General features: G+C 72.4%; 55 protein-coding genes and 1 riboswitch (1 of these 56 running past the window's edge). Of the genes, 33 read left to right on the forward strand and 22 right to left on the reverse strand.

Annotated elements, in window-relative coordinates:
* Both OG462_RS33500 and OG462_RS33505 read left to right on the forward strand, forming a co-directional pair.
* Positions 1 to 134, forward strand: the end of a protein-coding gene (locus OG462_RS33500; protein ID WP_406063463.1) for an NCS2 family permease. 1,333 nt of this gene lie to the left of the window's left edge; the window shows 134 of its 1,467 coding nt (coding positions 1,334-1,467); its start codon lies beyond the left edge, outside the window; its stop codon occupies positions 132 to 134.
* 46 nt (positions 135 to 180) lie between these two features.
* A complete protein-coding gene (locus OG462_RS33505; protein WP_406063464.1) occupies positions 181 to 1,317 on the forward strand; it encodes an XdhC family protein in 1,137 nt (378 codons plus the stop codon).
* Positions 1,318 to 1,345: 28 nt separating this feature from the next.
* On the opposite strand, the gene OG462_RS33510 is transcribed toward OG462_RS33505, so the two are convergent.
* Positions 1,346 to 1,993, reverse strand: a complete 648-nt coding sequence (locus OG462_RS33510; RefSeq protein ID WP_406066820.1) for an NADPH-dependent F420 reductase — start codon at positions 1,991 to 1,993, stop codon at positions 1,346 to 1,348.
* 80 nt (positions 1,994 to 2,073) lie between these two features.
* Here OG462_RS33510 and OG462_RS33515 point away from each other — a divergent pair, with 80 nt between their 5' ends.
* Positions 2,074 to 2,445, forward strand: a complete 372-nt coding sequence (locus OG462_RS33515; protein ID WP_406063466.1) for a winged helix-turn-helix transcriptional regulator — start codon at positions 2,074 to 2,076, stop codon at positions 2,443 to 2,445.
* Positions 2,446 to 2,570: 125 nt separating this feature from the next.
* Here OG462_RS33515 and OG462_RS33520 read toward each other — a convergent pair whose 3' ends face one another.
* The 4 genes from OG462_RS33520 to OG462_RS33535 all read right to left on the reverse strand — a co-directional run bounded on the left by OG462_RS33520 (position 2,571) and on the right by OG462_RS33535 (position 5,820).
* Positions 2,571 to 3,881 carry an ROK family protein gene (locus OG462_RS33520; RefSeq protein WP_406063468.1) on the reverse strand — a complete coding sequence of 437 codons (1,311 nt, stop codon included), beginning with the start codon at positions 3,879 to 3,881 and terminating at the stop codon, positions 2,571 to 2,573.
* 211 nt (positions 3,882 to 4,092) lie between these two features.
* Positions 4,093 to 4,362 carry a hypothetical protein gene (locus OG462_RS33525; protein WP_406063470.1) on the reverse strand — a complete coding sequence of 90 codons (270 nt, stop codon included), beginning with the start codon at positions 4,360 to 4,362 and terminating at the stop codon, positions 4,093 to 4,095.
* A complete protein-coding gene (locus OG462_RS33530; protein WP_406066821.1) occupies positions 4,359 to 5,003 on the reverse strand; it encodes a TNT domain-containing protein in 645 nt (214 codons plus the stop codon). Before OG462_RS33530 ends, OG462_RS33525 begins: the two co-directional genes overlap by 4 nt.
* 211 nt (positions 5,004 to 5,214) lie before the next feature.
* Positions 5,215 to 5,820, reverse strand: a complete 606-nt coding sequence (locus OG462_RS33535; RefSeq protein ID WP_189806881.1) for a TetR/AcrR family transcriptional regulator — start codon at positions 5,818 to 5,820, stop codon at positions 5,215 to 5,217.
* Between the two features lie 115 nt (positions 5,821 to 5,935).
* Here OG462_RS33535 and OG462_RS33540 point away from each other — a divergent pair, with 115 nt between their 5' ends.
* The 3 genes from OG462_RS33540 (at position 5,936) to OG462_RS33550 (ending at position 9,060) form a co-directional block, all read left to right on the forward strand.
* Complete coding sequence (locus OG462_RS33540; RefSeq protein WP_406063472.1) at positions 5,936 to 7,081, forward strand: acyl-CoA dehydrogenase family protein; 1,146 nt, start codon at positions 5,936 to 5,938, stop codon at positions 7,079 to 7,081.
* Positions 7,082 to 7,228: 147 nt separating this feature from the next.
* Positions 7,229 to 8,497: a GNAT family N-acetyltransferase gene (locus tag OG462_RS33545; RefSeq protein WP_406063474.1), complete on the forward strand. Its 1,269-nt coding sequence runs from the start codon at positions 7,229 to 7,231 to the stop codon at positions 8,495 to 8,497.
* A 41-nt stretch (positions 8,498 to 8,538) separates the two neighbouring features.
* Positions 8,539 to 9,060, forward strand: coding sequence for an AAA family ATPase (locus OG462_RS33550; RefSeq protein ID WP_406063476.1), 522 nt, complete (start codon positions 8,539 to 8,541; stop codon positions 9,058 to 9,060).
* Positions 9,061 to 9,070: 10 nt separating this feature from the next.
* On the opposite strand, the gene OG462_RS33555 is transcribed toward OG462_RS33550, so the two are convergent.
* From OG462_RS33555 to cynR, 3 genes are all read right to left on the reverse strand, one after another.
* On the reverse strand, positions 9,071 to 9,685 hold the full coding sequence (locus OG462_RS33555; RefSeq protein ID WP_406063478.1) for an ankyrin repeat domain-containing protein: 615 nt from the start codon (positions 9,683 to 9,685) through the stop codon (positions 9,071 to 9,073).
* A 38-nt stretch (positions 9,686 to 9,723) separates the two neighbouring features.
* Positions 9,724 to 10,290, reverse strand: coding sequence for a heme-binding protein (locus OG462_RS33560; RefSeq protein WP_406066822.1), 567 nt, complete (start codon positions 10,288 to 10,290; stop codon positions 9,724 to 9,726).
* A 150-nt stretch (positions 10,291 to 10,440) separates the two neighbouring features.
* Positions 10,441 to 11,346 carry a transcriptional regulator CynR gene (gene cynR / locus OG462_RS33565; RefSeq protein ID WP_406063480.1) on the reverse strand — a complete coding sequence of 302 codons (906 nt, stop codon included), beginning with the start codon at positions 11,344 to 11,346 and terminating at the stop codon, positions 10,441 to 10,443.
* A 95-nt stretch (positions 11,347 to 11,441) separates the two neighbouring features.
* On the opposite strand from cynR, the gene OG462_RS33570 reads away from it, so the two are divergent.
* The 5 genes from OG462_RS33570 to OG462_RS33590 all read left to right on the forward strand — a co-directional run bounded on the left by OG462_RS33570 (position 11,442) and on the right by OG462_RS33590 (position 14,925).
* On the forward strand, positions 11,442 to 12,038 hold the full coding sequence (locus OG462_RS33570) for a carbonic anhydrase (protein WP_406063481.1): 597 nt from the start codon (positions 11,442 to 11,444) through the stop codon (positions 12,036 to 12,038).
* Between the two features lie 109 nt (positions 12,039 to 12,147).
* Positions 12,148 to 12,615 carry a cyanase gene (gene cynS, locus OG462_RS33575; RefSeq protein ID WP_406063483.1) on the forward strand — a complete coding sequence of 156 codons (468 nt, stop codon included), beginning with the start codon at positions 12,148 to 12,150 and terminating at the stop codon, positions 12,613 to 12,615.
* A gap of 185 nt (positions 12,616 to 12,800) precedes the next feature.
* Positions 12,801 to 13,562 (forward strand): SDR family NAD(P)-dependent oxidoreductase, encoded by a 762-nt coding sequence (locus tag OG462_RS33580; protein WP_406063485.1) that lies wholly within the window; start codon positions 12,801 to 12,803, stop codon positions 13,560 to 13,562.
* A gap of 123 nt (positions 13,563 to 13,685) precedes the next feature.
* Positions 13,686 to 14,402 carry a TetR/AcrR family transcriptional regulator gene (locus tag OG462_RS33585; protein WP_406063487.1) on the forward strand — a complete coding sequence of 239 codons (717 nt, stop codon included), beginning with the start codon at positions 13,686 to 13,688 and terminating at the stop codon, positions 14,400 to 14,402.
* A 133-nt stretch (positions 14,403 to 14,535) separates the two neighbouring features.
* Complete coding sequence (locus tag OG462_RS33590) at positions 14,536 to 14,925, forward strand: zinc ribbon domain-containing protein (protein ID WP_406063489.1); 390 nt, start codon at positions 14,536 to 14,538, stop codon at positions 14,923 to 14,925.
* Positions 14,926 to 15,038: 113 nt separating this feature from the next.
* On the opposite strand, the gene OG462_RS33595 is transcribed toward OG462_RS33590, so the two are convergent.
* From OG462_RS33595 to OG462_RS33610, 4 genes are all read right to left on the reverse strand, one after another.
* Positions 15,039 to 15,995 carry an electron transfer flavoprotein subunit alpha/FixB family protein gene (locus OG462_RS33595; RefSeq protein WP_406063491.1) on the reverse strand — a complete coding sequence of 319 codons (957 nt, stop codon included), beginning with the start codon at positions 15,993 to 15,995 and terminating at the stop codon, positions 15,039 to 15,041.
* 38 nt (positions 15,996 to 16,033) lie between these two features.
* Positions 16,034 to 16,819 (reverse strand): electron transfer flavoprotein subunit beta/FixA family protein, encoded by a 786-nt coding sequence (locus OG462_RS33600; RefSeq protein WP_406063493.1) that lies wholly within the window; start codon positions 16,817 to 16,819, stop codon positions 16,034 to 16,036.
* A gap of 44 nt (positions 16,820 to 16,863) precedes the next feature.
* Positions 16,864 to 18,030, reverse strand: a complete 1,167-nt coding sequence (locus OG462_RS33605) for an acyl-CoA dehydrogenase family protein (RefSeq protein WP_406063496.1) — start codon at positions 18,028 to 18,030, stop codon at positions 16,864 to 16,866.
* Between the two features lie 128 nt (positions 18,031 to 18,158).
* Entirely contained in the window at positions 18,159 to 18,839 is a 681-nt protein-coding gene (locus tag OG462_RS33610; RefSeq protein WP_406063498.1) for a ScbR family autoregulator-binding transcription factor, read from the reverse strand.
* A 128-nt stretch (positions 18,840 to 18,967) separates the two neighbouring features.
* Between OG462_RS33610 and OG462_RS33615 the strand changes: the two genes are divergently transcribed.
* From OG462_RS33615 to OG462_RS33625, 3 genes are read left to right on the forward strand one after another with little or no spacing between them, the layout of a single operon-like run.
* The gene (locus tag OG462_RS33615) at positions 18,968 to 19,918 is read left to right on the forward strand and encodes a ScbA/BarX family gamma-butyrolactone biosynthesis protein (protein ID WP_406063500.1); all 951 of its coding nucleotides are present in this window, start codon (positions 18,968 to 18,970) and stop codon (positions 19,916 to 19,918) included.
* 14 nt (positions 19,919 to 19,932) lie between these two features.
* Complete coding sequence (locus OG462_RS33620; RefSeq protein ID WP_406063502.1) at positions 19,933 to 20,883, forward strand: NAD-dependent epimerase/dehydratase family protein; 951 nt, start codon at positions 19,933 to 19,935, stop codon at positions 20,881 to 20,883.
* 22 nt (positions 20,884 to 20,905) lie between these two features.
* Positions 20,906 to 21,670 (forward strand): SDR family oxidoreductase, encoded by a 765-nt coding sequence (locus OG462_RS33625; protein ID WP_406063504.1) that lies wholly within the window; start codon positions 20,906 to 20,908, stop codon positions 21,668 to 21,670.
* A gap of 1 nt (position 21,671) precedes the next feature.
* Here the strand turns inward: OG462_RS33625 and OG462_RS33630 are convergent, their stop codons facing one another.
* Both OG462_RS33630 and OG462_RS33635 read right to left on the reverse strand, forming a co-directional pair.
* Entirely contained in the window at positions 21,672 to 22,322 is a 651-nt protein-coding gene (locus OG462_RS33630; RefSeq protein WP_406063506.1) for a ScbR family autoregulator-binding transcription factor, read from the reverse strand.
* Between the two features lie 263 nt (positions 22,323 to 22,585).
* Positions 22,586 to 23,089: a hypothetical protein gene (locus OG462_RS33635; protein ID WP_406063508.1), complete on the reverse strand. Its 504-nt coding sequence runs from the start codon at positions 23,087 to 23,089 to the stop codon at positions 22,586 to 22,588.
* A 331-nt stretch (positions 23,090 to 23,420) separates the two neighbouring features.
* Between OG462_RS33635 and OG462_RS33640 the strand changes: the two genes are divergently transcribed.
* The 7 genes from OG462_RS33640 (at position 23,421) to OG462_RS33670 (ending at position 32,994) form a co-directional block, all read left to right on the forward strand.
* Entirely contained in the window at positions 23,421 to 24,971 is a 1,551-nt protein-coding gene (locus tag OG462_RS33640; protein ID WP_406063510.1) for a vanadium-dependent haloperoxidase, read from the forward strand.
* Positions 24,972 to 25,152: 181 nt separating this feature from the next.
* The gene (locus OG462_RS33645) at positions 25,153 to 25,692 is read left to right on the forward strand and encodes an HPP family protein (RefSeq protein WP_406063512.1); all 540 of its coding nucleotides are present in this window, start codon (positions 25,153 to 25,155) and stop codon (positions 25,690 to 25,692) included.
* A 93-nt stretch (positions 25,693 to 25,785) separates the two neighbouring features.
* Positions 25,786 to 26,697, forward strand: a complete 912-nt coding sequence (locus OG462_RS33650; RefSeq protein ID WP_406063514.1) for a sulfurtransferase — start codon at positions 25,786 to 25,788, stop codon at positions 26,695 to 26,697.
* Entirely contained in the window at positions 26,690 to 27,115 is a 426-nt protein-coding gene (locus OG462_RS33655; RefSeq protein WP_406063516.1) for a cupin domain-containing protein, read from the forward strand. Before OG462_RS33650 ends, OG462_RS33655 begins: the two co-directional genes overlap by 8 nt.
* 454 nt (positions 27,116 to 27,569) lie before the next feature.
* Complete coding sequence (locus tag OG462_RS33660) at positions 27,570 to 28,046, forward strand: cobalamin B12-binding domain-containing protein (protein WP_406063518.1); 477 nt, start codon at positions 27,570 to 27,572, stop codon at positions 28,044 to 28,046.
* Positions 28,043 to 31,312, forward strand: coding sequence for an FAD/NAD(P)-binding protein (locus tag OG462_RS33665; protein WP_406063520.1), 3,270 nt, complete (start codon positions 28,043 to 28,045; stop codon positions 31,310 to 31,312). Before OG462_RS33660 ends, OG462_RS33665 begins: the two co-directional genes overlap by 4 nt.
* Positions 31,309 to 32,994, forward strand: a complete 1,686-nt coding sequence (locus OG462_RS33670) for an acyl-CoA synthetase (RefSeq protein ID WP_406063522.1) — start codon at positions 31,309 to 31,311, stop codon at positions 32,992 to 32,994. Before OG462_RS33665 ends, OG462_RS33670 begins: the two co-directional genes overlap by 4 nt.
* 49 nt (positions 32,995 to 33,043) lie before the next feature.
* Here OG462_RS33670 and OG462_RS33675 read toward each other — a convergent pair whose 3' ends face one another.
* Positions 33,044 to 33,622, reverse strand: a complete 579-nt coding sequence (locus tag OG462_RS33675) for a TetR/AcrR family transcriptional regulator (protein ID WP_406063524.1) — start codon at positions 33,620 to 33,622, stop codon at positions 33,044 to 33,046.
* Positions 33,623 to 33,766: 144 nt separating this feature from the next.
* On the opposite strand from OG462_RS33675, the gene OG462_RS33680 reads away from it, so the two are divergent.
* Both OG462_RS33680 and OG462_RS33685 read left to right on the forward strand, forming a co-directional pair.
* Complete coding sequence (locus tag OG462_RS33680; protein WP_406063526.1) at positions 33,767 to 34,315, forward strand: carboxymuconolactone decarboxylase family protein; 549 nt, start codon at positions 33,767 to 33,769, stop codon at positions 34,313 to 34,315.
* Between the two features lie 149 nt (positions 34,316 to 34,464).
* Positions 34,465 to 35,478, forward strand: a complete 1,014-nt coding sequence (locus OG462_RS33685) for a LysR family transcriptional regulator (RefSeq protein ID WP_406063528.1) — start codon at positions 34,465 to 34,467, stop codon at positions 35,476 to 35,478.
* A 117-nt stretch (positions 35,479 to 35,595) separates the two neighbouring features.
* Here the strand turns inward: OG462_RS33685 and OG462_RS33690 are convergent, their stop codons facing one another.
* Positions 35,596 to 36,687 carry an Lrp/AsnC family transcriptional regulator gene (locus OG462_RS33690; protein WP_406063529.1) on the reverse strand — a complete coding sequence of 364 codons (1,092 nt, stop codon included), beginning with the start codon at positions 36,685 to 36,687 and terminating at the stop codon, positions 35,596 to 35,598.
* A 63-nt stretch (positions 36,688 to 36,750) separates the two neighbouring features.
* Here OG462_RS33690 and OG462_RS33695 point away from each other — a divergent pair, with 63 nt between their 5' ends.
* Together OG462_RS33695 and OG462_RS33700 are read left to right on the forward strand one after the other, a co-directional pair.
* Complete coding sequence (locus OG462_RS33695) at positions 36,751 to 38,043, forward strand: MFS transporter (protein ID WP_406063531.1); 1,293 nt, start codon at positions 36,751 to 36,753, stop codon at positions 38,041 to 38,043.
* Entirely contained in the window at positions 38,040 to 39,344 is a 1,305-nt protein-coding gene (locus OG462_RS33700; RefSeq protein ID WP_406063533.1) for an amidohydrolase, read from the forward strand. The genes OG462_RS33695 and OG462_RS33700 overlap by 4 nt, the downstream gene beginning before the upstream one ends.
* 28 nt (positions 39,345 to 39,372) lie before the next feature.
* On the opposite strand, the gene OG462_RS33705 is transcribed toward OG462_RS33700, so the two are convergent.
* On the reverse strand, positions 39,373 to 40,881 hold the full coding sequence (locus OG462_RS33705) for a right-handed parallel beta-helix repeat-containing protein (protein ID WP_406063535.1): 1,509 nt from the start codon (positions 40,879 to 40,881) through the stop codon (positions 39,373 to 39,375).
* A 460-nt stretch (positions 40,882 to 41,341) separates the two neighbouring features.
* Between OG462_RS33705 and OG462_RS33710 the strand changes: the two genes are divergently transcribed.
* The 6 genes from OG462_RS33710 (at position 41,342) to OG462_RS33735 (ending at position 46,669) form a co-directional block, all read left to right on the forward strand.
* A complete protein-coding gene (locus OG462_RS33710) occupies positions 41,342 to 41,548 on the forward strand; it encodes a cold-shock protein (protein ID WP_406063537.1) in 207 nt (68 codons plus the stop codon).
* A 118-nt stretch (positions 41,549 to 41,666) separates the two neighbouring features.
* Positions 41,667 to 41,792: riboswitch (cobalamin riboswitch) on the forward strand.
* Positions 41,793 to 41,878: 86 nt separating this feature from the next.
* On the forward strand, positions 41,879 to 42,934 hold the full coding sequence (locus OG462_RS33715) for an ABC transporter substrate-binding protein (RefSeq protein ID WP_406063539.1): 1,056 nt from the start codon (positions 41,879 to 41,881) through the stop codon (positions 42,932 to 42,934).
* A complete protein-coding gene (locus OG462_RS33720) occupies positions 42,931 to 43,986 on the forward strand; it encodes a FecCD family ABC transporter permease (protein WP_406063541.1) in 1,056 nt (351 codons plus the stop codon). Before OG462_RS33715 ends, OG462_RS33720 begins: the two co-directional genes overlap by 4 nt.
* Complete coding sequence (locus OG462_RS33725; RefSeq protein WP_406063543.1) at positions 43,983 to 44,813, forward strand: ABC transporter ATP-binding protein; 831 nt, start codon at positions 43,983 to 43,985, stop codon at positions 44,811 to 44,813. The genes OG462_RS33720 and OG462_RS33725 overlap by 4 nt, the downstream gene beginning before the upstream one ends.
* A 32-nt stretch (positions 44,814 to 44,845) precedes the next feature.
* Positions 44,846 to 45,211, forward strand: coding sequence for an ArsR/SmtB family transcription factor (locus OG462_RS33730; RefSeq protein ID WP_406063545.1), 366 nt, complete (start codon positions 44,846 to 44,848; stop codon positions 45,209 to 45,211).
* Between the two features lie 102 nt (positions 45,212 to 45,313).
* Entirely contained in the window at positions 45,314 to 46,669 is a 1,356-nt protein-coding gene (locus tag OG462_RS33735) for an MFS transporter (RefSeq protein WP_406066823.1), read from the forward strand.
* Here OG462_RS33735 and OG462_RS33740 read toward each other — a convergent pair.
* Entirely contained in the window at positions 46,618 to 47,343 is a 726-nt protein-coding gene (locus OG462_RS33740) for a TetR/AcrR family transcriptional regulator C-terminal domain-containing protein (RefSeq protein ID WP_406063546.1), read from the reverse strand. The two genes, OG462_RS33735 and OG462_RS33740, sit on opposite strands and share 52 nt — an antisense overlap.
* A gap of 165 nt (positions 47,344 to 47,508) precedes the next feature.
* Here OG462_RS33740 and OG462_RS33745 point away from each other — a divergent pair, with 165 nt between their 5' ends.
* Positions 47,509 to 49,014, forward strand: coding sequence for an MFS transporter (locus OG462_RS33745; RefSeq protein WP_406063548.1), 1,506 nt, complete (start codon positions 47,509 to 47,511; stop codon positions 49,012 to 49,014).
* A gap of 116 nt (positions 49,015 to 49,130) precedes the next feature.
* On the opposite strand, the gene OG462_RS33750 is transcribed toward OG462_RS33745, so the two are convergent.
* The 4 genes from OG462_RS33750 to OG462_RS33765 all read right to left on the reverse strand — a co-directional run bounded on the left by OG462_RS33750 (position 49,131) and on the right by OG462_RS33765 (position 53,945).
* A complete protein-coding gene (locus tag OG462_RS33750; protein ID WP_406066824.1) occupies positions 49,131 to 50,411 on the reverse strand; it encodes a radical SAM protein in 1,281 nt (426 codons plus the stop codon).
* 148 nt (positions 50,412 to 50,559) lie between these two features.
* The gene (locus OG462_RS33755) at positions 50,560 to 51,900 is read right to left on the reverse strand and encodes an ABC transporter substrate-binding protein (RefSeq protein ID WP_406063550.1); all 1,341 of its coding nucleotides are present in this window, start codon (positions 51,898 to 51,900) and stop codon (positions 50,560 to 50,562) included.
* A gap of 118 nt (positions 51,901 to 52,018) precedes the next feature.
* A complete protein-coding gene (locus OG462_RS33760; protein WP_406066825.1) occupies positions 52,019 to 52,915 on the reverse strand; it encodes a carbohydrate ABC transporter permease in 897 nt (298 codons plus the stop codon).
* Positions 52,916 to 53,018: 103 nt separating this feature from the next.
* Positions 53,019 to 53,945, reverse strand: coding sequence for a carbohydrate ABC transporter permease (locus OG462_RS33765; protein WP_406063551.1), 927 nt, complete (start codon positions 53,943 to 53,945; stop codon positions 53,019 to 53,021).
* Between the two features lie 318 nt (positions 53,946 to 54,263).
* Between OG462_RS33765 and OG462_RS33770 the strand changes: the two genes are divergently transcribed.
* A complete protein-coding gene (locus OG462_RS33770; protein WP_406066826.1) occupies positions 54,264 to 55,262 on the forward strand; it encodes a LacI family DNA-binding transcriptional regulator in 999 nt (332 codons plus the stop codon).
* Positions 55,263 to 55,477 lie beyond the last annotated feature (215 nt).

A 55,477-nucleotide genomic window follows, 5' to 3' on the forward strand; every position in this document is an offset into this window, starting at 1 on the left:
TCATCTCCTACACCGTCATCAAGACGGCGCAGGGCAAGGCACGCGAAGTGGGCGCCTTCATGTGGGGCCTGACCGCGATCTTCATCGTGTTCTTCGCGATCCATCCGCTCGAGAGCTGGCTGGGCGTCAACTGACGCCCGTACCGTCGCCCTCCACACACACACATCGAGGAGATCCGAGATGCTGGACATCGCCGAAGAGCTGCACCGGTGGGTCGAGCAGGGACGCGAGTTCGCCGTCGCCACGGTCGTGGCGGTCGGCGGGAGCGCGCCCCGGCAGCCGGGCGCCGCGCTCGCCGTCGACAGCGACGGCACGGCGATCGGCTCGGTCTCCGGCGGGTGTGTGGAGGGCGCGGTCTACGACCTCTGTCAGCAGGCCCTCGAAGACGGCAGGACCGTCGTCGAGCGCTTCGGCTACAGCGACGAGGACGCCTTCGCGGTCGGTCTGACCTGCGGCGGCATCATCGACATCCTCGTCACTCCGGTCCGCGGCGGGGTCTTCCCCGCCGCCCTGGCCGCCGCCGTCACGGGGGAGGCGGCGGCCCTGGCCCGGATCGTCTCCGGCCCCGAGGACCTGATGGGCCGGGCCCTCCTGGTCCGCCCCGACGGCTCGTACGAGGGGAAGCTCGGCGGCCACCCGGAGCTGGACCGCACCGCGGCGGCCGAGGCCCGCGCGATGCTCGACGCGGGCCGCACCGGCACGGTGGAGATCGGCGAGGACGGCAGCCGCTGCGGACAGCCGCTGACCCTCCTGGTCGAGTCCTCGGTCCCCGCCCCCCGCATGATCGTCTTCGGCGCCATCGACTTCGCCGCCGCCCTCGTCCGGGTCGGCAAGTTCCTCGGCTACCACGTCACCGTGTGCGACGCGCGGCCCGTCTTCGCGACGCCGGCCCGCTTCCCCGAGGCCGACGAGATCGTCGTCGAATGGCCCCACCGCTACCTGGCGTCCACGGAGGTCGACGGCCGCACGGTGCTCTGCGTCCTGACCCACGACGCCAAGTTCGACGTGCCCCTCCTAGAGTCCGCGCTCAAGCTTCCCGTCGCCTACGTCGGCGCGATGGGCTCCCGCCGCACCCACGAGGACCGCAACAAGCGCCTCCGCGAGGTCGGCGTCACCGAACTCGAACTCGCCCGGCTGCGCTCCCCGATCGGCCTCGACCTCGGCGCCCGTACGCCCGAGGAGACCGCCCTGTCGATCGGCGCCGAGATCGTGGCCAACCGCCGGGGCGGCACCGGCCTCTCCCTCACGGGCGCCCACACCCCGATCCACCACGACGGCCCCCACGAGCCGACGGGGCGCATAGGCTCCGTCGCCTGACGGTCGCTTTCCGGGTGGCGCCGGCGCATCAGGCGAGATCGACCCCCGCGTACGCCAGCGGCGGAGCGATCGCCTGGGCGTCCGCACCCTCGCCCACCCACAGGCCGATCAGGAGGGCCGCCGTCGCCTCAAGGAGACCCGCCCGGTCGAGCCCGCCTCCGTCGAGCGGCACGCAGCCGAGGTCGCGGACGAGGTGTCGTACGGCTTCCAGAGCCGGCGCGTCGTCACCGCAGAGCGGCACCGCGAGGGGGCGTCCGTCGAAGACCGGCGGGGTCCTGGACCACACGCTCTCGTGGCAGAGGTTGAAGGCCTTGACCACGGACGCGCCGGGCGCCGCGGCCGCGATGCGCTCGGCGGCCGAGGGCCCGCCCCGGGTCTCGAGGACGAAGCCCGGCGCCACCGGGTTGGTGCAGTCCACCAGCGTCCTGCCTCGTACGGCGTCGGCGAGGCCGGACGTCACCGCGACCGCCGCGCCGTACGGAACGGCCAACAGCACCGCGTCCCGGCCGTGCTCGGCCGCGTCCCGCGGGGTTCCCGACCGTCCGCCGATCCGTTCGGCGAGGGCGGCGGCGCGGTCCGTGTCCCGCCCGCCCACCAGCACGTCGTGGCCGCCCCGCGCCCACTGCGCACCCAGGACCCGCGCCATGGTTCCCGTACCGACGATCCCGATCCTCATCATGTGTCCAACCTCCTTGTGACGACCCGTCCTTCGGATTCGGGACGACACTAGGAAACCGCTGGGGCACCATCTGGTAAGTGACCAGCGATCACGGCTTCATCGCCGACTGCCAGGCCCGGCTCGCCTTCGACCTGCTCGCCAACACGTGGAACGCCGTCGTGGTGTGGGGGCTGCGCAGGGGCCCCGTGCGCCCCGGTGAACTGCGCGAGCGGATCGGCGGGATCAGCCCCAAGGTGCTCACGGAGACACTGCGCCGACTCCAGTTCAACGGCCTGGTGGAACGCCGCGCGTACCCCGGTTCCCCACCGCGCGTGGAGTACGCCCTCACCGCGCTGGGGCGGACGCTGCTGGAGCCGATCGAGGCCTTCGGCGCATGGGCGTTCGCGCACGGCGAGGACGTGATGGCGGCCCGGGAACAGGCGGAGGAAGCCGAGTCCGGGCCCGGTTGAGGCGGCTGGGACCCACCGGGCGCCACGGCGCCGGTCGCGGCGTGGATGCCGAGCGCGGCGGCGTATCCGCCCCCGTGAGTGAGGACGGCGAGCGCGTCACCGAAGGCGAAGGGCCCGGCGCAGGTTCAGTGCGCCGCCCTTTCCCGTACGGTCGACGCCCAGGCGGGCTGTTCCTCGGCGGTCTCCGCCTCGGCCCGCCGCCCGCCCCGGCCGAAGAAGTCCGCGAGCGGCAGGATCGCCGCGCCGACCGTGACCGCGTCGGGGCCGAGCGTGCCCATGCCGATGTCGACCCGGGCTGCCGGGTACGTGAGGGCGTACTCGCTCGCGTACCCCTTGACCGTCTCCAGGAAGCGGGCGCCGAGCTGGAGACCGGCCCAGCCGCCGACGAGGATCCGCTCGGGCTGGAAGAGGTTGATCAGGTCGGCGAATCCGGCGCCCAGGTACTCGGCGGTCTCCTCCAGGACGGCGAGCGCGGTCGCGTCGGGATCCGCCGTCGCCTCCGCCGGATACGCCGCCGCCAGCATCGCCGTCAGGGCGGTTTCCTCGTCCGTGTCGGCCGGGGGCTGCCCGCCGGCCTCGCGCCACCGTTCCAGGAGGGCTTCGGCGCCCGCGTACGCCTCCAGACAGCCCTGGGCTCCGCAGCGGCAGCGCCGACCCCGGACCCGTACCGTCAGATGACCCCACTCGATCGCCCGTCCCGGCCCCATCGGGTCCGTCAGCACGCAGGCGCCGACGCCCGAGCCGAAGAGGACGACCACGGCGCTGCGCGCGCCCCGCCCGGCGCCGAACCACATCTCGGCCTGGCCCAGCGTCTTGGCGCCGTTGTCGATCCAGTACGGCACGGTGGCCGGCAGGTCCACGCTCTCGCGAAGGAGCCGCTCCAGGGGGACCGCGTCCCAGCCGATGGTCTGGCCGTGCACGACCGCCCCGTCCTCGGCTGTGCGGGCCACGATGCCGGGCACGCCGACGCCGACCCCGAGGAGTCGCTCCGCGGGCACGTCCGCGGTCCGCAGCACCTCCGCGATGCCTTCCCGGACGTGCCCGACGACGACCCCGACCTCGTACCGTTCATGGGGGTTCGGGCTGTCGACCGCCAACGGGCGTTCGGTGCGGGCGAGTTCGGTGAGGGTGAGGTCGAACAGCTCGATCCTGACCCGGGTCTCGCCCACGTCGACGCCGATCATGCAGCCGCTGCCGGGGGAGACGCGGAGCAGGGTACGGGGGCGTCCGCCGGCCGAGTCGACGCTGCCCGCCTCCTCGACCAGGCCCTCCGCGACGAGCTCCGCGACCACGTTGCTGATGGAGCCGGAGCTGAGACCCGTCGCGGGGCCGAGCGAGAAGCGGCTCATCGGCCCGTCGAAGTAGAGGCGTTGAAGGACGGCGGTGCGGTTCTCGCGTCGCAGGTCACGCACGGTGCGGCCGTTCCGCATGGTCACTTGGCCCCCAGGTGAAGTAGTCCTCAGCGCAACATACCGCTGCCAGGACCCTCGCGCGACCTTCTCTTGAGGTTTAACTCACATCCTGAATTAAGCCTCCGAGGGCTTCAGGACCTGAACGCGGGCGCTTCGTCGACGACGCGGTCCACGACCGGAGCGCATCCGCTACCGGGAGCAGCACCTCGCGGCCTGCACCCGCGCCCACCGTGCGCTACACGCCCAGGAGCGTCCGGAGGTGGGCGCAGGCGTCCGCCTCGGTGTCGTGCGCGGCGACCGGCTCGTACGCGCCCCGCTCGTACACCCCGGTCTCCCAGCCGACCCCGCCCGGCCTCGCTCGCAGATAGGCGAAGTCGGGCGGGGTGGGCGCCGGTTCGTGGACGCCCTCGATCCAGTAGTACCCCTCGGGCACTCCGGCCTCCCGGAGTGCCCGGTCCAGCGCGTGGCGGCCGGTGCCGGCGGCGCCGTCGGTACGGTCGGTCACGCGGGGACGCGTACCAGATAGCCGTTGTCGAGCAGCCACTTGACGTTGAGGCGCTGCCCCTCGCCCGGGTTCAGGAACGCCGCGTCCAGCTTGATCTGGCGGCCGCCGCCCGGCTGCTCGAACCAGGGCGCGATGGAGCCCTCCCAGACCACGAACTCCCGCGTCACCTCGTACAGGTGGTAGTCGCAGGGGAAGGCCGCGTCCCGCGTGTTGAGGTTCTGCGGGGGCAGCGCGCGCTTGGCGTAGGCGTCACCCGCAGGGGCCAGATAGCCGCCGAACTCCGAACCGAAGCGGTCCAGGCGCTCGCCCTCCTCAAGCAGCTCCGGCGCCTTGTCGACGGTGCCGTTGACCTCGCCGAAGCCGTCGTTCGGCGGGTACTTCCAGCTGCCCGTGTCGGCCGGACCCTCCCAGTACTTCTTGAGGAAGTCGGCGGGGGAGAGCTTCCCGGTCCGGTGGTAGCGGTTGAGCAGCGGGCCCACCGGCTCCTGCCACTTCTTCGGCAGGAACTTCGGGCCGAGGCGCTTGTCGCCCTGAAACTCCCCGGTGCACTGTGCCGGGGGAGCGGCGACGGGCTTCGCGTGCTGCCCGTCGGGGGTGGCCTGCGCCGCCGGGGCCACGGTGAGGGCGGCGGTGACGCCCATGGTGGCGAGGACGGCACGGATCCTGAAGGCGGTACGGCTGCGCTCCACGCGGAGGTCTCCCTGGGTGGGTGGTCAGTGGAGCGGCACACGGTAGTGGATCACCTGCGCAGAGTGACCGAACGGGGGCGGGAACCAGCCATGCGCGCCCCGCCGGGCCCGGGGCGTGTCGTGCCGATCAGGCCGGGCTCGCGGCGTGATCGACAAGGCGCTCCTAGGCCCTGCGGAGGCCGCTGAGGAGCAGTTCGGCCAGCTGTTCGTACGCCTCGGCGTCGGCGAGGCCGGTCGCCGCGGCCACCTGGCGGCGCTGGATGCGGACCATCACCGAGGAGATGACGTCGGCAGCGAAGGTCACGTGCACCTCACGGAAGACGCCCGCCCGGACGCCCTCCTCGATGAGCTGCTGGACCCGGCCGGCCGCCGCGCGTGTGTTGCGCTCGTACACCTCCGCCGCCGGTTCGAACGCCGCCACGTCGTCGAAGAACTGCGGCGAGACCGGCGCCAGCTCGGCCGAAACCGCCCGCAGATAGGCGGCGAGCCGCTCGGCGGGATCGGTCGCAGCGGCCAGGACCGCCTCGACCCGGGCCGTGGCGCGTCGGAAGAAGTGCACGACCGCCGCACGGACCAGCTGCTCCTTGCTGCCGGCCAGGCCGTACAGGGTCCGCTTCGAGCAGCGGAGGCGCGCGGCGAGGTCGTCGAGCGTCAGCCGGGCGAAACCCTCGCCGACGAGGAGGGCGACGAGCTCCTCGAAGAGGGCGGAGCGGCGCGCCGCGCCGCGGCCCGTCAGCTTCGGGGCATCGGCGGCAGAGGTCTCGATCACCCGGTCAGTATTCCAGGCCGGCGTTCTCGGGGGTTACGGCAGCACCCTTCTGCGCTACTCTAAGCGGTACTGCAGTACCTTCCCCAGTACCACTTTGCGCGCCGCTGGAGTCGCCATGGATGTCGACCGCCTGCTTCCCACCCCCGAGGCAGCGGACCTCATCGCCCTCACCCGGGAGATCGCCGACAAGGAGCTCTCTCCCAAGGTGGACGAGCACGAGGCCGCCGAGACCTATCCCGAGGGACTCTTCGCGACCCTCGGCGAGGCCGGACTCCTCGGCCTGCCGTACCCGGAGGAGTACGGCGGCGGAGGCCAGCCGTACGAGGTCTACCTGCAGGTTCTCGAAGAGCTCGCCGCGCGCTGGGCGGCCGTCGCCGTCGCCACCAGCGTCCACACCCTCGCCTGCCACCCGCTCCACACCTTCGGCACCACCGAGCAGAAGGAGCGCTGGCTGCCGGAGATGCTGGAGGGCCGCACCATCGGCGGCTACAGCCTCTCCGAGCCGCAGGCCGGCTCCGACGCGGCCGCCCTCGCCTGCAAGGCCGAGCGACAGGACGACGGCAGCGGGTACCGGATCACCGGCACCAAGGCATGGATCACCCACGGCGGCAGGGCCGACTTCTACGCGCTCTTCGCCCGTACCGCGCCCGGCAGCCACGGCATCTCCTGCTTCCTCGCCCCCGGCGCCACCGAGGGCCTCAGCTTCGGTGTCCCCGAGCGCAAGATGGGCCTCCAGGCGGTCCCCACCACCTCCGCCTACTGGGACGGCGCGCTCCTCGACGCCGACCGGCTCGTCGGGGACGAGGGTCAGGGCCTCCAGATCGCCTTCAGCGCGCTCGACAGCGGCCGCCTCGGCATCGCCGCCTGCGCCACGGGCCTCGCCCAGGCCGCCCTCGACGCCGCCGTCGCGTACGCGAACGAGCGGACCACCTTCGGCCGCCGGATCATCGACCACCAGGGACTCGGATTCCTCCTCGCCGACATGGCCGCCGCCGTCGACGCGGCCCGCGCCACCTACCTGGACGCGGCCCGCCGCCGCGACCTCGGCCGCCCCTTCAGCCGCCAGGCCAGCGCGGCCAAGCTCATCGCCACCGACACGGCCATGAAGGTCACGACGGACGCCGTCCAGGTCCTCGGCGGCTACGGCTACACCCGCGACTTCCCGGTCGAGCGGTACATGCGCGAAGCCAAGATCACCCAGATCTTCGAGGGCACCAACCAGATCCAGCGCCTGGTCATCAGCCGGGGGCTCGTCACGTAGGTACGCGCGGCCTCCTCGCGGCCCGCGTCACGCGGCACCACCCCGACCGTCGGCAGTAATTCGCTTGCCCCGGGCACGGGAGCACGCTGCACTGTGGCCGGGCACCACGCGTCGTGGTGCCGGTGCACCGAGGAGGCAGCGGCAGCGATGGAGATCCGTTCCACGACCGACGAGGACCTCGACGTCTTCGTCGACACCGTCCACGCCGCGTTCGGGCGCTTCCCGGAAACCCCGACCGACGGCGGCGGGCTCTGGTGGTCGGCGCTCGAAACGGACCGCTGCCTGCTCGCCGTGACGGCCGACGGGCGGCCCGTCGGCACCGCCGGCGCGCACTCCTTCGAGCTCACCCTGCCCGGTGAGAGCCTCGTCCCGGCCGCCGGGGTGACCGCCGTCGGAGTCCTGCCCTCGCACCGGCGCCAGGGCGTGCTCAGCGCGATGATGCGGCATCAGCTCGCGGCACTGCGGACCCGCGGGGAGTTCCTCTCCGTGCTGCTGGCCTCGGAGGCACCGATCTACGGCAGGTTCGGTTACGGACCGGCGACCTACACCCGGCGGGTGACGGTGCAGCGCGACCGGGCCGCCCTCGCCGCTCCACGGGCGCGCGGAACGGCCGACGCACCGGCGACCGGCTCGGCAACCCGCTCGGACACGGCATCGGGTACCGGCCCGGGCATCGGATCGGTCGAGGTGCTGCGTCGCGCCGAGTGCGGCGAGATCCTGGAAGAGGTCTACGACCGGTACCGGCGCGCCCAGCCCGGCGCGCTGTCCCGGCCGCGGCGATGGTGGGCCCTGCGCGCGGGGCAGCCCCCGATCTCGCCGGCGCCCCGCTACGTCGCCGTCCACCGGGACGCCGACGGCGTCCCGGACGGGTACGCCAGCTACTCGCTCGGCGAGTCCGAGACCCTGACGGTCGACGAGACCATCGCCACCGACGACGCCGTCTTCACCGCCCTGGCCCGGTTCGTGCTCGGGCACGACCTGGTCTCCCGGGTCGTGTTCAAGCACCTCCCGCCCGAGCACCCGCTGCGCTGGCAGTTCGCGGACTTCCGCGTCGGCGAGGTGAGCGGCGACACCGACTGGCTGTGGGTGCGTCTCCTCGACGTCCCCCGTGCGCTGACCGCGCGCGGCTGGTTCACCGACGGCGAGCTCGTCCTCGACGTCGACGACCCGTTCCTCGGCGAGCACGGCCGCTACCTGCTGACCGTCCGGGACGGCAAGGCCGACTGCGTCCCGACGGACCGGGAGCCCGACCTGTCCCTGGACGTGAGGGACCTGGGCTCGGTCTACCTCGGCGGCACCGCCCCGAGCACCCTCGTGCGTGCCGGACACATCCGGGCCCACCGCCCGGACGCGGCCACCCGCGCCGACGCCCTCTTCCGCGCCGAACGCCCTCCGCACTGCCTGCACTGGTTCTGAATTTCCCGTGCTGCGGCCTGTGCACCGCTAGCCTCGGCCCCATGATCGTATGGCTCAACGGAACCCACGGTGCAGGCAAGACGACGACCAGTGCGCTCGTGCAGCAACTGATCCCGGATTCACGTGTGTTCGACGCCGAGAAGGTCGGCGAGACGCTCATGGACATCACGCCGCGGCTGCCCGCGACGGACAACTTCCAGCACTGGCCGCCGTGGCGGCCGCTCGTCGTCGAGACCGCCCGCCGCGTACTCGACTACACCGGCGGCACTCTGGTGATGCCCATGACCGTCCTGGTCGAGCAGTACTGGCGCGAGATCAGTGCGGGCCTCGCCCACCATGCGATTCCGGTACGGCACTTCGTCCTCCATGCCGACCAGGACACCCTCCGCGCGCGCATCGAGAGGGACGCGGTGATGGGCCCCTCCTCGTTCCGGCTCGACCACCTTGAGCCCTACGCCGAGGCGGCCCGCACGTGGCTGCACGGTGAGGCCGAGGTCATCGACACCACACACCTGACACCCGCCGAGACCGCCCTGAAGGTCGTGGAAGCCGTCAAAGGGTGAGGCTTGACCCCTACTGCCCCGTACGGCACAGGTGTTGGTGTCTCAGGAGGGCCGCGATCTCCGTCAGGCCGTGGCGGACCGCGTGGTCCAGGGCCGTGTCGCCGTGGGGGTCCGGGAGTTCGGGATCCGCGCCCGCCGCGAGGAGGAGGGCGACGACGTCCTGGTGGGCGCGGCCGCCCGTCCCGAGGATCACGGCCTCCAGGAGCGCCGTCCAGCCCAGCCGGTTGACGTGGTCGACGTCGATGGCCGTCTCGTGGAGGACGGCGCGGACGTAGGCCACGTGGCCCCGTTCCGCCGCCGGGATCAGGGCCGTACCGCCGTGGCGGTCGGTGAGCGTGAGGTCCGGGCCCGCGGGGAGGAGGGTCCGCATCATCGCGACGCCGCCCGTGACGCCGGTGACGAGCCAGGGGCTGTCGCACCGGTCGTCCTGGGCGTTCGGGTCCGCGCCCGCGTCGAGGAGGACCCGAGCGGCGGCGACGTGGTCGCGCCGGGCGGCGTGCATCAGCGGGGTGCGGCGGCGCCCGTCGCGGACGTCGACCCGGGCGCCCGCGGCGAGGGCCGCGCGGACGGCGACGGTGTCACCGTGCACGGCGGCCGCCAGGAGGGTGTCGTCGAGCGCGTTCATGGCGGTGTTCCTCGTACGGGCGGGGCGGGGGCGTGGGACTACTTGCCGAGGGCGGCGACGCCGGCCTGGGCGAACTTCTCGTCGAGGTCGCCCGAGGGCGCGCCGGCGACACCGATGCCCGCGATGGGCGCGCCCTTGGCGGTCACCGGGGCACCACCGGCGAGGAACAGAGTGCCGGGGATGTCCTTGAGAGTCGGGGCGTTGGTGAGGCGCTTGGCCAGCTCCGAGGTCGGGGCGTTCCAGGAGACGGCGGTGTACGCCTTCCTCACGGCCGACTCGTAGGACTGCGGGCCGGCGCCGTCGCCGCGCAGGGTGACGATGGTGTTGCCGTTGCGGTCGACGACGGCGACGGAGACGCGCTGGTTCTCCTTCTCGGCGGCGTCGAGGGTCGCCTGGGCGGCCTTCGTGGCGGCCTCGATCGTCAGGTGCGTGGACCGCGTGGTGTTCTTGTTCTTGGCGTCCGCCTTGGCGACCGCGGCGGCGGGGGCGGCCGCCGTGTTCTCGTCGGTCGCGCTGGCCGAGTAGGCACCGAAGCCACCGAGGGCGAGCGCGGCGACGATCGCACCACCGGTCACGACACGGGTGCGCGAGGTGGCCTTCTTCACGTGCTTCATGGGTCTGCTCCAGTGAACTCGGTGGACTGCGGGGGCCGTCGGTGCTCCGTGGCCCGCTTCCCTTCCATCCTGGGGTCGTCCCCCTACGCCGTCGGTCGTCGTCCCGGCTGCCTCCGGCGCCCGCAACGGTGGACCCCGGGGTCATCCGATCGGTTGACCCCGGTCCTCCTCGTGCCACTCTGCTGCCAGCTCGGTGAACGCGCGCGTGGCCGCGCTTCGGTAGCCGGCCGCCCGCCGGAGCAGGGTGACACCGCGGGTCGGCAGGGCGGGGGAGAGCGGGACGGGGCTGAGGTGCGGATGGTCCCGGGTGACGGCGTCGGGCAGGACGGTGGCCAGGGCGGTGCGCCGGACGATCTCGGTGAGCGCGCTGACGGCGTTTGCCTCCACCGCGATCCGTGGCCGGAGGCCGTGCGCGGAGACATACGCGTCGATGTGCCGACGGGTGGCGAAGTCCTGGCTCAGCAGGGCGAGGTGATGGTGGTTCAGTTCCTCCGCAGGTACGGGCGCGGTCCGGCCGGCGAAGGGGTGGCCGGGTCCGACGACGAGGCCGAGGGTCTCGGTGAACAGCGCGGTGGACTCGATCCCCGGCAGATGGTCGCCCCGGAAGGCGATGCCGAGATCGAGCCGGTCGGCGAGGAGCTCGGCCTCGATGCGGTCCTGGGGCGACTCCCGTACCTCCACGGCGATCCCCGGGTGCCGCGTGTGGAAGGCGGCGACCAGAGGGCCGGTGAGGTACGTGAAGGTGGGGGTCGCCGCGAGCCGGAGCCGGCCACGGGAGAGGTCGCGCACGTCGAGGACCGCCCGTTCGCCCGCCGCCAGGTCCTGGAGCGCGCGCCGGGCGTAGCCCGCGTAGGCCTCCCCGGCGTCCGTGAGGCGCACCGTGCGGCCGGTGCGGTCCAGGAGCAGTACCCCGAGGGCCTTCTCCAGCTGCTTGATCTGCTGGGAGAGCGTGGGCTGGGCGATCCGGAGCTCTTCGGCGGCCCGGGTGAAGTTGGCATGCTCGGCGACGGCGAGGAGATAGCGGAGGTGACGGAGTTCCGGCTGCATGCGATCAAGTGTAGGACCGGATATAGATGACATCTATGGCAGGGATCGATATTGGGTCTTGGACGCTATAGGTGCTGGTCGTGCAAGGTGAAGGCATGCCTCATCTCGCCGAGGGAATCGCCCGCTTCCAGCGGGAGGTCTTCCCCGCCAAGGCCGGGCTCTTCGCCCGCCTGGCCACCGTCCACCGCCCCGGCACGCTGTTCATCGGCTGCTCGGACGCCCGCGTCGTACCCGAACTCATCACCCAGACCGACCCCGGTGAACTCTTCGTCATCCGCACCGCCGGAAACCTCGTCCCCGCCCACACCCCGGGCACCGACGGCGTCGCCGCCGGTGTCGAGTACGCCGTCACCGTCCTCGGCGTGCGGGACGTCATCGTCTGCGGGCACTCCGCCTGCGGCGCCATGACCGCGCTCGCCGAGGGCCGCGACCTGAGCGGCGCGCCCGCCGTCGCCGCCTGGCTGCGGCACGCCGACGCCTCCCTGGCCCGTACCGCCGCCGCCGGCCGGGCGGGGGACGTGGCCGCCCTCGTACGGGAGAACGTCGCCGCGCAGCTGGCGAACCTCGCCACCCACCCCTCGGTGGCCCGCGCCCTCGCCGAGGGAGACGTACGGCTGCACGGCTGGGTCTTCGACATCGCCGACGGCACGGTCGATGAGCTGTCCGCCACCGGCGCCCGCGCCGCCGCCTGAATCACACCCGACCCACCCGCCTGAATCACACCTGACCTACCCCCCCCCTGAATCACACCTGACCCCCCCCGCAAAGAACCTCCCCCCGTAAGGAAAGGACGTACCTCTCATGGTGCACGCCCAGTTCGACCCCACCGCCCGCCACGAGCTCGCCATCGCCGCCGTCGAGGCCAAGACCGTCAAGGACCTCAGCTGGCAGCGGATCGCCGACGCCGCCGGCCTCTCCGTCGCCTTCACCACCGCCGCAGTCCTCGGCCAGCACGCCCTGCCCGAGGCCTCCGCGCGGGCCGTCGCCGAGCTCCTCGGCCTGGACGAGGACGCGGTGCGCCTGCTGCGCACGATCCCCACCCGGGGTTCCCTCGACGGAATCCCGACCGACCCGACCATCTACCGCTTCTACGAGATGCTCCAGGTGTACGGGACCACGCTGAAGGCCCTCGTCCACGAGGAGTTCGGCGACGGCATCATCTCCGCGATCAACTTCAGGCTGGACGTGAAGAAGGTCGCCGACCCCGAGGGCGGGGAGCGCGCGGTCATCACGCTCGACGGCAAGTACCTGCCGACCAAGCCGTTCTGACCCTTCGAGGCGCGCGGGTCCGACCCTTCCGGCCGGACCCGGTTCCGCTTTCGGCGGCGCGGTCTGCGGTTCTATGGTGGGCGGCGCAGATCGCGCGGACCGCGCGGTCCTCCGCGGGCACGCGCCCGATCCGGCGGCCAACCCGGCGGCAGGGTCGCACCCGCACGACACGAACGAGGAGTTCCATGGACATCGCCGGCTCCGCCGCTCTCGTCACCGGTGCCGCTTCCGGTCTCGGCGCCGCCACCGCCGCGGCGCTCGCCGCCCGGGGCGCCACCGTCTACGGACTCGACCTGGACAAGGCCGTGGCCGCCGCAGGGCCGCTGCCCGAGGGCGTCCGGCTGCTCGCCGCCGACGTCACCGACGAGGAGCAGGTCCGCGAGGCCCTCGCCGCGATCGACGCCGACGGCGCCGAGCTGCGGCTCGCCGTGAACTGCGCCGGCATCGCCCCATCGGCCCGCATCCTGGGCCGCAAGGGACCGCACGACCTCGACCTGTTCCGGGCCGTGGTCAACGTCAACCTGATCGGTACGTTCAACGTGATGCGGCTCGCCGCCGAGGCCATCGCCCGGCACGAGCCCGACGAGCACGGGCAGCGCGGTCTCGTCGTCAACACCGCCTCGATCGCCGCCTTCGAGGGCCAGGTCGGCCAGATCGCCTACGCCGCCTCCAAGGCGGGCGTCGCCGGCATGACGGTCACCGCCGCCCGCGACCTGGCGCAGTTCGGCATCCGGGTCGTCACCGTCGCCCCCGGCATCGTCGACACCCCGATGATGGCCGGGTTCGGGGAGGACGTCAGGGCCGGTCTCGCCGCGAGCGTCACCTTCCCGCAGCGCCTCGCCCGTCCGGAGGAGTACGCCCGCCTGGTGACGATGATCGCCGAGCACGACTACCTCAACGGCGAGACCATCCGGATGGACGGCGCGCTCCGGATGACCGCCCGCTGAGGTCCGGCCGGGCCTGGACCGCAGGGCCGGGCTGAGCCTCCGTACCCTCCCTACAGCACTGGGTGCCGGATTCGTCCGGCACCTAGTGCCGCGTCGAGGCCGTCCGGGTGTTAGGTTCGGGCCATGGGAACTGCCGGATCAGCGTCGACGAACTCCACGAAGCCCGCGATGCGGGACTCCCTCATCGCCGCGGCCTTCCAGCTCTTTCTCGAGCGGGGCTACGAGCAGACCACGATCGACGACATCGTCACCCTCGCGGGCGTCGGCCGCCGGTCCTTCTTCCGGTACTTCCCGTCGAAGGAGGACGTGGTCTTTCCCGACCACGAGCAGTGCCTCGCCGACATGACCCGCTTCCTCGCGGCGAGCGCCGACTCCGACGACCCGATGGTCCGGGTCTGCGGCGCCGCCCGGCTCGTCATGCGGATGTACGCCGAGAACCCGACCTTCTCCGTGCAGCGCTACCGGCTCACCCGCGAGGTGACCGGACTGCGCACGTACGAACTGTCGGTCGTCTGGCGGTACGAGAAGACCCTCGGCGACTATCTGCGCACCCGCTGGGCCGACCGCAGGGACGGCACCCTGCGCGCCAACGTGGCCGCGGCGGCCGTGGTCGCCGCCCACAACCACGCCCTGCGGCACTGGCTGCGCTCGGGCGGGGAGGGCGACCCGCTGGCGGAGGTGGACAGCGCCCTGGAGTTCGTCCGCGCCACCTGGAGCCCGGACGCGGTCGTGGACGCGCCGGCCGAGGAGTCCGAGGACGTCGTCGTGGTGATCACCAAGCGGTCCACCCCCATGTGGCGCGTGGTGCGCGAGGTGGAATCGAGCCTCGGCGACAGCTGAGGACGAACCAGCGGTGGACGCCGGGGTTCTCGGTATCTCTAATTGAGGGAACTCAGGTCTTTATTTGATGGCACTCAGTGCCATATCTTTGCTCCATGCACGGTCGAGCCGCCGAGTGCAAGGAGAAGGCATCGTGTTCCACACGGGACTGAGGAGCGGGACCGCCGTCCAGGCCGCCGAGGAGGCGGGCCCCGACGCCGAGCTCTACTTCCAGCGCTGCCGCTGGTGCCACACCACGACGTTCCAGCGACTGCTCTGTCCGACCTGCGGGTCGACCGATCTCAACCCCGAACTCAGCGAGGGCGAGGGCGTGATCTCCGTACGACGCGGGGTCGCCGCGGCCGACGCCGATCTCTGGCCGGTGTACATGACGGAGGGCTTCGTCGTCCGCTGCCGCGTCGACGGGCCGCTGCACGCGGTGCGTCCCGGCGTCCGGGTCAAGGTCTCCTCGGGAGTCGGTGTGACCGGCCGCAGGCCGGTCGTCCGGCTGTGCGAGGAGGTCCCGCTCGACGGCTGGTTCTGACTCCGGCGACGGCTGGTTCTGACTCCGGCCCATGGAATCCGGGCCATGCGAAAGGGGCGGGTGGTGGCACAGAGTGCCACCACCCGCCCCTTTGCGTCATCCGACGCGGACGGTCAGCGGGTGCCGATCTCGTCCGTCAGCTGCGGCAGCACCTCGAAGAGGTCGCCGACCACGCCGTAGTCCACCAGGTCGAAGATCGGGGCCTCGGGGTCCTTGTTGACCGCGACGATCGTCTTCGACGTCTGCATGCCGGCCCGGTGCTGGATCGCGCCGGAGATGCCCGCCGCGACGTACAGCTGCGGCGAGACCTGCTTGCCGGTCTGGCCGACCTGGTTGGAGTGCGGGTACCAGCCGGCGTCCACGGCGGCGCGGGAGGCGCCGACGGCCGCGCCGAGCGAGTCGGCCAGCTTCTCGACGACCGCGAAGCCCTCGGCCGCGCCGACACCGCGGCCGCCGGAGACCACGATCGCGGACTCGGTCAGCTCGGGGCGGCCGGTGGAGACGCGCGGGGTGCGCGAGACGACCTTCGCGGCGTTTCCGGTGAAGGCGACGGCGACGTTCTCGACCGTGCCGGCGGCCGGGGCGGCCTCCGGGGCGGCGGAGTTCGGCTTGACGGTGATGACCGGCACGCCGTGCGAGACCGTCGAGCGCACCTGGTACGAGGCGGCGAAGACGGACTGGGTGGCGACCGGGCCGTTCTCGCCGGCCTCCAGCTCCACGGCGTCGGTGATCAGACCGGAGCCGAGGCGGAGCGCGACGCGGGCCGCGATCTCCTTGCCCTCGCCGGAGGAGGTCACCAGGACGGCGGCCGCCCCCTTCTCCTTGGCGAGCTGGGTGAGCGCGTCGACCTTCGGCACGACCAGCTGCTCGGTGAACTCGGCGCCGTCCGCGACGTACACGGTCGCCGCGCCGTACTCACCGGCGGTGGCGGCGATCGAGGCCGCGGCCTCGCCGGCGCCGAGCACGACCGCCGAGGGCTCGCCGATACGGCGGGCCAGGGTCAGCAGTTCGAGGGCCGGCTTGCGGACCGCACCGTCGGCGTGGTCCACGAGAACCAGGATCTCAGCCATGATTCGTTGCTCCTGTGGGGTGTCAGGCTGACGGTCGGTCAGATGAACTTCTGGGTGGCGAGGAAGGCGGCGAGCTGCTTGCCGCCGTCACCCTCGTCCGTGACGATCGTGCCCTGCGTACGGGCCGGGCGCGCGGCCACGGCGTCGACCAGGGTCCAGGCCCCGGCGAGGCCCACCTCGTCGGCGTCGATGTCCAGGTCGTCCAGGTCGAGCTCCTGGACCGGCTTCTTCTTGGCGGCCATGATCCCCTTGAAGGAGGGGTAACGGGCCTCGCCGGACTGGTCGGTGACCGAGACGATCGCCGGCAGCGGGGCCTCCAGGAGCTCGGTGGCGGCGTCGCCGTCACGGCGGCCCTTCACGAGGCCGTCCTCGACGGAGAGCTCCGAGAGCAGGGTGACCTGCGGCAGGCTCAGGCGCTCGGCGAGCAGCGCGGGCAGCACACCCATCGTGCCGTCGGTCGAGGCCATGCCGCAGACGACCAGGTCGAAGCCGGTCTTCTCCAGGGCCTTGGCGAGGATCGCGGAGGTGGCGATGACGTCGGAGCCGTGGATGTCCTCGTCGTTGACGTGGACGGCCTTGTCGGCGCCCATCGACAGCGCCTTGCGCAGCGCGTCCTTGGCGTCGTCCGGGCCGACCGTGACGACGGTGACCTCGGCGTCGTCGGAATCCTCGGAGATCCGCAGCGCCTGCTCGACGGCGTACTCGTCGAGCTCCGACAGCAGGCCGTCGACCTCGTCGCGGTCGACGGTCAGGTCGTCGGCGAAGCCGCGGTCGCCGGTCGCGTCGGGTACGTACTTCACACAGACAGCGATCCTCAGGGTCACGGCCTGGCTCCTTTCAAACGGTCAAGCGGTCAAGTGACGGACGATTACGGGAGGTTGCGGGCCATGACGATGCGCTGGACCTGGTTGGTGCCTTCGTAGATCTGGGTGATCTTGGCGTCGCGCATCATGCGCTCGACGGGGTAGTCGCGGGTGTAGCCGTAGCCGCCGAGGAGTTGGACGGCGTCGGTGGTGACCTCCATCGCGACGTCGGAGGCGAAGCACTTGGCGGCGGCGCCGAAGAAGGTGAGGTCCTCCTTGTCGCCTCCGGCGGAGACGCGCTCGGACTTCGCCGCGGCGGCGTAGGTGAGCTGGCGGGCGGCTTCGAGCTTCATGGCCATGTCGGCGAGCATGAACTGGACGCCCTGGAAGTCGGCGATGGGCTTGCCGAACTGCTTGCGTTCCTTGACGTAGCCCTTGGCGTAGTCGAGAGCGCCCTGGGCGATGCCGATGGCCTGGGCGGCGATGGTGATGCGGGTGTGGTCGAGGGTCTTCATGGCGGTGGCGAAGCCGGTGCCCTCGGCGCCGATCATGCGGTCGGCGGGGATGCGGACGTTGTCGAGGTAGACCTCGCGGGTCGGGGAGCCCTTGATGCCGAGCTTCTTCTCCGGGGCGCCGAAGGACACGCCCTCGTCGGACTTCTCCACGACGAACGCGGAGATGCCCTTGGAGCGCTTGTCGGGGTCGGTGACGGCCATCACGGTGTAGTACTCGGAGACGCCGGCGTTGGTGATCCAGCGCTTGACGCCGTTGAGGACCCAGAAGTCCCCGTCACGCACCGCGCGGGTCTTCATCCCGGCCGCGTCCGAGCCCGCGTCGGGCTCGGACAGGGCGTAGGAGAACATCGCGTCGCCCTTGGCCAGGGGGCCGAGGTACTTGTGCTTGAGCTCCTCGGAGCCGGACAGGATCACCGGCAGCGAGCCCAGCTTGTTGACCGCCGGGATCAGCGAGGAGGAGCCGCACGCGCGGGCGACCTCCTCGATCACGATCACCGTCGCGAGCGCGTCCGCGCCCGCGCCGCCGTAGGCCTCCGGGACGTGCACGGCGTGCAGGTCGCTGGCGACCAGCGCGTCCAGGGCCTCCTGCGGGAAGCGGCCCTCCTCGTCCACCGCGGCGGCGAACGGCACGATCTTCGCCTCCGCGAGCGCACGCACCGACTCCCGGAGCATGTCGTGCTCCTCGGAGGGCCGATACAGGTCGAAGTCCTTGCCCATGATGTGGAGCTCCCCTAGACGCTTTTGGCACTGAGTACCCTCAGCAAAACACACTCAGTGCCACGACGCCAGAGCGCCCCGACGCTGATCTGCGTCGGGGCGCTCAAAGGACCGGTCGGTCGGTTTTATTAACCAGGAGTGTCCGCGAGGTTTCCTTCTTCCCGCCGGAGCCGGCTCGCGTCGTACTCGGCGGCCAGCTCCCGGGCGCGGGCCTCCGTCATGTCGAGTCCCGTCAGCAGTGCCGGCGTACAGATGGTCGGCAGCACATGCCGGAGCAGGACGGAAACCCGGTGCGTCAGATCGTTGCGATCGCACAGAATCTGCGACATCGTCTGGATTCCCGCGTACGCGCCGGAGAAGAGCTCCGCCGTGTCCGTCACGTTCACGTGGAGCAGGAGCTCGCCCCGCGCCTTGGCCACCGTCAGGATCTCCGACACCTGGTCGATCCAGGCCCGGAACGGCGCACCCCGGTCGACCCCGGTGGCACCGCTGTCCAGGGCGAGGGCGACGCTCGCCCGCACGAGCGGGTCGCGCTGGAGCCGGTGGGCGAGCAGGAAGCCCTGGTCCACCAGCTCCTGGAGCTTGATGGGCTGGGGCGTGAGCGGCTCGTCGAGCAGCTGGGCGTCGAGAACGCCGAGGGCCAGATCTTCCTTGGAAGCAAAGTGGAAATACAGAGCCCCCTTGGTCACCCCGGCGCGCAGCAGGATCTCGCCGATGGTCGTCCGCTCGTAGCCGCGCTCCGCGAAGACGGTCGCGGCCGACTCGAGGATCACCCGGCGGGTTCGGATTGCACGCGCTTGCTGCGCCAAGGCGCCTCCTGCTGTCTCGCTGTCTGTGCTCAACGTGTGACGTGAAGCATTGAAAAGAAAACCGCGCTGTACGTATTCTACGTCGGGCGGGTTTCACCGCCGGGGGGTTGGGGACGCGAGGGGGATCCATGGATCAGAACTGTCGAGGAGCGACGTCACACGTCCCCGGGGAGTTCGTTCACCGAGCAGATCCCGCGGACATCATCCCCACGGGCTGGACGCAGCTGCGGGAGAACCGGTTCTCCGTATCCGCCCGCTGGCCTGCCGCACATCCCTTCTTCTCTCCGGTGGCAGCGGTCCGGCACGACCCCGTACTGGTGGCCGAGACGATACGCCAGACCACCATGCTGGTCGCTCACGCCGAACTCGGGGTACCCCTAGACGAACAGTTCGTCATGTGGGGCCTCTCCTACACCGCCGATCCCGAGGCGCTCGCCGTGGACGGCCTCTCCTCGGACGTCACCGTCGACGTGGTCTGCTCCGACCTCACGAGCCGGGGCGGACGCCTCCGGAACCTGCGCACCACCATGGTGCTCACCCGCGACGGCCGGTTCCTCGCCACCGGCGGCGGCCTGGCCCGCTGCACCTCCGCCCTGGCATACCGCCGGATGCGGGGCGAGCGCATGGCGGCGCTCGGACGTCCGGTCCCGCTGATACCCGCGGTGGACCGCGGGCTCGTCGGCAGGGAGCGGGCCCAGGACGTCGTCCTCGGGCCCGGCACCCGCCCCGGTCAGTGGCAGCTGCGGATCAACACCGCCCACACCACCCTCTTCCGGCGCCCGAACGACCACGTCCCCGGGATGCTGCTCCTCGAGGCCGCCCGGCAGGCGGCGACGATGACGATCGGGAGCGCGGCCTACCTGCCCCACGCCATGGACGTCTCCTTCTCGCGCTACGTCGAACTCGACAGCCCCTGCTGGATCGAGGCCGAGACCGTCTCCACCCCGGACCCCTCGACGACCACCGTCAGGGTCTCCGGCCACCAGGACGGCACGGCCGTCTTCCTCTGTACGCTCACCTCCCCGTCCCGGGAACTGGCGGGGGCCACGGCCGGCCTCGACAGCCGGCTGGCGGGCTGAACCGGATAGGCACGATGGGCCCTCACATTCTGATCACCGGCGCGACCGGATTCATCGGCGGCCGGGTGGCGGCGGCCGCGGCGTCGGCGAAGCAGCCCGCACGCGTACGGCTGCTCGCCCGCCGCCCGCTCACCGGCCCGGGGGAGCAGGCGGGACCGGAGACCGAGACCGTCCTGGGCGACCTCCGGGACCCCGACTCGCTGCGCCGCGCCTGCGAGGGGATCGACGTCCTGATCCACTGCGCCTCGGCGATCGGCGGGGACGAGGAACTGGCCCGCGCCGTCAACGACGAGGGAACCCGGGCCCTGGTCGACGCGGCCGTGGCCGCCGGCGTGACCCGGATCGTCGCCCTGAGCACCGCCTCCGTCCACGGACGCGGTCCCTTCCGGGCCGCCGCCCCCGGGACCCTGCCGCTCGCCCCGGGCTCGGCGACCAGCCGCACCCGGGCGGCCGGCGAGCGGTACGTCCTGGACGCGGGCGGGACCGTCATGCGACCGCATCTCGTGTACGGCACCGGGGACCGGCAGCTGATGCCCAGTGTGGTCCGGCTCCTCGCCGCGCTGCCGGCGCCGCTCGACGGGGGCGCCTCGCTGCACTCCCTGATCGATGTGGACAGCCTCGCGGGTGTCCTGTTCGGCGCGGCGCTCTCCTCCGCGACGGAGCCGGGCCCGTACTACGTCCACCACCCCGAGCCGGTGCCGATCGGCGAGCTGCTCGCGGGCGCCGAGGACCTGCTCACCCACCGGACGGGGAAGACCCGGGGGCCGGCGGTGGACATCGCCACGGCCCGCGCGCTGCTCGCCGAGGTCCCGTTCGCTCAGCACCACCTGGACATGCTCGCGACCGACCACTGGTTCGAGGACGACCGCCCGTGGCGGAAGCTCGGCTGCGACCCGGGGCCGGGCTTCACCGCGGGGATCGCGGCACACGCTCCGTGGTATCACGATCTCCTCGACCGTTCCTGAACAGAAGGTAGGCACCACCGACATGTCCGCGTTGGCCGGCAGGACCGCGATCGTCACAGGGGCGAGCCGCGGCATCGGAAGAGGCATCGCCGAGCGGCTGGCCGGGGACGGAGCCCTGGTCGCCGTCCACTACGGCAGCAACGAGAAGGCCGCCCGCGAGACGGTGGAGATCATCGAGGAGCGGGGCGGCCGGGCCTTCGCGTTCTGTGCGGAACTCGAAGCGCCCGACGCCGTCGACACGTTCTACGCGGCCCTCGACGCGGGCCTGGCGGAGCGGGGCGCGGGTCCCGACTTCGACATCCTCGTGAACAACGCGGCCGCGAGCGGCTCCGGCCGTATCCACCAGCTCACCACCGAGGTCTTCGACCGGCTGGTCGCGATCAATGTGAAAGCCCCGCTCTTCCTCATCCAGCGGGGCCTCGGCCGGCTGCGGGACGGCGGCCGGATCGTCAACATCTCCTCGGCGGCGACGAAGCACGCCTTCCCCGACTCCGTCACCTACGCGATGACCAAGGGTGCCGTCGACACGATGACGCTCGCCCTCGCCAAGGAGCTGGGGCCCCGGGGGATCACGGTCAACGCCGTGGCCCCCGGCTACATCGCGACGGACATGAACGCGCGACGCAGGGCGACCCCGGAGGCGAGCGCGGCACTCGCGGCACTCTCGGTCTTCAACCGGATCGGGACGCCGGCCGACATCGCGGACGTGGTCGGTTTCCTCGTCTCCGACGACGCGCGCTGGATCACCGGCCAGTACGTGGACGCCACGGGAGGGACCGCGCTCTGAATCAGCCGACGGGGGCGTGGGCGGGGCCCGGCACGGCCGCGCTGCCCGCCGGTTTCAGGGCGGCGAGCGTCTCGGGACCCGCCAGCATCGGCAGCAGGGTCCGCCACAGACCGGTCACTGTTCCGGCCGACAGCCACTCGCTGTTGTCCCGGCAGAGCGCCTCGAGACCGACGGTGGCGGCCACGACCGCGCGGACGAGATCCTGCTGACTCCCGATGCCGGTGGTGAGCAGGCCCTCGTCGGCCGCCTCCGCGAGCCGTTGCTGGACACAGCTCTGCCACTCCTGGCGCAGATTCAGGTCCGTACGGAAGCCCCGGGAGCAACTGAGCCGGAACCCCGCGCGTACGACGATGTCCTCGCGGAGCAGCCGGGCCAGGGCGTGTGAGGTGTCGGTCAGGTTCTGCAGGGCGTTCGACTCCTGCCGGTACACGATCCGGGCGGCTCTGCGCAGGACGGTGGCCGCCTCGCATTCGACGGCGGCGGCGACCGCTGCCTTGTTCTCGAAGTGGAAGTGGAGCGCTCCGGGGCTCACTCCCGCGCCCGCGCTGATCGCCGACAACCTGGCCAGGGTGTAGCCGTGCTGGTCGAATTCCCTGGCCGCCGACGTGAGTAGCGCGTCGCGGGTCCGTGTGGCCCGCTCTTGTTTGGTCACCCATGGCTCCAGTAGCACCGTGCGTCGCTGTGGCACGGACTTGCGCCCCGTCGCGCCGTACCGCTCGACGACTTCAAACCGACTGATTGGTATTGTACGAGCAGACCGGGCCATAGGTGTGCCGTCCCGAAGGGACGATGTCGTTCTGTGCGTGCGACGGCGGCCGTGCTCAGCGGCAAAGGGCGTGCCCGGCCGCGGTGGTGAGGGTCGCGGTGACCTGATCCACCGTCATCGAGCGTCCTGTGCACGCCGCACGGTACGGCTCAGCGGCGCGGGTGGGTCGTCACCACCACCACGCCCGCGAGCAGCACCACGTTCTTGACGACGAACTCGCCCACCATGGTGAGCAGCAGCGGGTTGGAGTGGGCGAACGCCACCGACGGCGTGAGGACGAGCACCGCGAAGGTGCCGCAGAGGTGAGCGGCGAGTACCGGCAGCGCCACCGCGCGGGCGCGCCCCGATACCAGCCAGAGACCGAGCGCCACCTCCGCCCAGCCCAGTGCGGGCACGAACCAGCTGCCCGCCGGGAACGGCAGGACGTCGACGACGAGCGCGGCCGCCGGGCTGAGCCCGATGACCTTGAGGACCCCGAACCACACGAACACGCCACCGAGGCCGGCCCTGAGCATGCCGAGGCCGTAGTGGTGCAGCTGTGGGGCCAGCCGGTCGAAGCGGCCGAGCGGGGCCGGGTCGGTGGCGGGCGACGGGGCGGCGGTCCCCGGGGCGGGGGCTGTGGCGGCAGGTATCACCTGGGAGGAAACGGTCATGCGCGGGCATCTCCATCACGAGTCGACGCGGGGGCCGGGCGGGGCCGGGCGGGGCGGATCGAGGCCGGGTGAGGCGGAACCGGGGCGGCGGACCGTTCGGATCACGCCGAAATCCCGACAGGAGGGTCGGACGCCGTGGGCCACGCTAACCACGTCCCGCGCACCCCCGCGACGCCCATCGCTTCCTTGCATGCCCGCGATGGAAGAAGTCGATAGGGCGTTGCCGCACGCGATCAAATCTCGCCAGCCTGAGCACTGTTCGAGTTTGTGTTTGATCCACGGACTCGGACCGCGTCCATCCGCTCCCGGCAGCATGCGAAGGAATTCACGGATGTCCCACCGACCCGCCGCCCCCGCCTCCACCACGACCCCCGCGGCCCGCACCGCCCTCACCCGGCGCCGGGTGCTCACCACGTCGGCCGCCGCGGCCGGGGCGCTCGCCCTGCCCGGCACCGCGGCGTGGGCCGTGCCCACCAGCTTCGAGGCGGAGACGCGCACCGGTCGCCGCCGGCCCGGCGCCGTGACCGACCCCAGCGTCGTCATCCGCTGGAACCAGGCGGCGATGGACGCGATCCTCGGCCGCTACCAGGCCGCCGGCAACCGCTTCGGGCCCGCCACCGTGAACGCCCGTGCCCTCGCGATCATCCACAACGCCATCTACGACGCCTGGGCCTGCTACGACCACTGTGCCGTCGGCACCCGCTTCGGCGGCGCGCTGCGCCGGCCCCGCTCCGAGCGCACCCTCGACAACAAGAACGAGGCCATCAGCTACGCGGCCCACCTCGCCCTGCTCGACCTGTACCCCGAGTACAAGGTCGCCATCGACAACATGCTGCGCAGCCTCGGCCACGACCCCGAGCTCACCGACCCCCGCCGCAACAGCCCCGCGTGGATCGGCCGCCGCACCGCGCAGGCCGTCCTCGACTACCGGCACGCCGACGGCGCCAACCAGCTCGGCACCCCGGCGTACTCCGACACCACCGGCTACCAGCCGCGCAACACCCCGCAGATCGCCGGGGCCTTCGACCCGGCCACGGTCACGGACCCGGCCCACTGGACGCCGCTGATCGTCGGCGGCAAGACGCAGCGCTACCTCACCCCGCAGTTCGCGGTGATGCAGCCCTTCGCGCTGAGCCGCCCGGACCAGTTCACGGTCCCCGCCCCGCCCGCGTACCCCTCGGTCCGGATGACCGCCGCGATCGAGGAACTCCTCGACATCAGCGCGAATCTGACGGACGAGCAGAAGGCCATCGCCGAGTTCTGGCTCAACGACGACGTCACCCCGCCCGGCGCCCAGCAGATGTGGGGACGGTACGTCTCCGCCCGCGACGGCCACGGGGTCGACGAGGACGCCCAGATATTCTTCGGCCTCAACATGGCCGAGTGCGACGCCGCCATCGGCTCCTGGGCGGTCAAGGCGGACTACGACTTCGCGCGCCCCTCGACCCTCATCCCGTACGACCGGCGCGGACAGCAGATCCGGGCCTGGGGCGGCGCCGGACAGGGCACCGTCGCCATGGACGGCGTCGACTGGCAGGCGTACGTGGCCGTTCCGCCGTTCCCGGCCACCGTCTCCGGGCACAGCACCTTCTCCGGCGCCGCCGCCGAGTTCCTCCGCCGCTTCACCGGCTCGGACTCCTTCGGCGACTCGTACCGCTTCAAGGCGGGCGCCTCCACCGTCGAGCCCGGCCTCACCCCGCGCACCGACGTCGTCCTGCACTGGCCCACCTTCAGCGAGGCCGCGCGGCAGGCCGGCATCTCCCGGGTCTACGGCGGCATGCACTGGAGCTTCGACAACGAGCCCGGCATCGAGATGGGCCACCGCATCGGCAAGGTCGTGCACCGGCAGGCCATGCGCTACTTCGGCGGCACGCACCGCTGACCCGCCCGCCCGCCGGGCGGCTGACCCGCCGGCCGGCCAGCCGCCCGGGCGGGACCGGGGCCGTGGCCCCCGCCCCCGGTCCCGTCCCGGCCCGCAGCGGACACCGGCCGTCCGCCCCTCCCGTATGCCGACGCCGTCGCCCGTCCTGTCCCGCCCTGCCCCGCCAAGGAGAGAACACACCGTGAGCAACCAGACCCAGACCCCCGCGGGCGCGGCGACCCCGCCCGCCCGCAGCCGCTGGGCGGGCGGCGCCCCGCCCTTCCCCGGCAGCCGGCCCGCCGCCCTGGGCACCCTCGCCACCATCGTGTCCCTGGTGATCCTGGTCGCCCTCGGCGAGGCCACCGACCAGCTCCTGATGATCGCCCCGCTGGCCGCCACCGCCATGATCATCTGCAGTACCCCCGTCCTGCCCCCGGCCCAGCCCCGGGGCGTCATGCTCGGCCAGGTCGGCTCCGGCGTCCTCGGGCTCGTCGCCGTCGCCCTGTTCGGCCACTCCCTCTGGGTGGCCGCCGTCGCCGCCGGCCTCAGCGTCGGCCTCATGCTGCTGCTGCGGGCCGTCCACGCGCCCGCCGCCGCCACCGCCGTGCTCGCCGTCCTCCAGGACCCCGCGCCCCTGCGCTTCCTCGTCCTGCTCGCCGTCGGCAGCGCCCTGCTCGTCCTGGTGGGCCTGCTCGCCTCCCGCCTCGGCGTGATCGGCAAGTACCCGACGTACTGGTGGTGACGCCCCGCCCCCGGTGGTGAACCCGCGCCCGCCGGTGGCGAACCCCTTTCCGTCCGCCCGTACGTCCGCGTACCGACCCTCAACGGAGCGCCCGTGAACCGAGACAGACTGCTCGTCAGCTGCGAGCAGATCATGGAACAGCTGCGGAAGCCCGCGGCCGGGGACGAGAACACGGTCCTCGTCGAGATCACCGACGGCGGCAGCCAACTGGGCCGGATCCCCGGCTCGGTCCGCCTGGACTGGACCGGCGACCTCCAGGACCCGGTACGCCGGGACGTCATCGGCCCCGAGACCTTCGCCGAACTCCTCGGCCGGCACGGCATATCCGCCGACCACACCGTCGTCCTCGTCAGCGGCAACAACAACTGGTGGGCCGCCGCCGGATACTGGCAGTTCACCCTCTACGGCCACCGGGATCTGCGGATCCTCGACGGCGGCCGGCTCCGCTGGGAGGCGCTCGGTGCGCCCCTGACCCAGGACGTACCGGAGCGCAAGCCCGTCGCCTACCCCGTGCCGGGCCTCGACGAGACGATCCGCGCCCGCCGCGAGGACATGCTCGACCACATCGGACGCCACCAACTCCTCGACGTCCGCTCCCTGGAGGAGTACCTCGGGCAGAGCAACACCCCGCCCGGCGTTCCGGAGGACCTCGGTGTGCGCTGCGGCCACGCCCTCTCCGCCGAGCACATCCCCTGGCACACCGCCGTCCGGCCCGACGGCACCTTCCGTGACGACGTGGAGCTGGCCGCCGCCTACGCCGGCGTCCGCACCGATGCCCCGACCGTCGTCTACTGCCGGGTCGGATGGCGCTCCGCGCACAGCTGGTTCGTGCTGAGCGAACTCCTCGGCCTTCCCGACATCCGCAACTACGACGGCGCCTGGCGCGAGTTCGGCTCGCTCATCGGCGCCCCCATCGTCAACGGCCCCGAGCCCTGGGGCCCCGACGGCATCCCGTCCATCGTCGCCCAGCGCGACGCCGCCTCGGAGGTCCGCGCCCATGCCTGACGTGACCGTCTTCCGCAACGTGCTCCGCAACGGCTTCGACCAGACCGACCTGCCCTGGGTGCCGTGGACCGAACCCGGCCGCGTCGGCGTCGAGTTCGTCGTCCTCTGGGGCCCCGACCCCGCCGAGGACGAGGACTCCGCCTCCCTGCTGCTGCGCTTCCCGCCCGGCGCGCACGGCGACTTCCACGAGCACCTCGGCCATGAGCTGATGCTCGTCCTCGACGGCACCCTCGACCACAGCGACGGGCGCCGCTTCCACCGCGGCGACCTCGTCGTCGAGGAGCCGGGCACCCGGCACCAGATGTCCAGCGCCGAGGGCTGCACCGTCCTCGCCGTCCGCGCCCGCCCCGCCGCCTCCCGCACCCCCGGGGCCGGCGAGATCACCACCGGCGTCGGCGCCGGGGGCCCCGCCGTCTGAGCCACCACCAGGTACTTCCCGGGACACCGGTCCCGCACGGGCGCCGGGGCAGGGGCCCGCACGGGCGCCGGGCCCCCTCCTGGAGAACCCCGAGGCCACCGGGCCCCACGCGGGCCCGGCGGCCTCGGGCCCGTGCCCCTGGCCCCGCGCGTCTCGTACGCGCCCGGCGCCCGACCCGTACAGGGCAGGGATTCGCCTCGTGCGAGGCCGACGCCGGTACGCCACACCGCCCGGTTCCGTACGGCCGCACCGCCCAGGTCCGTACGGCCGCCTCGCCCGGGTCCGTACGCCCGCACCGCCCGCGTCCGTACGACATCCCGCTCGCGTCGGTACGGGCCGTCGCTCACGTCCCGCACACGGCCCCGGCCCCGCCGGCCTTCCCCGCGCCGGCCGCGCCCCGCACGCACCGCCCTCGTACACCCGCCCGCCCGCACACCTTCCGGAGAGAGACGCCATGACCCCGTCCGCACGGCCCCAGCCCCTGCGCAGTAGTCCCGAGCCCTCCCGCCGGGTCCTGCTCACCACCGGTTCCTCCGACGCCCACACCTGGAACCTCGTCCACCTCCAGCTCTTCCTGGAGGAGCACGGGCACTCCGTCCTCAACCTGGGCCCCTGCGTCCCGGAGCAACTGCTCGTCGACACCGCCCGGATGACCAGCCCCGACCTCGTCGTGCTCTCCTCCGTGAACGGCCACGGCCACCAGGACGGGCTGCGCGCCGCCCGCGCCCTGCGCGCCGACCGCAAGACCCGCTCCCTCCCCATGGTCATCGGCGGGCTCCTCGGCATCTCCCCGGAGGGCGCCGCCACCCGGACCGCCGAACTCCTCGACGCCGGATACGACGAGGTGTACGCGGACGGCACCCCGCCCACCGCCCTGCTGCGCCGGCTCGCCGACCTCGGCGGCGCGTGTACCGGGCGGGCCGCGGCTTGACGACCTCCGCCCCGCCCCCGCTCGCCCGCGGCGATCTCGGCGCCTTCGTCCAGGCCTCGGCCGCGGCCGGCGAACTGGTCGTCCAGCCCCGGATGGGGATGGTCGGGCCCGAGGAGATGGCCGGCGGAGTCGCCGCCGTCGCCGCACTGCCCGAACGGACCGTCGCCACCCTCACCATCGACAGCTACACCCGCGTCGGCGACCACGCCGCCGCCACCGCCGCCCTGCGCGCCGGCCGGCCCCTCAACGGGTTTCCGCTGGTCAGCCACGGCCCGAAGACCACCGCGCGGGTCGCCGCCGCGGCCGGACGCGGCACGCCCGTCCAGGTCCGGCACGGTTCCGCCGACCCGATGGCCATCTTCCGCACCATGGCCGCCGCCGGGCTCGCCGCCTCCGAGGGCGGCCCCGTCTCGTACTGCCTGCCCTACGGCCGTACCCCGCTCGCCGAATCCGTCGCCGCCTGGCGCGACTCCGTCCAGTTCCTCACGGAGGAGAGCCGCGCGCACGGCCGCCGGGCCCATCTCGAATCCTTCGGCGGCTGCCTCCTCGGCCAGCTCTGCCCGCCGTCGCTGCTCGTCGCCGTCTCGGTCCTGGAGTGCCTCTTCTTCGCGGCCAACGGCGCGACCAGCGTCTCCCTCAGCTACGCCCAGCAGACCCATCCCGCCCAGGACGCCGGCGCGCTCACCGCGCTGCGCCTGCTCGCGGACGAGTTCCTGCCGCCGTCCGTCGACCGGCACATCGTGCTCTACACGTACATGGGCGTCTACCCGAGGACCGTGCCGGGCGCCCGGCTGCTGCTCCGCCGCAGCGCCGAACTGGCCGTACGGGGCGGGGCCCAGCGCCTGATCGTGAAGACCGAGACCGAGGCGCACCGCATCCCGACCGTCGAGGAGAACCTGACCGCCCTGCGGATCGCCGCCGACGCCGCCCGCTCCGCGCCCCGGCGCGGCCCGCGCGCGGGCGCCGGGCCCGCTGCCGAGGCCGACGCCGAGGAGACGCTCGTCGAGGCGCGCGCCCTGGTCACCGCCGTTCTCGGGCTCTCCGACGACCTCGGCGTCGCGCTCCTCAAGGCCTTCGACCGCGGCCTGCTCGACGTGCCGTTCTGCCTGCATCCGGACAACCGGGGCGCCGTCCGGTCCACCGTCACGCCGGACGGGCGCCTGCAGTGGACGGATCTGGGCGCGCTGCCGCTGCTCACCACCAGCAGGAGGACGATTCCGATGACCTCACGCCAGCTCTCCGGCATGCTCGGCCGGGTCGCCCGTGAGCACGACCAGGCGGCGGCCGGCAACCCGCCGCCGGAACCGTCGCCGAGGGAGGCCCCGGCGCCGTCCGGGGAGCCGCTGCGGATCGCGTTCGTCGGCATGGGCCCGCGCGGCCTCTCCGTACTGGAGCGGCTCGCGGCCCGCTGTGCCGAGAGCCCGCCCGCGCGGCCCATCGAGGTGTTCGCCGTGGATCCGTACGAGGCGGGGGCCGGGCGGATCTGGCGGACGGACCAGTCGCCGTGGTTCCTGATGAACACCCCGGCCCAGGAGGTCACCATGTTCTCCGGGCCGGCCGACGGCGGGCCGCACCGGCCCGGCGCCGGACCGTCCCTCGGCGAGTGGTGGGCGCGGGACGACCCGGCGGGCGCCGAGCCCGAGGGCTACGCGCCGCGCGTCGTCTACGGCCGCTACCTCACCCATGTCATGCGGCGGATCGAGGAGACCCTGCCGCCCTCCCTCACCGTCCACCGCGTTCCCGCCCGGGTGATCTGCGCGGACCGCGGCCGGGGCGCGGGCGGGCAGGACGGAGCCCCGTACCGGCTGAGACTCGACCGCGGTGACGTCCTCACCGTCGACCGGGTGGTCCTCGCCACCGGGCACCCGATCAACGAGCTCGACGCGGACCAGCGGGCCTGGAAGCGGTTCGCGCGCGAACACAGCACGCCCGCACGACCCGTCCGCCACATCGCGGGCGGCTCCGCGAGCGAGATGCCGCTCGCCGAGATCCCGGCGGGCGCGAGCGTCGGCATCCTCGGCATGGGGCTCACCTTCTACGACATCCTCACCGAGCTCACCCTGGGGCGCGGCGGCACCTTCACCGAGGGCTGCGAGGGCCTTCTCTACCTGCCCAGCGGCAAGGAGCCCCGGATTCTGGCGGGTTCGCGCGGGGGAGTGCCCCTGCTCACCCGGGGCGCCAACCAGAAAGGGCCCGAACACCGGTACCGGGCCCGGCTGTTCACCGCCGAGCGGATGGCCGCACTACGCGCCGAGGAAGCGCCGCTCGACTTCGAGGAGTCGGTCATGCCCTGGCTGCTCGCCGAGGTCAACCTCGTGCTCCTCGCCACCCGGATCCGCCAGGTCCACGGCCCCGAAGCGGCCGAGGAATTCACCGAGCGCGGCGCGCAGGCCCTCGCCGACCGGCCCGCCCCCCGGCTCCTGGAGAGGCTCGCCTCCGGGTACCGCGTCGACGCCCGGCCGATCAGTGGACTCGACGCGCTCGCCCGCCCGTTCGGCAGTCGACGCTTCGGCTCCCCGGCCGAATACCACAAGGTGCTCACCGAATGGCTGCGCGCCGACCTGTTCGAGGCGCGCCAGGGCAACGCCGACGGGCCCCTGAAAGCGGCGGCCGACGTGCTGCGGGACGTCCGGCAGACGATCCGTACCGTCGTCGACTTCGGCGGACTCACCCCCGCCTCGCACCGCCGGTTCCTCGCCGAGTTCGGCCCGGTCGCGGCGATGGTGTCGACCGGACCGCCGCCGCTGCGATCGGAACAGTTCCTCGCGCTGCTCGCGGCCGGCGTCCTCGAACCGGTGGGCCCCGGCGCCCGGTTCGGCGCGGATCCCGTCGAGGGGCGGTTCACGGTCGAGTCCGCGCAGGTGGAGAACTCCTGGGTGCCGCTGGACGTCGTCGTGGACGCCCGGGTGCCGGGCACCGACCTGACGGCCGACCGGGACCCGCTGATCCGGGGGCTGATGGCGGACGGGGAGATCCGTACGTTCACCAACGCGGTCGACGGGGGCGAGGAGTTCGCCACCGGCGGCCTCGACTGCACCGACTCCCCGTTCCACCCGGTACGGGCGGACGGCTCGGTGGACACCGGCACCCATGTGCTCGGCATCCCGAGCGAGTACACCCGCTGGTTCACCCAGGTGGGCAGCGGACGACCGGGTCTCTGGGGCTCCTTCACGCGGGACGCGGACGCGATCGCGGAGGCGCTGGTGGGCGTCGCGGGCGCGGGCCGCCCGGTGACCGGCCGTGCGCTGCTCGGGGGTGTGGGGTGATCGGCGACGCCGGTACGCCCGCCCACGAGGAGTACCGGGCGGCGCGGGATCTGCTGCTGCGGCTGCGCGGCGACCGGGAGGCGGCCCGCGCCGCCTTCCGGTGGCCGCGCGCCGAGCACTTCAACTGGGCCCTCGACTGGTTCGACGTCATCGCCGAGGGCAACGACCGGCCGGCGCTCGAACTCCTCGGCCATCCGGGTCCGGACGGCGGCGTCCCCGTCGTCGACCGGTTGTCGTTCGCCGAACTCTCCGCCCGTTCCGATGCGTTGGCGGTGGCGCTGCGCGAGCACGGGGTCGTACGGGGCGACCGCGTCCTGATCCTGCTCGGCACCCGGGCGGAGCTGTGGGAGACGCTGCTCGGGTGCATCAAGCTCGGCGCGGTCGTCGTCCCCGGCTACCAGGACCTGACCCGCGCCGAGGCGGCCGACCGGATCGGCCGGGGTGTCATCCGTCATGTGATCGCCGCACCCGAACTCGTCGCCATGCTCGACGAGTTTCCTGTTCCGGGCATCCGGATGGCCGTCGGCGTCACGGACCGGGCCGGCTGTGTCCCGTACCCGGACACCCGTCGACCCGGGCGGCCCCGTTTCGTCCCGGACGGGCCGACCCGCGCGGCCGACCCCTCCTTCTGCTACTTCACCTCCGGGACGACCTCGCTGCCCAAGCTCGTCGAGCACAGCCACGCGGGATACGGCGTCGGGCACCTCTCCAGCCTGTACTGGAGCGGCCTGGGCCCCGGCGACCGGCACCTCAACCTGTCCGCGCCCGGCTGGGCCAAGCACTCCTGGTCCAGTTTCTTCGTGCCCTGGGCGGCGGAGGCCACGGTGCTCGCACCCCCGGACGGCGGCCTGCCGGCGGCGGCGCTGCCCGGTGTCCTCGCCGCGCACCACGTCACCAGCTTCTGCGCGCCCCCCAGCGCGTGGCGGTCCCTGCTTCCGTACGTGACCGGGGGCGCGGCAGCTCCCCGACTGCGCGAGGCGACGGCGGCGGGAGAGCCGCTGACGGCCGAGACGGTGGAACGGATCGAGGCCGCGTGGGGGGTACGGGTCCGTGACGGCTACGGCCAGACGGAGGCGACCGCCCTCATCGGCCGCGCCCCCGGCACCCCGGAACCGCTTGCGCCGCTCGGGCACCCACTCCCCGGGTACCGGATCGTGCTGCGCGACCCGGAGACGGGGGAGACGGGCGAATCCGGCGAGGTCTGCGTGGATCTGACGGAGCGACCGCCCGGGCTGATGCTCGGGTACGCGGGCCTGCCCGAGCGTACGGCGGAGGCGTTCGCCGACGGCCTGTACCGCACGGGGGACCGGGGTGAGCGGTGCGCCGACGGTTCGATCCGGCTGCTCGGCCGGATGGACGAGGTCTTCAAGTCCCACGGCCACCGGATCTCCCCGATGGAGATCGAGGCGGTGCTCCGCACCCATCCGGAGGTGGCCGATGCGGCGGTGGTGCCGTGCGAGGACCCGGAGGGCGGACTCGCCCCGTACGCGGTCGTCGAACTCCGGACGGATCGGCAGCAGTTGGACTCCGCCGCTCAGGGGCGCATCGGCGCGGAGCTTCTGGAGCTCGCCGCCGAACGGCTCGCGCCGGTCTTCGTGCCGCGCGGGGTCACCGTCGTGGGAAGCCTGCCGCGCACCCGTTCGGGCAAGGTGCGGCGGGGCGAACTCACCCCGAGGAGCTGAGCCGGGGGCGGGGCCGGCCTGCGCCGCACGCCGCCGCGCCCCCGGATCGTCAGGCGCTCACCGGCTCCCGCTCGGCCGTCCGCAGCAGGATCTCCGCGACGCCCCTCGCCCGTACCGCCGCCTCCGGCGTGCCCTCGCGGAGGGCCGTCACGATGGCTCCGTCGCCGAGCAGGGCGAGTTGGCGGGCCAGGGCCTCGTGGTCGCGGTAGCCGCCCTCGGTGAGCAGGCGGTCCAGGACGGCGATGACCTTCTCCTTGTGCTCGGCCGCCACATGGTGGGCCGGGCTGTCCGGGTCGGCCGTCTCGACCATCGTGTTGATGAAGGCGCAGCCGCGGAACGAGGCCGCGGCGAAGCGTTCCGCGAGGCCGTCGAAGAGCGCCAGCGGCAGCTCCTCGGGGGAGCGCTCGCTGACCGCGATCCGGCCGTCGAGCCAGGCGCGCCACATGCCGTCGCGGCGCCGCAGTACCTCGACGACGACATCGTCCTTGCTGGGGAAATGGCGGTAGAAGGAGGCGCGGCCCACTCCGGACTCGGACAGGATCCGCTCGATGCCGACGGCCCGGATCCCCTCTTCGTAGAACAGACGCTCCGCCGCGCTGAGGAGCCGTTCTTTCGCGTTCGTGGCCATACCAGACGGTACCACTCGGTGCCGTATCGGCGATCCCGAGGGGAAAAGGGGAGTGGTTGCCTCCCGTTGCGCCAGATGGAACCGATCGGTACCGTCTCGATGGTACCGATCAGTTCCATCTTGGTCCGGCTCAAGGAGAGCACCATGCCCCGCCTGCCCCAACTGACCGTAGAGACCGCCAACGAGGAGCAGCGCGAGCTGCTCGAAGGCACCCTCAAGCAGCTCGGCAAGCTGCCCAACCTGTACGCCGCCCTGGCCAACGGCCCCGCCGCGCTCCGCGGTTACCTCGCCATGCGCGAGGCCCTCGTCGGCGGCAGCTTCAGCGCCCGGCAGCGTGAGCAGCTCGCGCTCTACATCGCGCAGCACAACGACTGCACCTACTGCGTCTCCGCGCACACCCTGCGCGGCGGCAAGGTCGGCCTGAGCGATCGGGAACTGCTCGACACCCGCCACGGCACCGACGCCGGCGACCCGCACATGGACCAGGTGCTCCGCTTCGCCGGCGCCGTCATGGCCACCGGCGGCCGTGTCACCGACGAGTCCCTCGCCGACGCCCGCGCCGCCGGAGTGACCGACGCCGAGATCGCGGAGATCGTCGGGCACGTCGCGCTCAACGTGCTGTCGAACTTCTTCAATCACGTTGCGCAGCCGGACTTGGACTTTCCGTTGGTCCCGGCCCAGCTCGCCGAGTAGAGTCTTCGCGGCCGAGCAGGGGTGCCGGGCGCGAAGGGGCGTCCGGCACCCCTGCGGCTTGTGACAACCGACTGGGGCGATCGAAGCGGGTGGACGACCAACCACCTGATGCGAGGAACTGCCGCCTGCGCGGCAGGGGGGAATTTCACGTGGACATCGACGCAAGAACCCTTCGGACCTTCCGCGAGGTGACGTTGACCGGGTCGTTCACCCAGGCGGCGCGTCGCCTCGGGTACTCGCAGTCCAGCGTCACGGCACAGATGCGTGCCCTGGAGAGGCAGGTGGGCGAGCCCGTCTTCGAGCGGCTCCCCAGCGGCGTCCGGCTCACCCACGCCGGCACCGTCCTGCGTGACTACGCCCGCCAGATCCTCACCCTCGTCGGTGAGATGGAGACCGCCCTGCGCCGGCCCGCGGCCAACCCGCCACGGCTGACCGTGGGCATCGTCCCCGCCCTGGCGTACGGACAGCAGCTCGCCCGGGTCACCCACATCGGGCGGCGGCTCCTCTCCGGCGTCCAACTCGCCCTGCGTGTCATGGGAACCGCCGAGGTCCACGACGCCTTCCGGTCCGGATCGATCGACGGCGCCCTCGTCCTCACCGTCGTCGACGCCGAGGACCCGGCCGTCCAGCTGGCGGACCAGCTGCACACCGAGCGCTCCGACGAACTGACCGAAGTACGCCTCCAGGAAGTCGAGTTCGTCCCCGTCACCAGCGTCGGTCACCGACGCGGCAGCCTCGGTCGCCAGGTCGTCATCGCCGACCCCGACTGTCCCTCCCAGCGCTGGCTCCCCGAATTCCTCCGACTGCGCTGCGACAGCCCGCCCGAGATCCACGAACTCGGCTCCATGGCGGGCGTCCGCGCCGCCACCCAGTCCGGCCTCGGCTGCGCCATGCTCCCCATGGCCCTCGCCGCCTCCCACCAGGAGGCCGGGGGACTGCGCCCGCTCCCCGGCGTGCCCCGGATGCGCTGGAACGCCTCCCTCGTCCACGGCCGGCCCGACACCCGGCCCGCCCTCGACTGGCAGAACCTGACGGAGACCCTCCGCCAGGCCACCGCCCTCTCCTGCGCGGTCCACCCCGGCGAGCCCGGCCCCGCGAGCGCGGTCGACGTCCTCGGAGGCGAGACCCCCGCCCTCGACCCGGACCCGAGCATCGCGTCGTAACGCTCCACTCCACAGACCGGTGCCACGGCGCACCGTCGTCTCCCCCCGGCCCCACCCCCGACCGGGTCCTTACGGGAGCGACGGCGCGTCGTGGCACCTCCTTCCTCTCCCGGCTCCTCAGTGCTCGGGCAGCCCCAGCGGGACCCGGCCCGTGGCCCGACCGTGCTCGTCGAGGAGCCAGCTCATGCGCTTGGGAGAGTGCAGGGCCACCGTCCGGTCCCGTACCTCCAGGGCCGGGAAACGCTCCGCGAGCAAAGCCTCGAACGGGTCCACCGCGCCCAGACCGTGCAGCCAGACCAGGACGAGCAGGTTGTACGGGCCGCTCACCGACACACACATCCGCACCTGCTCCAGCCGGGCGAGGGCGTTCCCCGTCTGCTCCAGGAGGGCGTGCGGCACCGACGTCCGGTAGACCACCATCGTGGACAGCCCCGCCATCGGGTGCGCCAGGTCGCAGCGCAGGGTGATGTCCCCGTCGCGGATCATGCGTTGCAGCCGGCGCCGCGCCGTGTGCTCGCTCATGCCCGTGAGCGCGCCGAGCTCCCCGTACCCGAGCCGCCCGTCGGCGCCGAGTGCGCTGAGCAGCGCCTGGTCCTGCGGCGACGGCCGCTCGTGGAGATGGGTGCTGTAGGTGCGTGGCCGGGCGGTCGGCGCCCCGCCCAGGCCGGCGCGCTCGGCGGGGTTCATCGCCCGCATCCGCCAGTCGCGCCCCTCTCCGTACAGCGTGATGCCCAGCCGCGTCCGGGTCGAGCGGACCCCGCGCAGCCCGCCGATTCCCCGGTGCACCGCGCGTCCCAGGGACGGCAGGTCCGGGGCGGCGACGGAGAGGAACAGGTCGAAGTCCCCGGCCGTCTCGTCGACGCTGAACACCCAGGGCAGTGCCCTGACCGCTGCACTCACCCGGTCGAAGGCGCGCGGCCGGCACCGCACCTCCACATAGGCGACCGTGGCCGTCTTCGCGGCGTCGTACGCGGTGACCCAGGCGAGCCCCTCGGCGCGCAGTCGTTCGAAGCGACGGGCGGCCGTCGTCGCGTTCACGCCGAGCGCCTGCCCGATCCTGGTCCACGGCGCCCGAGGGGCCGCCTGCAACGCGTCGATCAGCGCCAGATCCAGCTCGGAGAAGCCCGAGAGAGCATCCTCCGTGCCGGAATCCGGTCCATTGGTGCTCTCGCTGATGCTTTCCGGCAATTCAGAAGGACTCTCGCTCACGGATCGGATCGTAGGGGCACTTCCGGCCGACCACCAGATTCGGCCACCGGCGAGAGGAGTACCGTGCCTGCTCCGACCCTTCCGGCGCCCCCGGCGGCGCCGTCCGCGCACCGCAGAACCGTCCGCGTCACGGTCGTCCTGCTCTTCGCGGCCTGGCTGGTCGACTACGCCGACCGGCTCGTGATCAACCTCGTCCTGCCCTCCCTCGGCGCGGAGTTCGACCTCGACCGCACCCGGCAGGGCCTCGTCGTCTCCGCCTTCTTCCTCGCCTACGCCCTCTGCCAGATCCCCGGCGGCCTGCTCGCCGACCGGTTCGGCGGCCGGCGGGTGACCCTCTGGGCGCTGCTGACCTGGTCGGTCTTCACCGCCCTCACCGGCTTCGCCTGGTCCTTCGCCGTGCTGCTCGCCCTGCGCTTCGCCTTCGGCGCGGCCGAAGGGATCTTCCCGCCCGCCGCCACGAAGGTCCTGGTCGAGCGCACCCGGCCCGAGGAGCGCATGAGCGCCAACGGCACGGTCATGAGCTCCAACGCCCTCGCCGCCGTCATCACCCCGCTGGCCGTCGCCCCGCTCGTCGCCGTCTTCGGCTGGCGCTCGGCCTTCTGGTCGACCGCCGCCCTCGGCATCCTCGCCCTCGTCGCCGTACGCCTCTGGCTCCCGGCCCCGCTGCCCCGTACGGAAGGCGCGGAGGACGCCGGTACCGAGGCCGCCGGCCCCGCCCTCCGTGCGGTCCTGCGCAAGGGCGTCCTGTGGCGCTTCGCCCTGATGATGTTCGGCTACAGCACCATCGTCTGGGGCCTCAACACCTGGGTCCCCTCGTACCTCAGTGAGGAGCACGGCGTCTCCCTCACCTCCGCCGGAGCCCTCATCGCCATCCCCGCGCTCGGCGCCGCGCTCGCCACCGTCCTCGGCGGCCGGCTCGCCGACCGGCTCGGCGGCCACCACCGCAAGATCATCGTCCCCGGCATGGCCGTCTCCGCCGTCGCCCTGCTCCTCATGGCGAACGCGCCGTCCGTCACCGGCTTCGTCGTCTTCGGCACCGTCGCCGTCTTCGCCGCCTCCCTCGCGTACATGCCGATCTTCGCCGTCCCCCTCGCCGGTCTCTCCCCGGCGTACGTGGGCGTGGGCAGCGCCGTCGTCATCCTCGGCGGCCAGGTCGCCGGCATGGTCGCCCCGCCCGTCATGGGCACCCTCGCCGACGCCTTCTCCTTCCAGGTCGCCTTCGGCTTCCTCGTCCTCGGCGCGCTGATCGCCGCCGTCATGGCCTGCCTCACCCCACAGGACGCGGCCGCCTTCCGCGCCGCCGCCGACGAACCGTCGACGTCCCCGGCCCTCACCACCGCAAAGGACCCCGCATGACCGTCGAGACCGCCGCCACGCCCCTCGCCCCGCTCCTCTCCGGTCTCGACGCGCGGCTGCCCGGGCTGCTCGCCCTCTACGAGGATCTGCACGCCCACCCCGAGCTCTCGTTCCAGGAGTTCCGCACCGCCGGTGTCGTCGCCGGGCAGCTGCGGGCCCAGGGCTGGGAGGTCACCGAGGGCGTCGGACGGACCGGAGTCGTCGGCGTCCTCGCCAACGGCCCCGGCCCCGTCGTCCTGCTCCGCGCCGACATGGACGCCCTCCCCGTCAAGGAGGAGACCGGACTCCCGTACGCCTCCACCGCCACCGGCACCGACCCCGACGGCAACGAAGTGCCCGTCATGCACGCCTGCGGGCACGACATGCACGTCACCTGTCTGCTCGGCGCCACCGCCCAGCTCGCCGCCCACCGGGAGGCCTGGCACGGCACCGTCGTCGCCGTCTTCCAGCCCGCCGAGGAGGTCGGCGGGGCGCCCGCCATGATCGAGGACGGCTTCCTCGACCGCTTCCCGCGCGCCGAGGTCTGCCTCGGCCAGCACGTGGCCCCCGCCCCGGTCGGCTTCGTCGGGACCCGGCCGGGACCGGTGATGGCGGCCTCCGACAGCTTCCGGGTGACCCTCTTCGGCCGGGGCGGACACGGCTCCTCCCCGGAGACGGCCGTCGACCCCGTGGTGCTCGCGGCGGCGGTCGTGATGCGGCTGCAGACGGTGGTCTCCCGGGAGATCGGACCCGCCCAGACCGGCGTCGTCACCGTCGGCTCGCTGCACGCCGGGACGAAGGAGAACATCATCCCGGACTCCGCCGAACTGTGGATCAACGTCCGCTCGACGACCCCGGCCGTACGCGACCGGATCCTGGCCGCCGTCACGCGCATCGTCCGGGCCGAGGCCGTCGCCTCGGGCGCCCCCAAGGAGCCCGAGTTCACCCCGCTCAACTCCTTCCCGGTCACCGTCAACGACGCGGCGGCGACCGCCTTCGTGCAGGAATCCCTCACGGAAGTCCTCGGTGAGGGCCGGGTCTTCACGCTCACTCAGATCATCACCGGCAGCGAGGACTTCGGCACCTTCGGGACCGCGCTCGGCGTCCCGTCCGTCTTCTGGCACTTCGGCGGTGCCGACCCCGCCCTCTACGCGGGCATCGACCCCGCCTCGCTCCTGGAGGACGGCCTCCCCGACACCGTCCCCGCCAACCACTCGCCGCACTTCGCCCCCGTACCCGGGCCGACGATCCCGCTCGGCGTGACCGCCCTGCTCGCGGCCGCCGCCCCGTGGCTGACGAGGACGACCACCCCCGGCGCCTGACAGCGACCCGCCCCGGGACGCGAGCGGGCTACAAGCCGGGGCCGTTGTACGCGCCGCGATGCGGCTTGGAGGTCGCGGACACCGGGTTCGCCCAGTAGTCGCGGCCTCCGTTGCCGCTGATCACTGAGCCGTTGTTCAGCGCCGGCGACGTGGCGCGGAGCTTGTACCCGTCGGCGGAGTCGAGCGAGTTGCCGCCCGTGCCGGGGTTCACGAACCGCGGGTCGGCCACGATGCCGTTGGCGGTCGGCCTCGGCACGCCCTGGAAGACGTTCCAGAGCCAGGAGATCCCCGCGCCCGTGGGCAGCCGGGAGTCGCTGGTGCCCACCCAGATGTTGTTCTCGACGACGCTCTCGTCGGGGAGGGTGATGCTGAACTTCTTGTCCGTGCAGTAGAAGACGTTGTTGTACAGGTGCAGCGCGGACCGGCCCGCGCTGACGCTGCTCATCCGGCAGTCGTTCTCGGAGATGTTGTAGCGGATGACCTGCTGGGCGCCGCCGATGGTGCCGCACCCGTCGCAGTCGAGGAAGAAGCCGCCGATGTTGTCGCGGCTGAAGTTGTACTGGATCAGACAGGTGCCGGTGTTGCCCCAGTCGCAGTCGAAGGCCTGGCTGTCGGCCACGGACATCCTGGTGATCCCGTACACGGCGTTCTTCTGGATGGTCGGGTTGTGGTCGCCGAGCACCCAGATGCCGGCGAAGTTGCCGCCGGAGAAGGGATAGACGCCGTTGCCGATGCCGGAGGCGTTGTTGTACTGGATCATGGGCGCGTCGGCGTAGCTGGCGATGATGCCGTCGCCCCCGACGTCCTTGATGACGTTGTGCTCGATCAGGACCCCGGAGCCCTTCACGGCCATGGCGCCGACCCGGATCTTGAGGCCGCCCCCGCCCGTGTTGCTGATCTGGTTGTCGTGAACGTAGACGTCGTTCAGGGTCGAGCCGGTGCCGCTCGCGCCCGTGACGATGCCGGCGGACTGGACGAAGTCCTCCGTGGTCGGGCTGTTCTTGCTCGTCTGGCCGGCGACGCGGTCGACGACCAGGTGGCCGATGTCGAAGCCGCGGTGCGCCGTTCCGTCGTTCGCGGAGATCCGCAGCCCCGTGCGGCGGGCGAGGGAGGCGGCGGGATTGGTCAGCTTGAGGTTGCCGATCCGCCAGTGGTCCTGGTTGGTCAGGGAGACGGTGTCCGGGGCGCCGGCACCGTCGATCACGGGCAGCGCGCCGGCGCCGTAACTCGTGAGCGTGATGGGGGCGTTGGCGGTGCCGCTGCCCTTGGGGGCGAGGGAACCGACGCAGGTGGTGCCGGACGCGAGGGCGAGGGTGTCACCGGCGGCGTACGTCCGTGCGTTGGCCTGGGCGATGCTGTTCAACGGCGAGGCCTGGCTGCCGTCGCCGGCGTCCGGGCGGGAGCAGTCCACGTACGTGGTGCTCCCGGCGGCCGAGGCGGGCGCGGTGGTGAGGGTGACGCTGCCGGCGAGGGCGAGCGCGACGGCGATGAGCCCACCGACCGTCGCACGCCGCCCGGGGAATGCCTCCATGGTCATGTGCGACACCTTTCTCGAGGTCTGGTGCCGCCAGAAGCTAGGTGTGGCCGATGAGCGAGTCAATGTAAAAGTGTCGAATGATCGAATATCGATCAGAGTGGGGTTGATTGGTCGACCCATGGGTCAGATGGTCGACTCGCGGACTCGCGGACTCGCGGACTCGCGGTCGAGGTGATCGTGCGGCTGGCTCACGGTCAGCGGCACGGCCTGACGGAAGACAGGCAGAGGCCCGGTGTCGGACACGGGGGATCTCCGACACCAGGCCTCTGTTGAATATTGTACGAGACTCCGGGGAGTGGTACGTACACACGGCCTGCACACCGCAGCGCCCTGGTCGCCCGCGCGACGCGCCACGGGCGAACGGCGGGCGCACGGGGTAGAAGTCGTCTGAGACGCGGATGCGGCCGAGCGGGCCCTCGCCCCCCTCGGCCGCGTCGCCGGTGACGACGAGGAGGCCGCCGTGGAAGGCAGAAGCAAAGGGTTCGTGCATTCCTTCAACCGCACCGGCGGCTACGGATTCGTCGTCCCCGTGGGCTCCGAGGAGCAGGTCTGGTTCAGCGCCGAGGACATCGAGGGGGAGGGCCGCACGCTCTCCGAGGGGCAGCAGGTCTCCTTCGTCCTGGTCCTGGGGGACGGCCGCTTCGAGGCCAAGGAGCTGCGCATCTGAGACGGGACCGGCGCCGGTTCGCCACCGGCGGCGCCCCCGGGCCGCCGAGCGGGCCGGTGGTACTGTGCCGAGGCCAGTCGCACCTTTGTACGCACCTGAACGGGTACGTGCACGGGTCAGGGAATCCGGTGCGAAACCGGAACTGACGCGCAGCGGTGAGGGCGACGGGCGGAGCATCGGCCACTGGGCGGCACGACGGGCCCGGGAAGGCGCTCCGTCCGGCTGACCCCGAGTCCGAAGACCTGCTGGCGGCCCCGGCGGCACGCTGTCGTACGGGGAGCACCGTACGACAGGCTCCGCGTATGAGCCGTGGCCGCAGAGGAAGTTCCCGTGCCGCTCGCACACCCCGCCCGCTCCGCCGCGCTGTTCCTGGCCGCCGGCACACTGATCCTCACCGCGACCGGGTGCGGGGGCGGGACCGCCGCCCCGTCCGCGAAGAGCACCGGGGGTACGACCTCGGGCCACCCCGTGACACTCGACGACAACTGCGGACAGCGGGTCACCGTCGACCGGCCACCGCAGCGGGCCGTCGCCCTCGACCAGGGTGCGGCGGAGATCATGCTCGCCCTCGGCCTCGCCGACCGCATGGTGGGCACCGCGACCTGGACGGACCCGGTGCTCAAGGGCCTGGAGAAGGAGAACGCGAAGGTCCCGCGCCTCGCCGACCGCTACCCCTCCTTCGAGAAGGTCCTCGACGCCGAACCCGACTTCGCGGCGGCCTCCTTCGCGTACACCCTCGGCAAGGGCGGGGTGGCGCCCCGTGAGCGCTTCGAGAAGCTCGGCGTCCCCACCTACCTCTCGCCCACCGACTGCGTCGGCAAGGACAACAGCGGCGACGGCGACGGGGTCCGTACCCGGCCGCTGACCATGGAGACGGTGTACGGCGAAATCCGCGACCTGGCCCGGGTGTTCGCCGTTCCGGAGCGTGGCGAGAAGCTCGTCGCCTCGCTCAGGACACGGGTGGCCAAGGCCACTTCCACGGGCGACTTCACGGACGTCACGGTCCTCTACTGGTTCGCCAACGCGGAATCGCCCTACATGGCGGGCTGTTGCGGCGCCCCCGGCATCGTCACCCGCACCCTCGGCATGAAGAACGTCTTCGACGACACGCGCGCGGAGTGGCCCCAGATCAACTGGGAGACCGTCGCCGACCGCGACCCCGACGTCCTCGTGATCGGCGACCTGACCCGCCGCTCGCAGTCGGCCGAGAGCGCCGCCAAGAAGATCGAGTTCCTGGAGTCCGACCCGGTCACCCGGAACATGACGGCGGTACGGAAGAAGCGGTACGTGCTGCTCAGCGGCCAGGCGATGAACCCGACCCTGCGGACGGTCGAGGGCGTCGAGAAGGTGGCGGCCGCGCTCCGCTCGTACGGTCTCGCGAAGTGACCGCGACCTCGCCCGCCCGGTCCGCGCTCGTCGTACGCGGAGGGGGCGCCGCGCTGCTGTGGACGGTGGCGGGGCTCGCGGTCCTGGCGGCCTCCGTCGCCGTGGCGATCACCATCGGCCCGGCCGACATCGGTGTCGGCGACGTCTGGTCCGTGGTCGCCGCCCACCTCGGCGGGGGAGTCTCGGAGGTCTCGCCGATCCGGGACGGCATCGTGTGGGACCTGCGGCTGCCCCGTACCCTCCTCGCCGCCGTCTGCGGCGCCGGGCTCGCGGTCTGCGGGGCGGTGATGCAGTCGCTGCTGCGCAACCCGCTCGCCGACCCCTTCGTCCTCGGCGTCTCCTCCGGCGCCTCGACCGGCGCGGTCGCCGTCGTCGTCCTGGGTGTCGGCGGGGGAGTCCTCTCCGTCACCGGAGGGGCGTTCCTGGGGGCGGTGTGCTCCTTCGGTCTCGTGCTGCTCCTGAGCCACACCCTGGGTGGCTCGACGGACCGCGTGGTCCTCTCGGGCGTCGCCGCGATGCAGCTCTTCTCGGCCCTCACCTCGTTCGTCGTGATGACGGCGGCCGACGCCGAGACCACGCGCGGCGTGCTGTTCTGGCTGCTCGGCTCGCTCGGCGGGGCCGGCTGGAGCGATGTGGCGGTGTGCTTCGCGGTCCTCGCGGCGGCGCTGCTGGTCTGCGGCGGGCACGCGAGGACGCTGGACGCGTTCGCGTTCGGCGAGGAGGCCGCGGCGTCGCTCGGCGTCGCCGTCGCCAGGACCCGGCTGATCCTGCTGTGCGTCACCGCGCTCCTGACGGCGGCTCTGGTCTCCGCGGCGGGAGCGATCGGCTTCGTCGGCCTCGTCCTGCCGCACGCCGCACGGGCGCTCGCCGGCCCGGGGCACGCGAAGCTGCTGCCGGTCACGGCCGTGACGGGGGCGGTGTTCCTCGTGTGGGCGGACACGCTGGCGCGCACGGTCCTCGACCCCCAGGAGGTGCCGGTGGGCGTGGTGACCTCGCTGATCGGCGTACCGGCCTTCGTGCTGGTCCTGTACCGCACGAGGAGCACGCGATGACAACGAGCCCCGCCACGCGCGCGTGTACCGGCCCTCACGCCTCCGCCGGGCTCCGCGCCGACCGCGTCTCGCGTATCGCCGGTGGCAGCCTCGTCCTCGACGGGGTCACCCTCACCCTCACGCCCGGAACCGTCACCGGCCTCCTCGGGCCCAACGGTTCGGGGAAGTCCACGCTCCTGCGGCTCCTCGCGGGTGTCCTCGCACCGGACTCCGGGGTCGTCACCCTCGACGGCGACCCGCTCGGGACGCTCGGACGCCGGACCGTCGCCCGGCGCCTCGCCACCGTCGAGCAACAGGCCGACACCCAGACCGACCTGACCGTCGCCGACGTCGTACGCCTCGGCCGCGTCCCGCACCGCCGTGCCTGGACGCCGCCCTCGACGGCCGACGAGACCGCCGTACGCTCCGCCCTCGCACGCACCGGCCTCACCGACCGGGCCCGGCAGCCCTGGCGCACCCTCTCCGGCGGCGAACGCCAGCGCGTCCAGATCGCCCGCGCCCTCGCCCAGGAGCCGCGCGAGCTGCTCCTCGACGAACCCACCAACCACCTCGACATCCAGCACCAGCTGGACCTCCTGGCCCTCGTCGCCGAGCTGCGGCTCACCGCCGTCGTCGCCCTCCACGACCTGAACCTGGCGGCGATGCACTGCGACCGGCTCGTGGTCCTGGCGAACGGCCGCGTCGTCGCCTCCGGCACCCCGGACGAGGTCCTCACCGAGAAGCTGATCGCCGACGTCTACCGCGTCCGCGCCGCCGTGACCCGCCCGGACCCCGGCGGACCTCCCCACATCCGCTTCCTGGGCACGGTCCCGGGCCCGGCCGGCTGAGGGCCGCCCGCCCGCCTGCCTACGATGGGCCCATGTCTGAGCGCGAAGATCCCGCGGCCGCGGCCGCGTCCCGCCCGCACGAGCGGACGCCGGGAGCGCTCGAACTCTCGGCGGCGGCGGAGGTGTTCGGCCTGCTCTCCGACCCCACCCGGCTGCACCTGGTCTGGCTGCTCACCCGGGGCGAGGCCGATGTGACCGCCCTGACGGAGGCCTGCGGGGCGGCGCGCCCCGCCGTCAGTCAGCACCTGGCCAAGCTGCGCCTCGCCGGGCTCGTCCAGTCCCGGAAGGACGGACGCCGGGTCGTGTACGCCATGCCGGACGGGCACCTGAAGCGTCTGGTGGTCGAGGCGATCAGCCGTGCCGACCACGAGGTGAGCGGGGAGCCCTGGCACGACTGAGAGGTCCCCTGCAGGCCCCCTGAAGTCAACATGTGCGCAACCATGCACATGTCGGCTACCGTGGAGACGTCCGCAGTCCGCCGTGGCCGACCGGGGCGTCTCATGCTGTCCGTGCTGCGCAACCCCACGTACCGCCGCCTGTTCGGCGCGCAGGTCGTCGCCCTCACCGGCACCGGCCTGGCGACCGTGGCCCTGAGTCTCCTCGCGTACGACCTGGCGGGCACGAACGCCGCCGCCGTGCTCGGCACCGCCCTCGCGATCAAGATGGCCGCGTACGTCGTGATCGCCCCGCTCGTCGGGGCCCTCGCCGACCGCGTACCCCGGCGGGCGCTGCTCGTCTCCATGGACCTGGCGCGGGCGACGGTCGTGCTCGCCCTGCCGTTCGTCAACCGGATCTGGCAGGTGTACGTACTGATCCTGCTGCTCCAGGCCGCCTCGGCCGCCTTCACGCCGGCCTTCCAGGCGACGATCCCGCAGGTGCTGCCCGGCGAACGCGACTACACCGAGGCCCTGTCGCTCGCCCGGCTCGCGTACGACCTGGAGAGCCTGGCGAGCCCGGTCCTCGCCGCCGCGCTGCTGACCGTCGTCCCGTACGGCTGGCTCTTCACCGGCACCGCCGTGGGGTTCCTCGCCTCCGCCCTCCTGGTGCGCACGACGGCCCTCCCGGACGCGGACCCGGAGCCCTCCGGCGCCGGAGACCCCTGCCCGCGGACGTACGCCAAGGCGGTCTCCGGGATCCGGCTCGTGTTCGCCTCCCCGCGCCTGCGGGCCCTCCTCGCCCTCGACCTGGCCGTCGCGGCGGCCGGTGCCGTGGTCCTGGTCGACACCGTGATCCTCGTCCGTGACACCCTCGGCCGTCCCGCCGGCGACGTACCGCTCGCCCTCGGCGCGTACGGCGCGGGCTCGATGGTGGTGGCCCTGCTGCTGCCGCGCGTCCTGGCACGGGGCGGCGACCGCGCGGTCATGGTCCGGGCCGCCTTCGTCCTGCCCGGGGCCCTGGCGCTCCTGGCCCTCGGCCTCACCGTCGCGCCCGGAGCCTGGTCATGGCCCGCCCTGCTCACGGTCTGGCTGGTCACCGGCGCCGCGGGCTCGGCGGTGCTCACCCCCGGCGGCAGGGTGGTGCGCCGCTCCGTCCGGAGCGCCGACCTGCCCGCCGCCTTCGCGGCCCGGTTCTCCCTCTCGCACGCCTGCTGGCTGCTCACCTACCCGCTCGCCGGCTGGCTCGCCGCGACGGCGGGCCCGGCCACCTCGGCGGCCGTCCTCACCACCGTGGCGCTGGTGGGGGCCGCGGGCGCGGCGAGGCTGTGGCCGGGGGCGGACTCGCCGTCGCCCCGGCCGACGCCCGCCCGCGCCTCCGCGTCCGGCCCGGCCCGCGCCTCCGCGTCCGGCCCGGCCCCCGCCTCCGTTCAGCGCGGCAGTCGCATCTCCAGGCCGTCCAGAACCACCTCAAGGCCGTAGAAGAACTTCTCGTCCCGGATGGCGACCGGGTCGATCGTCGCGTGCACGGCGGCGTCCGCGTACGCCTCGGTGAGGTGGTCGTGCCCGGCCGCCGCCTGCTGCGCGGCCGGCATCAGGCCGGCGATGAGGTCCGCCTCCGTGCTCCCCGAGCGTGCGACCGTGATGAGCCAGGCCGCCTCCGTCGTGCTCATGCCGATGACGTACGACAGGACGGTGTCGATCGCGCGGCTCGGCTCCGGGAAGCCGGCGGCCGTGAACAGTCCGGCGAGCCGCTCCGAGTACGACATCAGGTTGGGTCCCAGGTAGGCGAGGCCCGCCTGTCCGAGGACGGACGAGAGCCACGGGTGACGCAGGGCCGTCGCCCGGAACGAGACCGCCGCCTCGGTGGCGGCGGCGCGCCAGGGGCTGCCCGGCGGCGGGACGGTGAACTCGGCCGCGACCTCGTCCACGGCGAGCTCCATCAGCTCGTCCTTGGTCGCGACATGGCGGTAGAGGGAGGTCGCGCCCGCGTTCAGGCGGGCGCCGAGCTTGCGCATGCTGAGCGCCTCGATGCCGTCGGCGTCGAGCATGACGATCGCCTCGCGGACGATCGACGCGCGGCTGAGCGCGGGCTGATCGGGGGTGGGCTGCTGCCGTGCCCACACGGACGGGACGGGGTTCGCCTTGCCGGCCATGGTCCTCCTTCGGTGCCGCTTCCTTGGGTACTGCGTACGGCGTTCGCATCCAGCGTACAGCGATCGGGGGTTGCGAACACTGTGCGCAGCTGCGTACAGTGTTCGCATCGAAGGAAACGAGCGCCGACGGAAGCCGAGCGCTTCCGAAGCCGAGGGGGAAGTCCCATGGAAACCCAGACCCGCAACCCACGCCGCTGGTGGATCCTGGTCGTGCTGTGCCTCAGCACGCTGGTCCTTGTGGTCGACAGCATGGCGCTGACCGTCGCGGTCCCGTCCATGACCGAGGACATCGGTGCGAGCGCCCAGGACATCCAGTGGATCCTGGACTCCTACATCCTGGTCTTCGCGGGACTCCTGCTCACCTCGGGAAGCCTCGGTGACCGCTTCGGCCGCCGGAAGATCATGATCATCGGTCTGCTGCTCTTCGGCGCGGCCTCCCTGGCCGCGACGGTCTGCACCACCCCCGGCGAGGTCATCGCCGCACGGGTCACCATGGGTGTCGGCGGCGCGCTGATCATGCCCTCGACGCTCTCCATCCTCATCACCGTCTTCGACGAGGACGAGCGCCCCCGGGCGATGGCGGCCTGGGGCTCGGTCTCGATGCTCGGCCTGGTCGGCAGCCCGGTCCTCGGCGGCTTCCTGATCGACCACTTCTCCTGGCAGTCGATCTTCTTCATCAACGTGCCGGTCGTCGTCCTCGCCGTCCTCGCCGCCCTCACCCTGATGCCCGAGTCGAAGGGCCCGTGGCAGAAGCCCGACCCGCTCGGCGCGATCCTCTCCGCGGTCGGCATGACCGCGATGATCTGGTGGATCATCGAGATCCCGCAGCACGGTGCCTTCGACGGCCGCGGGCTCATCACCCTGGCGGTCGCGGTCGTCACCCTCGGCGGATTCGTGATCTGGGAGAACGTCACCCCCGAGCCGATGGTGCCGCTGGTCCTCTTCAAGCACCGCAACTTCAGCGGCGGTTCGCTCTCGCTGACCCTCGTGCAGATCGGCAACGGCGGCCTGCTCCTCGTCCTCACCCAGTACCTGCAGTTCGTCCTCGGCTACTCGCCGGTCAAGGCGGGCCTCGCCTTCGTCCCGCTCGCCGTCGCCGCCCTCATCGGCAACGGCGCCGGTGCCGGCCTCGCCGCGAAGATCGGCAACCGCGTCCTCATCCTGGCCGGCATGCTGACCATGGCCGGCTCCTTCGCCCTGCTGACCACGGTCGACGCCCACTCAGGCTTCACCGTCCCGGCCGTGGCCCTCGGCCTCCTCGGCCTCGGTGCCGGCCTCGCGATGCCGGCCGCCGTCGGCGCCCTGATGAGCACCATCCCCGCGGAGAAGGCGGGCGTCGGCTCCGCCCTGAACGACACCATCCAGCAGGCCGGCACCGCGCTCGGCATCGCGATCCTCGGCTCGCTCCTCACCAGCACCTTCTCCTCCGCGATGCCGGCCGACGCCCCCGAGCAGGCCAAGCAGTCGATCGGCGGCGCGCTGGCCGTCGCCCAGGGCGACGCCGGTCTGATCAACGCCGCCAAGGAGGCCTTCGCCTCCTCGATGTCCACCACCTTCACCATCAGCGCCATCGGTGTCCTCGCGGCGGCGGTCCTCGCCACCCTGGTGATGCGTGACAGCAAGCCGGCCCCCACGGCCGACGCGAAGGACGAGGCCGAACTCGCCGCCTGACGCCCCCGAGCCGGACCCCGAGCCAGACCCCGAGCCAGACCCGAGCCAGACCCCACCTTCGCGAAAGAGCCGGTACCCCTGAGGGGCACCGGCTCTTTCGCGTCACCGCTCCGTCGTCACTCGCCCGGAGCCGGCGGGAGCGCGTCCATGAACGAGCTGACCGAGAACACCGCGCGGCCGGGGCCGGCGGGCCCGTACCCGGGCGGGGGCGTCAGACCGTTCTCCTGGAGCGTCTCCGTGTACGCCTCAAGGAGACCGAGGTGGTACTCCAGCGGAGCGCCGTCCGGGTTCTCGCGCCCCAGCGGGGTCGTCGGCTCCGGGCACCAGGTGGTGAAACGGGGCGTGATCCCGCGCGACATGAAGAACCGCAGGCCCTCCCGGGTGGAGGCGATCGCCTCGTCCACGGTCAGGAAGCCGGCGGGACGGGCCATCTCGACGCCCGCGACGAAGTTCGGGATGACATTGCGCGGCCCGAAGACCTCGGCGGAGTCCAGGATCCGGCGGTGCCACTCGTCCCGGCCGATGTAGCGCTCCTTGCCGGGGCAGTACAGCTCGAACAGTCGACGGTCCCACACCTCGTAGTTCGGGTGGTAGATCCGGATGCCGTAGTCGTGGAACCGCTGCACGTCCTCCTTCGGCAGCGCCTGCGCGACGACCTTGCCGATCCAGCGGCCGGGGAAACGCTCCTCGATCGCGCGCGCGTACTGCCCGTAGAAGTCGGCCTCGTCCTTCCCGCCGACCTGGGACGTGACCGCCCCACCCGTGAGGGTGTACGCGGTCGAGGTACGGGCGGTGTCGTGGCGGTCGATGATCTCCAGGGCCTCCAGGACCTCGTCGACCGGCTTCACCCCGGTGTACGGGCGGCCCGCCGCCTTGTGCTGGCGCCAGTTGTGGTTGATGTCGCAGTACTGGCACTCCTCCTTGGCGCCGAAGTACTGGCAGACCCGGAAGACCGTGAGGTAGATCAGGTAACCCCACTGGATGGTCGGCGCGACCTCCATCACGGACTTGCCGTTCGACAGCGGGTGCCGGTAGTACTCCGGCATCGGCGGCAGACCGACATCGGCGATCTTGACGCCGTCGAGGAACAGCGCGAGCGCCCCGTCGCCGTCCGGCGCCACCCGGTAGGGGGACGACGGGTTGACCCGGACCGAGACCACCGTGCGGCGCAGCCCGTACGGGCCGCCCGTGAGCACGATCTCCTCCGGCGGGCGGTTCAGCGCCGCCTCCCCGAGCTCCGGCAGCGTGCGGTGGTCGAAGGAGAAGATGAAGTACGACTTCGGCTTCACGTCACCCCCCTCGTTCCCGGACAGCGCGGACGGGTCGAAGGCGAGCCCGCCGCGCAGCAGGTCCTCCTTGAACACGGCCTCCGGAGGGACTCCGGGGAAGCGGTCCATGAGGGATTCGACGACGGCGGTACGGGTCGGGGCGGCGCTGGACACAGGCGGATCTCCAGGTGAGAGACGACGGAGCCGACGCACTCACGCTACGCGCGCGTGCGTCGGACACGTCGACCGGGACCCGCCCGGCGGCCGGGAGACCTGGTTACTTGTTGACGGTGAAGCCCTGGTCGTTGCCGTACGTCACGCCGGCCTCCTGCCACTTCTTCAGACCCTCGGTGAGAGTGGTCGGGGAGACGTACGCCTTGCCCACGGTGTCGTTGAAGACCGAGTTCGCGTACACCTGGTACGGCAGGTAGGACCAGTCGGCGCCCACGTTGCGGGCGGACTCGGCGAATATCCGGTTGGCCTGCTGGCCGCCGAAGTACGGGAACGCGGTGTCGAGGAACGCCTTCGACTCCAGGTCCGCGCGGGTCGCGGGGAAGGCGCCCGCGGCGACGCGGGCGCTCGCGCCGGCTCCGGTGGTCGCGAACTCCGTGAACGCGTAGGCGAGTTCCTTGTTCTTGGCGGCCTTCGGCACGGCGAGCGAACTGCCGCCGTTCTCCGCGCTCGTCCTGTCGCCCTTCGTCCACTGCGGCAGCGGAGCGACCCGCCAGTCGCCGGAGGCGGAGGCGACCCCGGAGGTCAGGTTGGCCGGCATCCAGGCGCCGATGGAGAGGGTGGCGAGGGAGCCGTCGGCCAGACCCTTGTACCAGGCGTCGCTCCACGAGCTGATCGGCGCGACCAGCTTCTCGTCGAGGAGCTTCTGCCAGGTCGCGGTGTACGTCCGGGTGCCCTTGTCGCCGAAGTCGATCGTGACGTTCGTGCCGTCGGTCTTGTAGGGGCGGCCGCCGGCCTGCCAGATGAGGCTGGTGGTGGCGCCGGCGTCACCGGTGTCGTTGGTGATGAAGATCTTGGGGTCGGCCTTGTGGAGGGCGCGGGCCGCGTCCACGTACTCGTCCCAGGTCGTCGGCACCTTGATGCCGTGCCTGTCGAAGACCTTCTTGTTGTAGAAGAACGCCATGGGGCCCGAGTCCATGGGCAGGGCGTAGATCGCCTTGTCCTGGGTGACCGCGTTCCACGGGCCGGGGGTGAAGGCCGTGCCGTACTTCTGGGCGCCGTAGGAGGAGAGGTCCTCGACGGACTTGCCGATGGCGAACTGACCGAGGGCGTAGTACTCGACCTGTGCCACGTCGGGGGCGCCGGAGCCGGCCGCCATCGCGTTCTGCAGGGCGGTGTACTGCTTGTCGCCGGTGCCCGCGTTGACCAGCTCGACGTCGACCTTGGGGTACTTCTTCTCGAAGTCCTCCGCCACCTTCTTGAGCGTGGGCTCCCAGGCCCACACGGTCACCTTTCCGCCCTTCTCGAGCGCGGCCTTGACGTCCTTCGGTGCGCCGCTGCCGGCGCCGCCGTCCGAGGCGTCGCCGCCGCAGGCCGTGGCGGTCAGCACGAGCGTGGAGACGACGGCGAGGGCGCCGAGGAGGCTGCGGGTGGAGTGCGTTCTCATGGGCTGTGCTCCTGGTCGAGGGTTCGGCGGGGAGGAGAGGGAAGCGAGAAGGGAGAAGAGGAGAGGGAGAGGAGAAGGGAGAGGAGAAGGAGAGAATCGGCAGAGGGAGGACGGGGCGCTATTCCTTGACGCCGCCCGCGGCCAGGCCGGACTGCCAGTACCGCTGGAGCAGCAGGAAGACGGCCACGATCGGCACGATCGTCAGCAGGGAGCCGGTGATGATGAGGTCGAACACGGCCTCGCCGCCCGCCGTCTGGGCCTGGGCGTTCCAGGCGTTGAGGCCGAGGGTCAGCGGGTACCAGTCGGGATCCTTGATCATGATCAGCGGCAGGAAGTAGTTGTTCCAGGTCGCGACCATCGAGAACAGGAGCACGGTCACGGTCCCCGGCATCAGCAGCGGCAGCGCGATCGTGAAGAAGGTGCGCAGCTCGCCGGAGCCGTCGATGCGCGCGGCCTCCAGGAGTTCGGTGGGGACGGACTCGGCGGCGAAGACCCACATCAGATAGAGCCCGAAGGGCGAGATCAGGGACGGGATGATCACCGCCCACGGGGTGTTCGTCAGGCCCATGTTGCTGAACATGAGGAAGGTGGGCACGGCGAGGGCGGTGCCGGGCACGGCCACTGCCCCGAGGACCACCGCGAACACCGCCCGGCGGCCGGGGAAGTCGTACGTGGCGAGGGCGTACCCGCCGAGGACGGCGAGGATCGTGGCGCCGCCCGCGCCGGCGACGACGTACAGCAGGGTGTTGAGCAGCCAGCGGACGAACACGCCGTCGTCGTACGTGAGGGTCCGGCCGATGTTGTCCCAGAAGTGGGAGTCGTCGGCGAACCAGAGGCCGAAGGAGTCGAGGAGCCCGTTCTGGTCCTTGGTCGCGTTGACGACCAGCCAGGCGAGCGGCAGCAGGGTGTAGACGAGGACCAGGCCGGTCACGAGTGTCAGCGGCACGCTGGGGCGGGGGTGGAGCGGGGTGTGCGGGGGGCGCTTGCGACGCTTCGCGGCGCGGGCGCCGGTCATTGCCGTACGGGCGCCGCTTCCCGTGCCGCTTTCCATGCCGCTTTCCGTGCCGCTTTCCGTGCCGGATCCGGAGACCGCGCTGGGGAGGGAGGTGGTCATCGGCTCAGCCCTTCCGCATGCCGCGCAGCTGGACCGTGTAGGCGATGATCGCGGTGAGGACACCCATCACGATCGCCACGGTCGCCGCGTAGTTGTGCTGCTGGCCCGAGAAGGACAGCGAGTAGGTGTAGACGTTGGGGGTGAAGTCGCTGGTGATCGCGTTGGGGGCGAGCTTCTGCAGGATGCTGGGCTCGTTGAAGAGCTGGAAGCTGCCGATGATCGAGAAGATGGTGGCGATGACGAGTGCGCTGCGGATCGCGGGCAGCTTGATCGAGGTGACGACCCGCCACTCGCCGGCGCCGTCGATCGCCGCGGCCTCGTAGAGCGAGCGGGGTACGACCTTGAGCGCCGCGTAGAAGATCAGCATGTTGTAGCCGACGAACTCCCAGGTCACGATGTTGCCGATGGAGGCGAGGACCAGGGAGGGGGAGAGCGGGTCCGGCAGGGCGATTCCGAACGCGTCGTTGACGTTTCCGACGAGGCCGAACTGCGTGCCGTACATGAAGCCCCAGATGAGACTGGCGACGACGGCGGGCACGGCGTAGGGGAGGAAGATCGAGACGCGGAAGAAGGCCTTGCCGTAGAGCCGGCCGCTGTCGATCGCGAGGGCCACGAGCAGGGCGATGCCCAGCATGACCGGCACCTGGACCACGAGGAAGAGACCGACCCGGGTCAGCCCCTCCCAGAAGCGGGGGTCGGTCAGCGCTTTGCCGTAGTTGTCGAGGCCGACGAAGGAGGTGCCGCCGATGAGCCGGTCCTGGAAGAGGCTCAGGTACAGCGCGTATCCGATCGGCGCGAGGAAGACGAGGCCGAAGACCGCGACGAACGGGCCGGCGAATCCCCAGCCCACGAGGGCCTCCTTGCGGAGGCGGAAGCGGGCTCGTGGGCGGGGCGGTGGTGCTGCCGTAGCGCGCGTCGACAGGAGCGTCATGGCTGGGGTCCTTGCGTCGGTGACCGAGCGGGTCCGGAGACAGGGAGAGGAGCGGAGCGAGGGGCGAAGACGGTGTGCGAGGGGCGCCGGGACGTGAGGGTCCGGCGGCCGGAAATCGGCCCCGCGTGGGCTGGCCGACGAGAAATGTTTACGTAATCATCGGTAGCGTGATGGTGACACTCCCACTGGGGGGCGTCAAGCGTGAAGCAGCGGTGAATGAGAGGGATTCGGGTGGCGGAGAAGAACACGGCCGAGGGGCCGACGACGGCCGGGAGCGACAGCCCGCGAGGGGCGAGAGGCAGGCCGCGCCGGGTCTCCATGGCGGACGTCGCCCAGCTCGCGGGGGTCTCCTCGCAGACCGTCTCCCGCGTCTCCAACGGTGACGCGGCCGTCGTCGAGAGCACCCGCGCGAAGGTCCTCGACGCCATGAAGGAGCTCGGCTACCGCCCCAACAGCGCGGCCCGCGCCCTCAAGCGCGGCGAGTTCCGTGCCATCGGCGTCATCACCATGGGCCTCTCCAGCACCGGCAACGTCCGCACCCTGGAGGCCATCGCCAGATCGGCCTCCCACGCGGGATACGCCGTCACCCTCATCCCGCTCGACGCGCCCACCCAGGACAACGTCAGAGGAGCCTTCACCCGGCTCGACGAACTGGCCGTCGACGCCGTCGTGCTCATCATGGAGGTCCACCTCCTCGACACCGCCGCGCTCACCCTGCCCCCGCACGTCAAGGTGGTCGTGGTGGACTCCGACGCCACCGGCCGCTTCCCGGTCGTGGACACGGACCAGCGACAGGGCGCCCGCACGGCGGTGCGGCACCTGCTCGACCTCGGGCACGCCACGGTGTGGCACGTCGCGGGCCCCGAGGAGTCCTTCGCCGCCGGCCGCCGCGCGCAGGCCTGGGAGGCCGCCCTGCGCGAGGAGGGACGGAAGGTGCCGCCCGTCCTGCGCGGGGACTGGACCCCCGAATCCGGCTACGAGGCGGGGCTGCGGCTCGCCGACGAGCCCGACTGCGGGGCGGTGTTCGTGGCCAACGACCAGATGGCCCTCGGCGTGCTCAGGGCCTTCCACGAGCGGGGCAGACGGGTGCCCGAGGACGTGAGCGTCGTCGGCTTCGACGACATCGCGGAGGCGGCATCTTTCATCCCGCCGCTGACGACCGTGCGCCAGGACTTCGCCCAGGTGGGGGAGTGGTGCGTCGACGCGGTGCTGCGGGAGCTGCGCGGGGAGACGGTGACGGGGGTACGACTCGTCCCGACGACCCTGATGGAACGGGCGAGCACGGGGGCGCCGGGGGCGGGCGGAGGGGTGAGGTAGGAGCCGGGTGCCGGGTGCCGGGCGTGAGCGGCGGTCGGCGTAGGGGCCGGGGCGGTGAGATGTGGGCGGGTCGCGCCCGGACGCCGGGGGCGAGTGAAGGGTCGGGTCAGGGGTCGAGCGAGGGTGCCGGGGCCATGAGGTGAGGGCGGACCGTGTGCCCGGGCGCCGGGGGAGAGTGAAGGGTCGGGTCGGGCAAGGGTGCCGGGGCCGTCAGG

The sequence above is a fragment of the Streptomyces sp. NBC_01077 genome, assembly GCF_045162855.1.
Taxonomy (GTDB): domain Bacteria; phylum Actinomycetota; class Actinomycetes; order Streptomycetales; family Streptomycetaceae; genus Streptomyces.

What these genes read in the sequence shown, in the direction of transcription:
- OG462_RS33505 (WP_406063464.1), top strand. Translation starts at nt 181, where the DNA reads ATGCTGGACATCGCCGAAGAGCTGCACCGGTGGGTCGAGCAGGGACGC.
- OG462_RS33510 (WP_406066820.1), bottom strand. Translation starts at nt 1,993, where the DNA reads ATGAGGATCGGGATCGTCGGTACGGGAACCATGGCGCGGGTCCTGGGT.
- OG462_RS33540 (WP_406063472.1), top strand. Translation starts at nt 5,936, where the DNA reads ATGGATGTCGACCGCCTGCTTCCCACCCCCGAGGCAGCGGACCTCATC.
- OG462_RS33770 (WP_406066826.1), top strand. Translation starts at nt 54,264, where the DNA reads ATGGCGGACGTCGCCCAGCTCGCGGGGGTCTCCTCGCAGACCGTCTCC.
- OG462_RS33675 (WP_406063524.1), bottom strand. Translation starts at nt 33,622, where the DNA reads ATGGCCACGAACGCGAAAGAACGGCTCCTCAGCGCGGCGGAGCGTCTG.
- OG462_RS33550 (WP_406063476.1), top strand. Translation starts at nt 8,539, where the DNA reads ATGATCGTATGGCTCAACGGAACCCACGGTGCAGGCAAGACGACGACC.
- OG462_RS33700 (WP_406063533.1), top strand. Translation starts at nt 38,040, where the DNA reads ATGACCGTCGAGACCGCCGCCACGCCCCTCGCCCCGCTCCTCTCCGGT.
- OG462_RS33615 (WP_406063500.1), top strand. Translation starts at nt 18,968, where the DNA reads ATGGATCAGAACTGTCGAGGAGCGACGTCACACGTCCCCGGGGAGTTC.
- OG462_RS33595 (WP_406063491.1), bottom strand. Translation starts at nt 15,995, where the DNA reads ATGGCTGAGATCCTGGTTCTCGTGGACCACGCCGACGGTGCGGTCCGC.
- OG462_RS33740 (WP_406063546.1), bottom strand. Translation starts at nt 47,343, where the DNA reads ATGGCCGGCAAGGCGAACCCCGTCCCGTCCGTGTGGGCACGGCAGCAG.
- OG462_RS33745 (WP_406063548.1), top strand. Translation starts at nt 47,509, where the DNA reads ATGGAAACCCAGACCCGCAACCCACGCCGCTGGTGGATCCTGGTCGTG.
- OG462_RS33750 (WP_406066824.1), bottom strand. Translation starts at nt 50,411, where the DNA reads ATGGACCGCTTCCCCGGAGTCCCTCCGGAGGCCGTGTTCAAGGAGGAC.
- OG462_RS33655 (WP_406063516.1), top strand. Translation starts at nt 26,690, where the DNA reads ATGCCTGACGTGACCGTCTTCCGCAACGTGCTCCGCAACGGCTTCGAC.
- OG462_RS33555 (WP_406063478.1), bottom strand. Translation starts at nt 9,685, where the DNA reads ATGAACGCGCTCGACGACACCCTCCTGGCGGCCGCCGTGCACGGTGAC.
- OG462_RS33735 (WP_406066823.1), top strand. Translation starts at nt 45,314, where the DNA reads ATGCTGTCCGTGCTGCGCAACCCCACGTACCGCCGCCTGTTCGGCGCG.
- OG462_RS33620 (WP_406063502.1), top strand. Translation starts at nt 19,933, where the DNA reads ATGGGCCCTCACATTCTGATCACCGGCGCGACCGGATTCATCGGCGGC.
- cynR (WP_406063480.1), bottom strand. Translation starts at nt 11,346, where the DNA reads ATGCAGCCGGAACTCCGTCACCTCCGCTATCTCCTCGCCGTCGCCGAG.
- OG462_RS33640 (WP_406063510.1), top strand. Translation starts at nt 23,421, where the DNA reads ATGTCCCACCGACCCGCCGCCCCCGCCTCCACCACGACCCCCGCGGCC.
- OG462_RS33765 (WP_406063551.1), bottom strand. Translation starts at nt 53,945, where the DNA reads ATGACGCTCCTGTCGACGCGCGCTACGGCAGCACCACCGCCCCGCCCA.
- OG462_RS33635 (WP_406063508.1), bottom strand. Translation starts at nt 23,089, where the DNA reads ATGACCGTTTCCTCCCAGGTGATACCTGCCGCCACAGCCCCCGCCCCG.
- OG462_RS33730 (WP_406063545.1), top strand. Translation starts at nt 44,846, where the DNA reads ATGTCTGAGCGCGAAGATCCCGCGGCCGCGGCCGCGTCCCGCCCGCAC.
- OG462_RS33725 (WP_406063543.1), top strand. Translation starts at nt 43,983, where the DNA reads ATGACAACGAGCCCCGCCACGCGCGCGTGTACCGGCCCTCACGCCTCC.
- OG462_RS33680 (WP_406063526.1), top strand. Translation starts at nt 33,767, where the DNA reads ATGCCCCGCCTGCCCCAACTGACCGTAGAGACCGCCAACGAGGAGCAG.
- OG462_RS33570 (WP_406063481.1), top strand. Translation starts at nt 11,442, where the DNA reads ATGCCTCATCTCGCCGAGGGAATCGCCCGCTTCCAGCGGGAGGTCTTC.
- OG462_RS33605 (WP_406063496.1), bottom strand. Translation starts at nt 18,030, where the DNA reads ATGGGCAAGGACTTCGACCTGTATCGGCCCTCCGAGGAGCACGACATG.
- OG462_RS33705 (WP_406063535.1), bottom strand. Translation starts at nt 40,881, where the DNA reads ATGACCATGGAGGCATTCCCCGGGCGGCGTGCGACGGTCGGTGGGCTC.
- OG462_RS33760 (WP_406066825.1), bottom strand. Translation starts at nt 52,915, where the DNA reads ATGACCGGCGCCCGCGCCGCGAAGCGTCGCAAGCGCCCCCCGCACACC.
- OG462_RS33580 (WP_406063485.1), top strand. Translation starts at nt 12,801, where the DNA reads ATGGACATCGCCGGCTCCGCCGCTCTCGTCACCGGTGCCGCTTCCGGT.
- OG462_RS33585 (WP_406063487.1), top strand. Translation starts at nt 13,686, where the DNA reads ATGGGAACTGCCGGATCAGCGTCGACGAACTCCACGAAGCCCGCGATG.
- cynS (WP_406063483.1), top strand. Translation starts at nt 12,148, where the DNA reads ATGGTGCACGCCCAGTTCGACCCCACCGCCCGCCACGAGCTCGCCATC.
- OG462_RS33660 (WP_406063518.1), top strand. Translation starts at nt 27,570, where the DNA reads ATGACCCCGTCCGCACGGCCCCAGCCCCTGCGCAGTAGTCCCGAGCCC.
- OG462_RS33530 (WP_406066821.1), bottom strand. Translation starts at nt 5,003, where the DNA reads ATGGGCGTCACCGCCGCCCTCACCGTGGCCCCGGCGGCGCAGGCCACC.
- OG462_RS33625 (WP_406063504.1), top strand. Translation starts at nt 20,906, where the DNA reads ATGTCCGCGTTGGCCGGCAGGACCGCGATCGTCACAGGGGCGAGCCGC.
- OG462_RS33545 (WP_406063474.1), top strand. Translation starts at nt 7,229, where the DNA reads ATGGAGATCCGTTCCACGACCGACGAGGACCTCGACGTCTTCGTCGAC.
- OG462_RS33755 (WP_406063550.1), bottom strand. Translation starts at nt 51,900, where the DNA reads ATGAGAACGCACTCCACCCGCAGCCTCCTCGGCGCCCTCGCCGTCGTC.